Origin of the sequence: Martinezella rhizogenes (assembly GCF_007002745.1) — a bacterium.
GTDB classification, from domain to species: domain Bacteria; phylum Pseudomonadota; class Alphaproteobacteria; order Rhizobiales; family Rhizobiaceae; genus Agrobacterium; species Agrobacterium cucumeris.
This window is the reverse complement of sequence record NZ_SGNY01000004.1, coordinates 340032-397702: the sequence shown is the minus strand read 5'-3', so window position 1 is coordinate 397702 and position 57671 is coordinate 340032. Positions and strand designations below refer to the sequence as shown.

At 58.9% G+C, this 57671-nt stretch carries 53 protein-coding genes, 1 tRNA gene and 4 pseudogenes (2 of these 58 cut by a window edge); 35 read left to right on the top strand and 23 right to left on the bottom strand.

The window, feature by feature from the left end:
- From EXN68_RS15075 to EXN68_RS15065, 3 genes are all read left to right on the top strand, one after another.
- Positions 1-1511 carry the 3' portion of a polysaccharide deacetylase family protein gene (locus tag EXN68_RS15075; RefSeq protein WP_142841648.1) on the top strand. 733 nt of this gene lie to the left of the window's left edge, so only the last 1511 of its 2244 coding nucleotides appear in the window; its start codon lies beyond the left edge, outside the window; the stop codon is at positions 1509-1511.
- 226 nt (positions 1512-1737) lie between these two features.
- Positions 1738-2778 carry a four-carbon acid sugar kinase family protein gene (locus tag EXN68_RS15070; RefSeq protein WP_142841647.1) on the top strand — a complete coding sequence of 347 codons (1041 nt, stop codon included), beginning with the start codon at positions 1738-1740 and terminating at the stop codon, positions 2776-2778.
- Between the two features lie 4 nt (positions 2779-2782).
- Positions 2783-3490, top strand: a complete 708-nt coding sequence (locus EXN68_RS15065; protein ID WP_142841646.1) for a FadR/GntR family transcriptional regulator — start codon at positions 2783-2785, stop codon at positions 3488-3490.
- Positions 3491-3524: 34 nt separating this feature from the next.
- Here EXN68_RS15065 and EXN68_RS15060 read toward each other — a convergent pair whose 3' ends face one another.
- Genes EXN68_RS15060 through EXN68_RS15050 form a run of 3 tightly spaced genes read right to left on the bottom strand, consistent with a single transcriptional unit; the run spans position 3525 to position 6798 of the window.
- The gene (locus tag EXN68_RS15060; protein WP_142841645.1) at positions 3525-4643 is read right to left on the bottom strand and encodes an iron-containing alcohol dehydrogenase; all 1119 of its coding nucleotides are present in this window, start codon (positions 4641-4643) and stop codon (positions 3525-3527) included.
- Between the two features lie 5 nt (positions 4644-4648).
- Complete coding sequence (gene pdxA, locus EXN68_RS15055; protein ID WP_142841644.1) at positions 4649-5605, bottom strand: 4-hydroxythreonine-4-phosphate dehydrogenase PdxA; 957 nt, start codon at positions 5603-5605, stop codon at positions 4649-4651.
- Positions 5602-6798: a sialidase family protein gene (locus EXN68_RS15050; protein WP_142841643.1), complete on the bottom strand. Its 1197-nt coding sequence runs from the start codon at positions 6796-6798 to the stop codon at positions 5602-5604. The genes pdxA and EXN68_RS15050 overlap by 4 nt, the downstream gene beginning before the upstream one ends.
- Before the next feature lie 322 nt (positions 6799-7120).
- Here EXN68_RS15050 and EXN68_RS15040 point away from each other — a divergent pair, with 322 nt between their 5' ends.
- The 8 genes and pseudogenes from EXN68_RS15040 to EXN68_RS15010 all read left to right on the top strand — a co-directional run bounded on the left by EXN68_RS15040 (position 7121) and on the right by EXN68_RS15010 (position 14492).
- Positions 7121-8629, top strand: coding sequence for an ABC transporter substrate-binding protein (locus EXN68_RS15040; protein WP_142841642.1), 1509 nt, complete (start codon positions 7121-7123; stop codon positions 8627-8629).
- Between the two features lie 74 nt (positions 8630-8703).
- Positions 8704-9618, top strand: coding sequence for an ABC transporter permease (locus EXN68_RS15035; protein ID WP_142841641.1), 915 nt, complete (start codon positions 8704-8706; stop codon positions 9616-9618).
- Between the two features lie 15 nt (positions 9619-9633).
- Entirely contained in the window at positions 9634-10557 is a 924-nt protein-coding gene (locus tag EXN68_RS15030) for an ABC transporter permease (protein ID WP_142841640.1), read from the top strand.
- Positions 10550-12193, top strand: coding sequence for an ABC transporter ATP-binding protein (locus EXN68_RS15025; protein ID WP_142841639.1), 1644 nt, complete (start codon positions 10550-10552; stop codon positions 12191-12193). The genes EXN68_RS15030 and EXN68_RS15025 overlap by 8 nt, the downstream gene beginning before the upstream one ends.
- Entirely contained in the window at positions 12190-13071 is an 882-nt protein-coding gene (locus tag EXN68_RS15020; protein WP_142841638.1) for a dihydrodipicolinate synthase family protein, read from the top strand. Before EXN68_RS15025 ends, EXN68_RS15020 begins: the two co-directional genes overlap by 4 nt.
- 196 nt (positions 13072-13267) lie before the next feature.
- Positions 13268-13357 (top strand) — tRNA-Ser (locus EXN68_RS15015).
- Positions 13358-13448: 91 nt separating this feature from the next.
- Positions 13449-13685, top strand: coding sequence for a DUF6538 domain-containing protein (locus EXN68_RS28180; protein ID WP_404944525.1), 237 nt, complete (start codon positions 13449-13451; stop codon positions 13683-13685).
- 47 nt (positions 13686-13732) lie between these two features.
- Positions 13733-14492: pseudogene (locus EXN68_RS15010) on the top strand (IS5 family transposase).
- 78 nt (positions 14493-14570) lie between these two features.
- On the opposite strand, the gene EXN68_RS15005 reads toward EXN68_RS15010, so the two are convergent.
- The 3 genes from EXN68_RS15005 to EXN68_RS14995 are packed head-to-tail and all read right to left on the bottom strand — an operon-like array spanning position 14571 to position 18990.
- Positions 14571-15692 (bottom strand): siderophore-interacting protein, encoded by a 1122-nt coding sequence (locus EXN68_RS15005; RefSeq protein ID WP_142841637.1) that lies wholly within the window; start codon positions 15690-15692, stop codon positions 14571-14573.
- Positions 15693-15710: 18 nt separating this feature from the next.
- Positions 15711-16835 (bottom strand): ABC transporter substrate-binding protein, encoded by a 1125-nt coding sequence (locus EXN68_RS15000; protein ID WP_205125321.1) that lies wholly within the window; start codon positions 16833-16835, stop codon positions 15711-15713.
- Between the two features lie 7 nt (positions 16836-16842).
- A complete protein-coding gene (locus EXN68_RS14995) occupies positions 16843-18990 on the bottom strand; it encodes a TonB-dependent siderophore receptor (RefSeq protein ID WP_142841636.1) in 2148 nt (715 codons plus the stop codon).
- Between the two features lie 163 nt (positions 18991-19153).
- Between EXN68_RS14995 and EXN68_RS14990 the strand changes: the two genes are divergently transcribed.
- From EXN68_RS14990 to EXN68_RS14970, 5 genes and pseudogenes are all read left to right on the top strand, one after another.
- Entirely contained in the window at positions 19154-19798 is a 645-nt protein-coding gene (locus EXN68_RS14990) for a TetR/AcrR family transcriptional regulator (protein ID WP_237681412.1), read from the top strand.
- Positions 19799-20348: 550 nt separating this feature from the next.
- Positions 20349-20501 (top strand): annotated as a pseudogene (locus EXN68_RS27910) (anti-sigma factor); the annotation flags it as partial.
- Between the two features lie 3 nt (positions 20502-20504).
- Positions 20505-21512 (top strand): alpha/beta fold hydrolase, encoded by a 1008-nt coding sequence (locus EXN68_RS14980; RefSeq protein ID WP_142841634.1) that lies wholly within the window; start codon positions 20505-20507, stop codon positions 21510-21512.
- On the top strand, positions 21496-21912 hold the full coding sequence (locus tag EXN68_RS14975; RefSeq protein ID WP_142841633.1) for a DoxX family protein: 417 nt from the start codon (positions 21496-21498) through the stop codon (positions 21910-21912). The genes EXN68_RS14980 and EXN68_RS14975 overlap by 17 nt, the downstream gene beginning before the upstream one ends.
- A 37-nt stretch (positions 21913-21949) precedes the next feature.
- Positions 21950-22084 (top strand): annotated as a pseudogene (locus tag EXN68_RS14970) (fasciclin domain-containing protein); the annotation flags it as partial.
- 101 nt (positions 22085-22185) lie between these two features.
- Here EXN68_RS14970 and EXN68_RS14965 read toward each other — a convergent pair.
- Positions 22186-22974 (bottom strand): DUF4394 domain-containing protein, encoded by a 789-nt coding sequence (locus EXN68_RS14965; protein WP_142841632.1) that lies wholly within the window; start codon positions 22972-22974, stop codon positions 22186-22188.
- 203 nt (positions 22975-23177) lie between these two features.
- Between EXN68_RS14965 and EXN68_RS14960 the strand changes: the two genes are divergently transcribed.
- Together EXN68_RS14960 and EXN68_RS14955 are read left to right on the top strand one after the other, a co-directional pair.
- Positions 23178-23723 carry a sigma-70 family RNA polymerase sigma factor gene (locus EXN68_RS14960; protein WP_142841770.1) on the top strand — a complete coding sequence of 182 codons (546 nt, stop codon included), beginning with the start codon at positions 23178-23180 and terminating at the stop codon, positions 23721-23723.
- Positions 23720-24424, top strand: a complete 705-nt coding sequence (locus EXN68_RS14955) for an anti-sigma factor (protein ID WP_142841631.1) — start codon at positions 23720-23722, stop codon at positions 24422-24424. The genes EXN68_RS14960 and EXN68_RS14955 overlap by 4 nt, the downstream gene beginning before the upstream one ends.
- A gap of 307 nt (positions 24425-24731) precedes the next feature.
- Here EXN68_RS14955 and EXN68_RS14950 read toward each other — a convergent pair whose 3' ends face one another.
- From EXN68_RS14950 to EXN68_RS14940, 3 genes are read right to left on the bottom strand one after another with little or no spacing between them, the layout of a single operon-like run.
- Entirely contained in the window at positions 24732-25610 is an 879-nt protein-coding gene (locus EXN68_RS14950; RefSeq protein ID WP_142841630.1) for an efflux RND transporter periplasmic adaptor subunit, read from the bottom strand.
- Entirely contained in the window at positions 25607-25816 is a 210-nt protein-coding gene (locus tag EXN68_RS14945; RefSeq protein WP_142841629.1) for a DUF1656 domain-containing protein, read from the bottom strand. The genes EXN68_RS14950 and EXN68_RS14945 overlap by 4 nt, the downstream gene beginning before the upstream one ends.
- Complete coding sequence (locus tag EXN68_RS14940) at positions 25813-27843, bottom strand: FUSC family protein (protein ID WP_142841628.1); 2031 nt, start codon at positions 27841-27843, stop codon at positions 25813-25815. The genes EXN68_RS14945 and EXN68_RS14940 overlap by 4 nt, the downstream gene beginning before the upstream one ends.
- 432 nt (positions 27844-28275) lie before the next feature.
- Here EXN68_RS14940 and EXN68_RS14935 point away from each other — a divergent pair, with 432 nt between their 5' ends.
- Together EXN68_RS14935 and EXN68_RS14930 are read left to right on the top strand one after the other, a co-directional pair.
- On the top strand, positions 28276-29082 hold the full coding sequence (locus EXN68_RS14935) for an AraC family transcriptional regulator (protein WP_142841627.1): 807 nt from the start codon (positions 28276-28278) through the stop codon (positions 29080-29082).
- A 39-nt stretch (positions 29083-29121) separates the two neighbouring features.
- A complete protein-coding gene (locus EXN68_RS14930; protein WP_142841626.1) occupies positions 29122-29496 on the top strand; it encodes a VOC family protein in 375 nt (124 codons plus the stop codon).
- A 286-nt stretch (positions 29497-29782) separates the two neighbouring features.
- On the opposite strand, the pseudogene EXN68_RS27905 reads toward EXN68_RS14930, so the two are convergent.
- A pseudogene (locus EXN68_RS27905) lies at positions 29783-30021 on the bottom strand (DDE-type integrase/transposase/recombinase); the annotation flags it as partial.
- A 315-nt stretch (positions 30022-30336) separates the two neighbouring features.
- On the opposite strand from EXN68_RS27905, the gene EXN68_RS27435 reads away from it, so the two are divergent.
- Positions 30337-30699, top strand: coding sequence for a hypothetical protein (locus EXN68_RS27435; protein WP_161991360.1), 363 nt, complete (start codon positions 30337-30339; stop codon positions 30697-30699).
- A 132-nt stretch (positions 30700-30831) separates the two neighbouring features.
- On the opposite strand, the gene EXN68_RS14915 is transcribed toward EXN68_RS27435, so the two are convergent.
- The 8 genes from EXN68_RS14915 to EXN68_RS14880 form a co-directional block, all read right to left on the bottom strand.
- Positions 30832-31938 carry an agmatine deiminase family protein gene (locus EXN68_RS14915; RefSeq protein WP_142841625.1) on the bottom strand — a complete coding sequence of 369 codons (1107 nt, stop codon included), beginning with the start codon at positions 31936-31938 and terminating at the stop codon, positions 30832-30834.
- 256 nt (positions 31939-32194) lie between these two features.
- Positions 32195-33124 carry a sugar phosphate isomerase/epimerase family protein gene (locus tag EXN68_RS14910; RefSeq protein WP_142841624.1) on the bottom strand — a complete coding sequence of 310 codons (930 nt, stop codon included), beginning with the start codon at positions 33122-33124 and terminating at the stop codon, positions 32195-32197.
- Between the two features lie 56 nt (positions 33125-33180).
- Positions 33181-34122: a sugar phosphate isomerase/epimerase family protein gene (locus tag EXN68_RS14905; protein ID WP_142841623.1), complete on the bottom strand. Its 942-nt coding sequence runs from the start codon at positions 34120-34122 to the stop codon at positions 33181-33183.
- A gap of 82 nt (positions 34123-34204) precedes the next feature.
- On the bottom strand, positions 34205-35377 hold the full coding sequence (locus EXN68_RS14900) for a Gfo/Idh/MocA family protein (protein WP_142841622.1): 1173 nt from the start codon (positions 35375-35377) through the stop codon (positions 34205-34207).
- 82 nt (positions 35378-35459) lie between these two features.
- Complete coding sequence (locus EXN68_RS14895; protein ID WP_142841621.1) at positions 35460-36362, bottom strand: sugar phosphate isomerase/epimerase family protein; 903 nt, start codon at positions 36360-36362, stop codon at positions 35460-35462.
- 23 nt (positions 36363-36385) lie between these two features.
- Positions 36386-37207: an ATP-binding cassette domain-containing protein gene (locus EXN68_RS14890; protein ID WP_142841620.1), complete on the bottom strand. Its 822-nt coding sequence runs from the start codon at positions 37205-37207 to the stop codon at positions 36386-36388.
- A gap of 9 nt (positions 37208-37216) precedes the next feature.
- Positions 37217-38221 (bottom strand): ABC transporter permease, encoded by a 1005-nt coding sequence (locus EXN68_RS14885; RefSeq protein ID WP_193559525.1) that lies wholly within the window; start codon positions 38219-38221, stop codon positions 37217-37219.
- A 105-nt stretch (positions 38222-38326) separates the two neighbouring features.
- Positions 38327-39292: a substrate-binding domain-containing protein gene (locus EXN68_RS14880; protein WP_142841619.1), complete on the bottom strand. Its 966-nt coding sequence runs from the start codon at positions 39290-39292 to the stop codon at positions 38327-38329.
- A 148-nt stretch (positions 39293-39440) separates the two neighbouring features.
- On the opposite strand from EXN68_RS14880, the gene EXN68_RS14875 reads away from it, so the two are divergent.
- Positions 39441-40481, top strand: coding sequence for a LacI family DNA-binding transcriptional regulator (locus EXN68_RS14875; protein WP_142841618.1), 1041 nt, complete (start codon positions 39441-39443; stop codon positions 40479-40481).
- A gap of 10 nt (positions 40482-40491) precedes the next feature.
- Here EXN68_RS14875 and soxG read toward each other — a convergent pair whose 3' ends face one another.
- The 4 genes from soxG to EXN68_RS14855 form a co-directional block, all read right to left on the bottom strand.
- The gene (soxG, locus tag EXN68_RS14870) at positions 40492-41040 is read right to left on the bottom strand and encodes a sarcosine oxidase subunit gamma family protein (RefSeq protein WP_142841617.1); all 549 of its coding nucleotides are present in this window, start codon (positions 41038-41040) and stop codon (positions 40492-40494) included.
- On the bottom strand, positions 41033-43996 hold the full coding sequence (locus tag EXN68_RS14865; protein ID WP_142841616.1) for a sarcosine oxidase subunit alpha: 2964 nt from the start codon (positions 43994-43996) through the stop codon (positions 41033-41035). Before EXN68_RS14865 ends, soxG begins: the two co-directional genes overlap by 8 nt.
- On the bottom strand, positions 43993-44268 hold the full coding sequence (locus tag EXN68_RS14860) for a sarcosine oxidase subunit delta family protein (RefSeq protein WP_142841615.1): 276 nt from the start codon (positions 44266-44268) through the stop codon (positions 43993-43995). The genes EXN68_RS14865 and EXN68_RS14860 overlap by 4 nt, the downstream gene beginning before the upstream one ends.
- Positions 44269-44345: 77 nt before the next feature.
- Positions 44346-45596: a sarcosine oxidase subunit beta family protein gene (locus EXN68_RS14855; protein WP_142841614.1), complete on the bottom strand. Its 1251-nt coding sequence runs from the start codon at positions 45594-45596 to the stop codon at positions 44346-44348.
- 90 nt (positions 45597-45686) lie between these two features.
- Here EXN68_RS14855 and EXN68_RS14850 point away from each other — a divergent pair, with 90 nt between their 5' ends.
- From EXN68_RS14850 to EXN68_RS14790, 13 genes are all read left to right on the top strand, one after another.
- Positions 45687-46661, top strand: coding sequence for a GlxA family transcriptional regulator (locus tag EXN68_RS14850; protein ID WP_142841613.1), 975 nt, complete (start codon positions 45687-45689; stop codon positions 46659-46661).
- 34 nt (positions 46662-46695) lie between these two features.
- On the top strand, positions 46696-47376 hold the full coding sequence (locus tag EXN68_RS14845) for a helix-turn-helix domain-containing protein (RefSeq protein WP_161991349.1): 681 nt from the start codon (positions 46696-46698) through the stop codon (positions 47374-47376).
- Positions 47377-47472: 96 nt separating this feature from the next.
- Positions 47473-48378, top strand: a complete 906-nt coding sequence (locus tag EXN68_RS14840) for a class II glutamine amidotransferase (protein WP_142841612.1) — start codon at positions 47473-47475, stop codon at positions 48376-48378.
- A 37-nt stretch (positions 48379-48415) separates the two neighbouring features.
- On the top strand, positions 48416-49102 hold the full coding sequence (locus tag EXN68_RS14835; protein WP_142841611.1) for a GltB/FmdC/FwdC-like GXGXG domain-containing protein: 687 nt from the start codon (positions 48416-48418) through the stop codon (positions 49100-49102).
- 16 nt (positions 49103-49118) lie between these two features.
- Positions 49119-50447: an FMN-binding glutamate synthase family protein gene (locus EXN68_RS14830; RefSeq protein WP_142841610.1), complete on the top strand. Its 1329-nt coding sequence runs from the start codon at positions 49119-49121 to the stop codon at positions 50445-50447.
- A gap of 85 nt (positions 50448-50532) precedes the next feature.
- The gene (gene glnT / locus EXN68_RS14825) at positions 50533-51840 is read left to right on the top strand and encodes a type III glutamate--ammonia ligase (RefSeq protein WP_142841609.1); all 1308 of its coding nucleotides are present in this window, start codon (positions 50533-50535) and stop codon (positions 51838-51840) included.
- A gap of 88 nt (positions 51841-51928) precedes the next feature.
- A complete protein-coding gene (purU, locus tag EXN68_RS14820; protein ID WP_142841608.1) occupies positions 51929-52813 on the top strand; it encodes a formyltetrahydrofolate deformylase in 885 nt (294 codons plus the stop codon).
- A gap of 158 nt (positions 52814-52971) precedes the next feature.
- The gene (locus EXN68_RS14815) at positions 52972-53667 is read left to right on the top strand and encodes a GntR family transcriptional regulator (protein WP_065117327.1); all 696 of its coding nucleotides are present in this window, start codon (positions 52972-52974) and stop codon (positions 53665-53667) included.
- A gap of 183 nt (positions 53668-53850) precedes the next feature.
- Positions 53851-54711, top strand: coding sequence for a transporter substrate-binding domain-containing protein (locus EXN68_RS14810; RefSeq protein ID WP_065117328.1), 861 nt, complete (start codon positions 53851-53853; stop codon positions 54709-54711).
- A 75-nt stretch (positions 54712-54786) separates the two neighbouring features.
- Positions 54787-55476 carry an amino acid ABC transporter permease gene (locus EXN68_RS14805; protein ID WP_046799979.1) on the top strand — a complete coding sequence of 230 codons (690 nt, stop codon included), beginning with the start codon at positions 54787-54789 and terminating at the stop codon, positions 55474-55476.
- Between the two features lie 29 nt (positions 55477-55505).
- Complete coding sequence (locus tag EXN68_RS14800) at positions 55506-56237, top strand: amino acid ABC transporter ATP-binding protein (protein ID WP_110758157.1); 732 nt, start codon at positions 55506-55508, stop codon at positions 56235-56237.
- Between the two features lie 98 nt (positions 56238-56335).
- On the top strand, positions 56336-57514 hold the full coding sequence (locus tag EXN68_RS14795) for an iron-containing alcohol dehydrogenase (RefSeq protein ID WP_142841607.1): 1179 nt from the start codon (positions 56336-56338) through the stop codon (positions 57512-57514).
- Between the two features lie 117 nt (positions 57515-57631).
- Positions 57632-57671, top strand: partial view of an amino acid synthesis family protein gene (locus EXN68_RS14790; protein WP_142841606.1) — the 5' end (the start) only. Its footprint extends 563 nt past the window's final position; 40 of the gene's 603 nt are visible here — the first part of the coding sequence; it begins with the start codon at positions 57632-57634; its stop codon lies beyond the right edge, outside the window.

The window sequence follows — 57671 nt, the reverse complement described above, 5'->3', positions numbered from 1 at the left end:
ACAACCAACAGGCGATCGAGGCGGCCCGGACGATATTAAAATCGGCCGGTCACAGCGGTCTGGTCGAGGTGGAATTCAAACTCGACGGCAGGGATGGTTCGCTGAAGCTTCTCGATGTCAATCCGCGCCCATGGTCGTGGTTCGGCCTCAGTTCGGCGGCAGGCGTCGATCTTGGCGCGTTATTATGGCAGGTTGCCAATGACGTGCCCACCGGCCCGCCCCAGGCTGCGCAACAAGGCGTGTCGTGGTCCTATCTTGTCCGTGATACGGTTGCCGCCTTTACATTAAGCCGGCGCGGCAAGGCCAATATCGGCGACTACGTCACATCTCTGGGCAAAATCCGCAGCTGGGCCGCTTTTGCGCTGAATGATCCCTTGCCGGGTCTTATCGATCTGCCGCTCACCGCCTGGAGAGTCGCCAAAAAACGGGTTCTGCCCGGCCTGAAGTCAAAACAATCGGCAACGGTTTCCGGACAGGCGGCAAAGCGCCTGTTGAAATACGGAGCCATAAGGGCCGGGCTGGAGGTGAGTTCTCTGCCCGCGATCCGCGCCGCATTTCCGTCGCTTGCCGGGCGTGGCGTGATTTTTACGCTTCATCATGTGCGCCCGGGGCAGGCCATCTCGCCTTTTGCGGCCAATGTGCAATTGTCCGTCACGCCGCAGTTTCTGGAAGAGGCGATACAGGCAGCGCTTGAATGTGGTCTCGTTCCCGTCCACCTGCATGATTTACCGGCATTGCTTGCCGACAATAACGAAAGCCGGTCGTTTTGCGCCTTCACGCTTGATGACGGTTATCGCAATAATGCCGTTCATGCCGCGCCGGTCTTCCGCAAATATGCCGTTCCCTACACGATTTTCATCACACCGGGTTTTGTTGAACGGACGCGCAGCCTGTGGTGGGAAACCGCGGCTGCGCTGACGCAGAAAGCCGCATCGTTTGACTTCGATTTCGGCTCCGGGCCGGAACATGTGGCATCCGCCACGCCTCAGCAGAAGGCGGAAGCATTCACGCGCCTTGAGAATTTCGTGCAGAACTTTTCAGAGGATGAGGCAGTGGAAAGGATCGACCGCGCAGCGAGACAGCACGCCATCGATCCCATCGCGATCGTGGACGAGCTTGTCATGGATGCGGATGAACTCAGGGTGTTGTCGGACGATCCTCTGGTGCATTTCGGCGCACACACCATGACGCATGTGAACATGCGCAAGATCGATGCGGCGCGTCTGGCGCACGAGATCGAGGAATCGACCCGCCGGGTGGAGGCCTATGTCGGCCGTCGGCCACAATCCTTTTCTTATCCCTATGGCTGGACAAAAGCAGTGGCAGAGCGCGAGGCAAAGGCGGTGTTCGAGGCGGGATTTTCCGTGGCGGTCACCACACAGGCCGGTGTTCTTGGCCCTCATAGCCTCGAAAAGCCAACGCAGTTGCCGCGTGTTTCGCTGAACGGGCGCTTTCAAAAGAAGCGTTTTGTCAAAGCGCTTATCTCAGGGCTACCTTTCCGGTTTATCTAGCGGCGATATCCTGTTTGCCGTCTTTCGCCTTGCCTGCGGAGCCGCATGCGGGTTGGCCGCGTTTATCCTTTTCTGAATCTAGCGATGGCCTAGCGGTTCGCTTCATCGCCAGCCGGCCAATTCGAAAGCCTTCATAATAATTTTTGTTATTCACATCTGTTTATCTATTGATTATAAATAAATTTATTGAGGTAAAACATTACAACTTTTTTTGAAGGCTTCGCCCGTGCTGCTGATTTTCGCCGATGATCTGACAGGCGCGCTCGACGCCGCCGCACCCTTTGCCGGGCGCGGGCTGGCGACCGAGGTTGCGATCGGGCTTGACGGTGTGCCCGCAGCCCTCGCGGATGCGCCTGCCGTCCTCAGCGTTAACCTGGGTTGTCGAGACGGTGATGCGGAAGAAGCCAGTCAACGCACGCGGTCACTATTGGCGCTGGTTCCAGCGGATACGATCCTGTTCAAGAAGGTCGACTCCCGGCTGAAGGGGCACATTGCGGCTGAAATGGATGCGATGTCCTATCGGCACGCACTTGTTGCGCCCGCCATCCCCGATTTCGGACGTATCGTTATGGACGCGGCCGTATCCGGCTTTGGCGTTGACGTCGCCATTCCAGTTCATGAGAAGCTCGGCGGACACGCTGGTCGCTGCACGATACCCGACACGCGATCGCAGGGTGACATCCGCGAAGCTCTCGCCGCCGCACAGGCTAAAGGCGTCGATCTTCTGGTCGGCGCACGTGGGCTTGCCGAGGCTCTTGCCGAGGCGATGACCGGGCGGACTGTTGCCGAGACGGTGATTATTCCGGCCGGCAAGGGACTTTTCGTCGTCGGTTCGCGTGACCCGATTACGGTAGAGCAAATGCAAGCGCTTGAGCGGGCCGGACTTGTGTCGGTTATCGATGCGCCCAACGGTGTCGTGCCTTCTCGTATACATGAAGGTTCCGGCCTGACACTTGTTCGCGCAACGCAAGGGGCAGAAGATCTTTCGCCGCTTATCGTTTCCGATCGGCTGGCGGAAGGCGTCGTGCCGCGCTTCACGGCAGGTGCCGGCGGGTTGCTTCTGTCTGGCGGGGCGACGGCCGAAGCCGTGTTGTGCGCCATGGGCATTTCTCGTCTGCGTCTTGCTGGCGAATGCCTGCCGGGTCTGGGCGTCGGCTGGGTGGGCGACCAATGCATCATTGCGAAGTCCGGCGGTTTTGGGCAAGCTGACACGTTGAAACACATTGCGAAAATGATGCTTGGCGTAAACGACACCGGAGAAAGCTGACCAGATGGGGCTGATGAAAGAAACGGCGCGTAAGGCACTTCCGGACATTATTTTCGAGAGAATGCACCGGGCGATCAAATCCGGTGCCTACAAGCCGGACGAACGGCTGCCGACCGAACATGAACTCGCGATGGAATTCGAGGTCTCGAGACCGGTGGTGCGCGAGGCTTTGCGGCGGCTACGCGAGCAGGGCTTCATCTATTCCCGAAGAGGTTCCGGCAGCTATGTGCGGGCTTTTGGCCTGCGCGAGCCGCTCGGCTTCGGGCAGCTGGAAAATGTCGCCGACCTTCTGAATTGTTACGAATTCCGGCTGACGCTGGAGCCGGCCGCGGCCGCTGCGGCGGCATTACGGCATGATGGCGAGAGGCTTGCGGCGATCAGGAAGGCGCTCGAATTGATGCGGGACGCCACCAATCGCCAGTCCCACCGTGAGGACGCCGATTATCAGTTTCACCTCGCCATCGCGCGGGCGGCAAGGAACAGTTATTTCTCCACCGCGATGGAGGCTCTGAAAGATCATATCGCGATGGGCATGAAGTTCCACGGCATGTCGGTGAAGCGCGAGGCCTCCGGCCTGACGCGTGTTTTTGCCGAACATGAGTCCATTGCGAAGGCGATCGCCGATGGGGATGCCGAGGCGGCGCGTCAGTTGATGCTCCAGCATCTAACGGGATCCCGCGACCGTCTGTTCGAATCTTCGCATTCGGATTGAGGCCGGTACGCCCGAAGGCGTGCTGACCCTTCTTTCAGAAGGCGCGTCGGTAAATGCCGAGCACATCTTCAAGGCTCATATCGACCGGATTATTGTCCATCAGCCGGCGGATGGCGTGTGCGTCCTCGGCATAACGGGGAAGATCGGTCTCGGTTGCCCCGTGCCTTGCCAGTGACATTTCGATGCCGAGCCCGGCGCAGAAATCCGTTGCCGCCTTGCGCAGGTCATCCGGCGAAAGATGCTCGCAAAGGCCGAGCGCACCAGCCACTTCCGCCGTTTTTGCCGAAACAGAGGGCTGGTTGAAGGCCAGGACATGCGGAAAAACAATGGCATTCGCCAGCCCGTGCGGCAGGTTGAGGAGCGTGCCGAGCGGATAGGCGATGGCGTGGCCGGCGGCCGTATTCACCGGGCCGAGGCAGATGCCGCCATAATAGGAGGCGAGCATCATGCCTTCCCGCGCTTCAGTATCCGTGCCATCGCGGACGGCGCGTGCCAGATATTTGCCGACCAGCGCAAAACCCATGCGGGCAAAACCGTCGATCATCGGGTGAGCCTTGCGGTTGGTGAAGGCTTCGACGCAATGGGCCATGGCATCCACGCCCGTTGCCGCCGTCACGGCCGGCGGCACGGAATAGGTGAGTTCCGGATCGAGCACGGCGAAATCGGCGATGAGGTGGGGGCTTTCGACTGCGATCTTATTGCCCTTGACGGGATCGGTGATCAGCGAGCGAATGCCGGCTTCCGAGCCGGTGCCGGCGGTCGTGGCGATCTGCACCAGCCTGGCGTCGCGCCCGGTGACCCTGTTCGATCCGGCCACATCCTCAAGCGTCTGGTCTGATTTCCACAATGCGGCAACCAGCTTTGCCACATCCATTACCGAACCGCCGCCGAGGCCGATGACGAGATCGGGTTTGGCATTGCGTGCCGCGTCGAGTGCTGCATCGAGCGTCGCCGTGTCCGGCTCGCCGGGAATGGCATCAAACACCGTGAATGGACCCTGCAATTGCAAACGGTCGACGAATTTCGCTGTCAGCGGCGTGGCGATCACTAAGGTCGAGGCGGTTTTGCCGGCGAAGGCGCCAACCTGCGCGACGGTGCCCGCGCCAACGGCAAGCCTGCGCGGCTGATGGATGAGAATGGGAGCTATGGACATGGTGCTTATCCTTTCGCGCTCTTGCCCGCCACGAGTTTGCGGGCATAGGCGATGGCCTCTTTCATGTTGCCGTGATTGGCGATGCCCTTGCCGGCAATGTCGAAGGCCGTTCCATGGTCGACGGAAGTGCGGTCTATCGGCAGATCGACCGAAACATTGACGGCGGTATCGAAGGCGACCAGCTTGATCGGGATATGGCCCTGATCGTGATATTGCGCGACAACGAGATCAAAAGCGCCGGAATAGGCCCGGTGGAAAACGGTATCGGCGGAAATCGGTCCATGCACCTCGATGCCTTCGGCACGGGCAGCGGCGACTGCGGGCGCAATCTGATCGTCATCTTCGGTGCCGAACAGGCCGTTTTCGCCGCAATGCGGATTGATGCCGGCGACCGCGATGCGCGGCCGCTCGTAACCGATGCGTTTCAGGTGTGCATTGCCGGCGCGGATGGTCGCCACCACCCGTTCCGTCGTCGCCCGGGCAATGGCGTCCTGCAGGGAAACATGGGTCGAAACGTGAATGACCTTCAACCGCTCGGAGGCGAGCAGCATATAGGCGGCCGAAGAGCCGGTGAGGCTGCGTAACATGCCGGTGTGGCCGTCATAATGGTGGCCGGCAAGGTTCAGGGCCTCCTTGTTGATCGGTGCGGTGACGATACAGCCGATTTCGCCCGCTTCGGCATCACGCACGGCCTTTTCGATGAAACGAAAAGCGGCGTCACCAGCCACCGGCGACAGCGTACCCCACGGCAGCGGCGCGCCCTCGATGGGCAGGTCGACCACATGCCGTGTCAGATCGATATCGACGCCAAGCGCATCCCGTGCCGCCTGAAGCGTGGCCAGATTGCCGTAAATCCGTGTAGCGGCTTGGTCCGGGGCAGACATTTCGGCAAGCGCCCTGACGGTGATTTCCGGGCCGACGCCGCAGGGGTCGCCCATGGTGATGCCAATGATGTTGCTCATCTTTTTCTCCCGTCCTTGGGGTCTGCCCAGCCGGGCGCCAGCCGGACATATTTGATTGCGCGGCGATGATAGGTGTAGCTGGCGTGCAGCGTACCGTCCGGTGCTTCCAGAAGCCATGGATAGGACATCTCCAGATTGCGACCATCAGTCGAATCGTTCGACAGGCAGGTGCCGGGACCGTCCTCGATCAGAATACGGGTGGGGAAGCTGAGCCCGTCGTCACCGGAGATGCAGATGGAAACCGGCGCGCGCGGCACGCCCCAGACCGGCACACATCCGCCTGTCGGATCGGCATCCGGCCTGCTGTCATCCTCTCCGAGCTCGTCATAAAGCGAGGCGCGCCGGTCGCTCGATTGCGCGGCGCTGACGGGGTTGCAGATCATCGCCAGCCGGCCGTCGCCGAGCCTGATTGCGGCAATGGAGGAATTGTTGTTCGGCACGTCGGTCGGCTGCGGCTTTGACCATGAGCGGCCGCCATCAGCGCTTTCCGTGCGATAAACGAAATCGGCCTGACGACGGCGGAAGAAGGCGGAGTAGCGTGCATCACCGCCGGAAACCGGACTCATATGCACGCAGCCGGTCGAATTTTCGAGCTCCTGCAATTGCCATGTCAGGCCATTGTCCTTGGAGATGCCAAGTGCTGCGGTGTCGTGGCTGCCGTTCCATTTCTGGCCGGGGCGCTGGATGCAGCGGAAGATTGGTAGCAGCCATGCGCCGTCATCACGAATGCGCAGCGGCGCGCGGATGAAGCAGCCCTTCGGAAGATCGAGAAAACGACCCTCTTCGGAGATGAGCTTTTCCGGTGCCGTCATATCACGGGTAACTCGCGCCATGCGAATGCGGCATTCGTCCTGGTTGCCGGAAGGCTGGGCGGTGTGAAACAGCCACAGGGCACCATCCGGCGCGGTGAAAAGAACCGGGTTCTGTTCGGAATGGGCAGGGTCGTAGCTCAGGCGCTGTGGTGCGCCCCAGCTTGTCGCGCCGGGCATCAACACGGAAGCGAAGATCGAAATGTCCGATTTTCCTTCCAGCGTGCCGCCGAACCATGCGCACAGCAAGGCGCCGTCATCAGCCAGGTGCAGAAAGCTTGCATGGTTCTGGATCATCGGCGACGGCAGCAGCGCTTCCTGCCGATTTTCTGACGTGGTGCGGATGGCTCCGGTCATGGCGTGAGCGATGTCATCAGGGGTCATCGTGGTCTCCTCTTGGCCTGATGAAAATGACATATTCGAAAAGTTGTCAAGTTTATTTCGATGCAAATCGAACATTTGATTTTTCGATTTTTCGATTTAATTATCTGTTTTAAAACAATAAAAATTGCTATTTTGGCGCTGGTAAAAAATGCTTAAGAAAAATAAATTGACAAAAAAGGTGATAGCGCCGATGCTCTGTTTACGGGTGGAGGAGACAATCATCCGCACGCCATGCTCCTCGATGCAGGAGGCGGGGCTTTCTTTAGAACCCCTTGCGGCACGCCGCCATGTTGCTGAATTTCTGATCTGGGAGGAGAACGGAATGAAGAAGTCATTGATTGTGGGCGCCCTTGTCTTGGGTTCCCTCAGCGCCGCGGTTTCGCCGGCGCTTGCGGCCTCGGGGCCGATCAAGATCGTGCTGGCGGAAGAGGCTGATCTGCTGGAGCCCTGCATGGCGACCCGCTCCAATATTGGCCGCATTATCATGGAAAATGTCAGCGAAACGCTGACCGAGCTTGATGTGCGCGGCAAGAACGGCGTTCAGCCACGGCTTGCCGAGAAATGGGAGCAGAATGCCGATGGCAGCTGGCGCTTCCATCTGCGTGAAGGTGTGAAGTTTTCCGATGGCACCACTTTCGACGCCAAGGACGTGAAGCACAGCTTCGAACGCATCATGAGCGACAAGAACGCCTGTGAATCCCGCCGTTATTTTGGTGGGATGACTGTGACGCCTTCGGTCGTTGACGACCACACGATCGACTTCAAGACCGACCCGGCCCAGCCAATTCTGCCGTTGCTGATGTCGCTGGTTACCATCGTTCCCGAAGAAACCAAGATGGAATTCATCCGCGAGCCTGTTGGCACCGGACCTTACAAGCTGACCAACTGGACGCCGGGCCAGCAGATCGTTCTGACTGCACGTGACGATTATTGGGGCAAGAAGCCGCAGGTGACGGAAGCGACCTATCTTTTCCGTGCCGATCCCTCGGTTCGCGCCGCCATGGTGCAGACCGGAGAGGCTGATCTTTCGCCCTCCATTTCCCAGCTCGACGCGACCAATCCGAAGACCGATTTTTCCTATCTCGATAGCGAGACGGTCTATATGCGCCTCGACCACAACATCGCGCCGCTGAACGATGTGCGGGTGCGCCGCGCGCTCAACCTCGCCATCGACCGGCAGGCCTTCCTCGGCACGCTGGTTCCCGAAGGTGCGGTGCTGGCGACCGCGCTCGTTCCGCCGACCACGCTTGGCTGGAACCCCGACGTCAAGGTCTTCCCTTACGATCCTGATGGCGCAAAGAAGCTGCTCGAAGAAGCCAAGGCTGCCGGCGTGAAGGTGGATACGCCGATCACCATCATCGCGCGCACCGCGAATTTTCCGAATGTCACCGAAATCATGGAGGCGATCCAGCAGCAATTGCAGGACGTCGGCTTCAAGATCGACCTGAAATTCGTGGAAGTGGCCGAACACGAGAGCTATTATTCCAAGCCCTTCAAGGAAGGTCGCGGACCGCAGATCGTCGCTGCCATGCACGACAACTCCAAGGGCGATCCGTCCTTCACCATGTTCTTCAAATATGCCACCAAGGGCACGCAGTCCGGCTTCTCGGACCCCAAGGTGGATGACCTGATCGAGCGCGCTTCCGCAGCCGTCGGTGACGAGCGCGCCAAGCTCTGGTCAGAACTCATCGCCTACCTGCATGATGATGTCGTGGCGGATGTGCTGCTGTTCCACATGGTCGGTTTCTCCCGCGTTTCCGAACGTCTGGACTTCAAGCCCACCATCGCCACCAACTCGATGCTGCAGCTTTCGGAAATCGGCATCAAGTAAAGCCTGCATCTTATAAGCCAATGAGCGGCGGCAGGGCGAAAGCCTTGCCGCCGCGTTGAAACCCGGAGGCAACCATGCTGAGCTTCATCCGAAAACGATCCATTGCGAGCCTGATCTCCCTGGTCGGCCTCATCGTAATGGTTTTCTTCCTCTCCCGCCTGACAGGAGACCCGGCCGCGCTGTTTCTGCCGGTGGAGGCTTCGGAGGAATTGAAGCAGCAGTTTCGTGCGCTGCACGGGCTGAATGATCCGCTGATGGTTCAGTTCCTGCGTTATGCGGGCGATGTGATGACGGGAGATCTGGGTGAATCGCTCAGAAAAGCCCGTCCGGCGCTGGATGTGGTGCTGGAGGCCTTTGTCTGGACGCTCTGGCTTGCGGTCATCACCATGTCGCTGGTCACCACCGCGGCCATCGTCGTCGGCTCGCTTGCGGCTTTCCGCTCCGGCGGTTTTTTCGACCGCATGGCCTCGACCATTTCGTTGATCGGCGCTTCGGTTCCGGATTTCTGGCTGGCCATCGTCGCGATCGTCGTCTTTTCCGTCAATCTCGCCTGGCTGCCCACATCAGGCACGGGCTCCGTGCTGCACTGGATCTTGCCGATCTCGGTGCTGTTCGTGCGCCCCTTCGGCATCATCGTGCAGGTAGTGCGCGGCTCGATGATCGGTGCTTTGTCTTCCGCTTACGTCAAAACGGCACGCGCCAAGGGCGTGAAATCCGGGCCGATCATCTTCATCCATGCCCTGCGCAACGCCATGCTGCCGGTCATCACCGTCATCGGTGATCAGGCCGCAAGCCTTCTTAACGGCGCCGTCATCGTTGAAACCATCTTCGGGTTTCCGGGCGTCGGCAAGCTGATGATCGATTCCATTCTGCAGCGGGATTTTAATGTCGTTCTGGCCGCCATTCTCGTCACCGCGCTGGCGATCTTCCTGATGAACCTCCTGATCGATATCGCCTATGCGCTGCTCGATCCGCGTATCCGGCACTGAGGGGGACATTTAGCCATGAGCCTTTTGAACGCCGATACCGAGATCATCGATGAGCCATCCTTCGTAACGCGCATGCTGCGCATGTTGTGGGCGGATAAATTTGCGCTCTGTGCCGCGATCTTTCTCGTCGTCATCGTCATACTCGCCTTTGTCGGCCCGGCCTGGCTTGGCGATCTCGCGACGAAACAGAACCTGCGCGGACGCAATCTCGCGCCATTCGACTGGCAGCGTGAATGGTACTTCTGGCTGGGAGCGGATGCGCTCGGCCGTTCACTTCTGGCGCGCATCGTCGCCGCCACGCAAAACACGCTGATGATTGCAGCCGGCGCCGTGCTTCTCTCCGCCGTCACCGGCACGGTGCTCGGCCTCATCGCCGGGTTTTCCTCCAACCGCGTCGGCCAGATCATCATGCGGCTGGCAGACGTGATCATGTCGTTTCCGTCGCTGCTGATCGCGGTCATCGTCCTTTATCTGCTCGGTTCCTCCATCCTCAACCTGATGTTGGTTCTGGCCATCACCCGCATTCCCGTTTACATCCGCACCACCAGGGCGGAGGTGCTGGAGGTGCGCGAGCGCATGTTCGTGCAGGCGGCGCGCGTGATGGGCGCATCCGGCAAACGCATCCTGTTTCGCCACATCCTGCCCGTGGTGCTGCCGACGCTGACGACGCTTGCGACGCTCGATTTCGCTTATGTGATGCTGGCGGAAAGCGCGCTGTCCTTCCTTGGCATCGGCATTCAGCCTCCGGAAATCACCTGGGGTCTGATGATTTCGCAGGGGCGGCAATATCTCACCAATGCCTGGTGGCTGTCCTTCTGGCCCGGGCTTGCCATCATTCTCACCACCCTGTCGCTCAACCTGCTGTCCAACTGGCTGCGCATCGCGCTTGACCCCGTGCAGCGCTGGCGGCTGGAAATGAAGGGCCGCAAGCATGGCTGACCATCTTCTCGACGTGCGCAACCTTTCCGTGGAGTTCCACACCGCAAGCGGTGTCGTCCATGCGGTGAAGGATGTCTCCTACCATATCGACCGTGGCGAAACGCTGGCGATCCTCGGCGAAAGCGGCTCGGGCAAATCGGTGTCGTCCTCGGCCATCATGAACCTCATCGACATGCCGCCCGGATATATCAGCAGCGGCCGGATATTGCTTGATGGCAAAGACCTTCTGACCATGCCGGCAGAAGCGCGTCGCGAGGTCAACGGCCGGCGCATCGCCATGATCTTTCAGGATCCGCTCAGCCATCTAAATCCCGTCTATACCGTCGGCTGGCAGATCCGCGAGGCGATGACCACCCATGGCATGGGCAAGGCGGAAGCTGAGGCGGAGGCAAGGCGGCTTGTCGCCCGTGTCGGCATTCCTGATCCGGATGGAGCCCTGAGGAAATATCCGCATGAATTTTCCGGCGGCCAACGCCAGCGCGTCATGATCGCAATGGCGCTGGCGCTGCGGCCCGACCTGCTGATCGCCGACGAACCGACCACGGCGCTTGACGTGACGGTGCAGGCCGAGGTGCTTTCCCTGCTCAAGGAGCTGCAGCGGGAAACCGGCATGGCCATACTCATCATCACCCATGATCTCGGCGTCGTCGCCGAGATAGCCGACCGGGTGGTGGTGATGGAAAAGGGCGTGCTGGTGGAGGCCGGCACCGTTCGCGAGGTTTATCGCAACCCTCAGCACCCCTATACCCGCAAGCTCATCAGCGCCGCCCCCGGCCGGGGCGAAATGCACGAACCGAAAGCAGGGGGTGAACCTTTGCTCAGTGTGCGCGATGTGCGCAAGCGCTACGGCGCCTTCGAGGCCTTGAAGGGTGTTTCCTTCGACCTGATGGCCGGCGAGACCATCGCCGTCGTTGGGGAAAGCGGTTCCGGCAAGTCAACGCTGGCGCGCATTCTGTTGCGGCTTGACGAGCCGGATGCCGGCAGCGCCCTGTGGAAGGGGCAGGATCTCTTCCAGCTTTCGCCGGCGGAGCTCTTCGCGCTCAGGCGCGATCTGCAGATGGTGTTTCAGGATCCCACCCAATCGCTCAACCCACGCATGACGGTATTTCAGCTCATCTCCGAAGCCTGGGTCATCCATCCGGACATATTGCCCAGGGCAAGATGGCGCGAACGCGCCGCGGAACTGCTGCATCAGGTCGGCCTGTCGCCGGAACATATGCGCCGTTATCCGCACCAGTTCTCCGGCGGCCAGCGGCAAAGGATCGCCATTGCCCGCGCCTTGGCGCTGGAGCCGAAGCTCATCATCTGTGACGAGGCAGTCTCGGCGCTCGATGTGTCAGTGCAGGCGCAGGTTATCGCGCTGCTCGATAAACTGCGCCGCGAAATGGGCCTCTCCTTCATCTTCATCGCCCATGACCTGCCGGTGGTTCGGGATTTCGCCGATCACGTCATGGTCATGCAGCGCGGCGAGGTGGTGGAATTCGGTTCCGTCCGGCAGGTCTTTGAAGCGCCACGTGAGGCCTATACCCGCGCGCTGCTTTCGGCGAGCCTCGATCCCGACCCCGATATGCATTCTGCGCGTAGTCCGACGGATGCCGGCCCTGCCATCGGAAATTCAAGTGGAGTTCTTTCATGACCAAACAAGCCTTCGTCGCGCTCGTCACCTGTTTCAACGAAGACGAAACCATCAATTACGAAGCCACGCGCGCGCAGGTGCGCCGCCAGGTGGCGGCCGGCAACAACATCATGTGCGCCGGCACCAACGGCGATTTTACCGCGCTGACCCATGAAGAAAAAATCCGGCTGACCGAAGAAGTGGTGGACGAAGTGGCCGGCCGCGCCAAAGTCATCGTCAATGCCGGCATGCCCGCCACATTCGAGACCATACAGCTTGCCAAAGCCTTCGACCGTATCGGCGTCGACGGTATCGCCGTTATCACGCCCTTCTTCATCGCCTGCACGCAGGATGGCCTGATCCGCCATTTTTCGACGGTGGCCGATGCCGTTGAGACCCCGACCTATCTCTACGATATCCCCGCCCGCACCCAGAACCACATAGAGCCGGAAACCGCGCGTAAACTTGCAACCCACGGCAATATCGCCGGCATCAAGGATTCCGGTGGCGCGCAGCAGACGCTCGAAGCCTATCTCCAGGTGGCGAAGGAGATGCCCGGTTTCGAGGTCTATTCCGGCCCTGATCACCTCGTCTTGTGGTCGTTACAGAACGGTGCCGCAGGCTGTATTTCCGGCCTTGGCAACGCAATGCCGGATGTGCTTGCCGGCATTCTCAACGGATTCAACGCCGGCAATATCATAGAGGCCGAACGCCAGCAGGCGATCTACACAGCCTTCCGCACCGATCTCTATGCGCTGGGTTTTGCACCCGCCATGGTCAAGCGCTCACTCTACCTGCAGGACCCGTCCGTCGGCGCCAGCCGTCAGCCGGCCCTGCTGCCGGACCAGCAACAGGACGACCAGATTGTGAAAATCCTGCAGCGCTATCAATTGCTCTAACACCATTGCCGAGTGTGACGCGCACGGCTGGAGGTCGATGCGTGTCGTCTTAAAATGCTGTGAAAACCGCCGAAAGCCGAAGCATTTCTCCAGTCTTCTCTATGACGAATAATTTGTGACACAAACACGAAATTCCGCTTGTCAGCCCGGCCATTGATGTTTAATAGGAGCGCGCAACGCAAGCGTTCGCGCATGCGGAGAGGTGGCAGAGTGGTCGAATGCACCGCACTCGAAATGCGGCATACCTGCAAGGGTATCGTGGGTTCGAATCCCACCCTCTCCGCCATTCTGAACCGAAGCGCCTGCGTTTCCTACTAAGTTAGCATTTTCAATGCCTTGATCTTCTCGTCGTTCCACTCAACTGTTACAGTGGAGCAATGAAAGACATGCCCAGGCACCCCCGTTTGATGATGCGCGGTAACACTTATTGGCACCGCACTGCCATCCCCTCAGACATCAAAAAAACCTATCCAAAGGCGGAAGAGACATTCTCGCTTAGGACGAAGAACGTCTATGAAGCCCTCATCGCTGTTCGGAAGGCTGCTGCCGAGGTTGATGAAAGGTTCGCTGCTCATCGTCGTCGGATGGCAGTTCTTAGGCTCAGGACCCATTGATTTGAATTGACGGTTATGATTCATGCGTTTGTGCAGGAGCCTGGCCAATGAGTAATCTATTTTGGCTGACGGACGAGCAAATGGCTCGTCTTCAGCCTTATTTCCCCAAAAGCCATGGCCGCCAGCGCGTTAACGACCGACGCGTTCTGAGCGGCATTATCTTCGTCAACCGCAATGGGCTGCGTTGGCGTGATGTGCCGAAGGAATATGGCCCGGCAAAAACGCTTTACAACCGCTGGAAACGCTGGGGCGACAAGGGCATCTTTATCCAGATGATGGAAGGCCTGGCTGTGCCTGAAGCCGCAGAGCGCAAGACGATCATGATCGACGCGACCTATCTGAAGGCCCACCGCACTGCTTCCAGCCTGCGGGTAAAAAAGGGGGCGCGGGCCGCCTGATTGGGCGCACGAAAGGTGGTATGAACACCAAGCTTCATGCCGTAACGGATGCGAGTGGTCGCCCGATCAATTTCTTCATAACGGCTGGTCAGGTCAGCGATTACACCGGTGCTGCCGCCTTGCTTGATGAGCTTCCCAAGGCAAAATGGCTACTGGCCGACCGTGGCTATGATGCCGACTGGTATCGTGACGCTTTATAGGCAAAGGGTATCACTCCCTGCATTCCGGGTCGCAAATCCCGCACCAAGACCATCAAATACGACAAACGCCGCTACAACGGCGTAACCGGATCGAGATCATGTTCGGGCGTCTCAAAGACTGGCGGCGTGTCGCTATGCGCTACGACAGGTGCCCAATGGCCTTTCTCTCCGCCATCGCTCTCGCTGCAACCGTTATCTTCTGGCTATGAACAATGAGTCCTGACCCTAACCCAAGGGTGTCTACGAAACTCGGGGCTATTCACTATTCCGTCAGCCATCACTCGCTGTCACTGAGGTAGATAAGCATCTGCACCTGCAGCGATGATATCTTCCTCGCTGAGACACCTGTGCCAGTGCGAATAGAGCACGAAGCGGTGACGCGGAAGCCCCACTTCCTTCTTCAGGTGACGATGAATGGCACTGAAGGCTTTGTGTTCGCATCCACCCCAGAAGAAGATGCTCTCTCGGCATGTCGGCCATCGAATGGAGCCAATTGCGTCCTGAAGCAGCGTCGTTGTGCCTGCAGCATTGCCGTTGCGATACAACCACCGGATTGAGACATCGCTGGAAGAGCAGAGCGGCAATTCGTCGGCGGGCGTATCGACTTCGATGAAGGTATGGCCGGTTGCCGTCGCCGGCAGATGTTCGAGAATTCTGGCAATGCCGGGCAATGCGGTTTCGTCGCCGGCGAGAACGTAGAAGTCCGCCAGCCCTGGGCCGTTCGCCGCAGGCCCCAGAATACCGACGACATCGCCTGCCTGTGCGTTCATCGCCCACACGGTCGCGGGACCGGGATGAGCATGGAGCGCGAAATCGATTGTGATTGTTTGTCTTGCCGTGTCGATGAAGCGGATCGTATAGACGCGCGTCGGAACAGCATTATTGTCCGGCCAGACGACATGCCCGCGATGGTCAAGTAGCGGCCAGCGTGGCGCGGCGATATCGCGCGGCTGGAAAATGAGACGACAGTGGAGCTGGTCTTTACGGTCGTAACGTTCGAGGTTCTCTCCCTTGAAGACGATCCTGCGAAAGCGGGGCGACAGGTCCTCAATGGTCTGCACCCGCAAAATGCGCAGATCGTCGGGTAAGGCAGGGTCCGCATGGTCGCCTTCCCATTGAATATCGAGATTTTCACGGGCGGCGATGAAACCGATCGGCCCGACCAGAGCATGTTTCAGCCGGTTCAGACCGCCGGGATCGGAAGCTTCCGCCGTCAACCGGAAACCGTTTCCGGTCGCCTCGAATGTGGCGTCGCCGAATGGCGAATGGATATGATGAATGCCACCTGCCTTCTTAACGGTCATGTCGTGCGTTGCAATCGATTCAACAATCGGTTCGATATAGTCGTTAATCTTTTCAAACTGGACAGCGGCATGTGCGCGGTATCGGTTGTTGCTGGTCGATGGCATCGGGCGTGGCTCCGTGTCTCAGATCGCCGCCCACAGCGGTCCCTTTATGGGAAATGCTGCGAAGTCGCGATTGATGGTGTCGAGAATGGCGGTTGGATCGATATCGGCACATCGATCCGGATGCAGCCATCTGGTTGCCTGGGCGATAAACAGCACGTTGAGGGGCAAGTTGGTAATCAACCCGGTCCATATCCCGTAAACACGCTTTGAACGAACGCTCGGCAGATGTTCGAAACTCGGGCGGCCCTCGATCAGGTGCTGCAATCCCTGTCGACCCTGTTCGGCGTCGATTCCAGGGCCGATGGACGGACGGCCACCCGAGGCCCAGCCACCGCCGGAGGCGATGTAGACCTCATGCGGTGTGGCAAGAAGATATTCGAGCGACAGCTTCTCAAACCACGGCGCGACCACGCCCGGAAGCGGCTGACCACCGGCCAGCGCCAGCAATTCGCCCCAGTTCTTTCTGCCCGCCGCCCAGCAGCAGTCGTCGAGCGTCGACTGGACCTCCAGATAGGTCGTGACGGGCTTCGCACCTGAAACGCACGTTGCAATGCCCGCCAGTTCCCGCTCGACAAAGGTGATATAGGCCTCTGCTTTGCCTGAAGCACCCAGAAGTGTTCCCCACATGCGCATAGATGCTTTCATCGCATCAACCGGGCCGCTTGCCCTCGCCTCATCCGCCGCGTTTGAAAAGGCGTCGCTGAAGACCACGGGAATGCCGATCTCCTTCAGCCTCTGCAGCAGGGAATTCTCATCACCCTGCGGCGTCATGAAGGCCGTGGTCACGATCAGGTCGGGAGACAGGGCGATCAGCCCTTCAAGGGAAAGCGTGTCCGGGCTCAGCGTCCCGACCGTGCTGACGGAATGGCCGTTCAGCAGGATCGTCTGCAATTCACCGCTGTCGAGCCGATCGACGGCGGCCCAGCCCACGACCAGCGACGCAGGATCGCGATGCAGGAGCGACATCGTCAGCAGGTCATGCGCCTCCAGCAAAACGATCCTTTTCGGAAGGGCAGGGAGGTGCACCTCGCGCCCCGCCATATCCCTCACGGTAACCGGTTGCTCGGCTCCAGCGGGCTGAATGCCGGAAAGGATGCCAGCTGCCGCAAAGGAGATGCAAAAGCCTCGTCTCGTTATGATCACGGCGACATCACCATTTGTATCTGAGGCCGGCGAGCACCGTGCGGCCGTTGCCGTATTGGCAATAATATTCGGAACTGCAGGAGGAGTAATAGTCCTTGTCGAGCAGGTTGGTGACGTTCAGTGTCGCCTGCAGCCCCTTGAGTTTCGGGTTCGTTGCTCCAAAATCATAACGAAGTGCGGCGTCAAGCAGGGTATAGCCATCGGCTTTCACCGTATTGGTGTCGTTACTATAGCTGGAGCCGACGAAACGCATCCCGCCGCCGACGCTTAAGCCCTCCAGCGCACCGGAATCGACGGTGTAGTTCGCCCAGAGCGAACCATAGTAGCGCGGCACGGCCTGCGGGCGGTTGCCTATGATCGATGTGATACCGGATTCGGAAACTTCCGTGTCGAGCAGGGAAACCGCAGCGATAAGTTCGAGATTGCTGGTGAGGTTCCCCCTCGCCTCGAACTCCAGCCCGCGGGAGTGGATCTCGCCCTGTTGTTCATTGAAGCCTGATGAGGCGTTGTAATAGACCACATTCTGCTGGCGAATATCGAAAGTGGAGAGCGTGAACATGGCGTCCAGCCCCGAGGGCTGGTATTTGACGCCCACCTCATATTGCTGCGCTTCCGTCGGCTTGAACGGACTGCCATTGGCACCAACGCTGGTGGAAGGTTCGAACGAGGTGGAATAACTGACATAAGGCGCAATGCCGTTATCGAAAAGGTAAAGCAGGCCGGCGCGATAGCTTGTTGCGCTGTCAGATCGTTTCAACGATGTTCCGGCAAGGAGATTGTCAGTGTCCTGACGGGCCCAGTCGTGCCGCACCCCGAAAACACCGCGCAGCCCGCCGATCTCGATCTGATCCTGGAGATAGATGCCTGTCTGGCGAAGCGACTGATCATTGTCGACCGCCGTCATGAACGGGCCGACCGGTCGGCCGTAGACGGGATTGGCCACATCAAGCGGCGTCGCGCCACCCAGCAGATATTCCCAGCTGCTGCTTGAGCGCTGAATGTCGAGGCCGGCAAGAAGCGTATGACCGATGGCGCCGGTTTCGAACTTGAATTCAGCCTGGTTGTCGAAGGAAAAGCCTTCGGCGTCCTCGATGGAATGGACAGCCCAGCGGGGAATAATACCCGTCGCGGACATTGGCCCGTTCATCTGGAGCGAACGCATATCGGTATCCACGCCGGAATATCGGAAGTTGGAGCGGATGGTCACCTGGTCATCGAACCTGTGCTCGAACTCGTAACCGGCACCATACTGGGTGCGCCTGAACGCGTCGTAGTTGGGATCCCCGACATTGAGGTCCCGACTGAGGAAACCGGCATAACCTGCGGGCGCCAGAAACTTCGGATAAAGCGAGTTGAAATAGCCGCCTTCCGGATCGCGCTGATAATAACCGGAAACAACGAGCGAGGTATCCTCGTCCGGCTGCCACTTGAGGGATGGCGCAATGCCGAGACGCTTTTCATCCACATCGTCATAGCGTGTGCCGGAGGAACGGCCAACAATGCCGATACCATATTGCCATGTTCCATCCGTGGCGATGGGGCCGGTGGAATAAAGACCGCTTTGCACCCTTCCATCGGTCCCGACTTCAAGTCTTGCCTCGTTTGACGGCACGCTCGATGGCTTGCGGCTGACCTGATTGACAAGGCCGCCGGGGCTCACCTGGCCATAAAGAAGTGCTGCCGGCCCCTTCAGGACGTCGATGCGCTCAAGGAGAAACGGATCAATGGAGGGTGTTGCAAAGGCCTGACCACGTTGAAGTTTCAAACCATCCAGATAATTCACATAATTGGTCGCCGTGCCAAATGCGCCGAAGCCGCGAAGAAACACGGAATCGTAACGCGAATTCGAGTCCCGATCAGACAACACACCGGCTGTGTAACGCAGCGCTTCACCGACCGTCTGCGGGTTCTGGTCGTCGATCTGCTTGCGCGTTATCACGGTAACGGATTGCGGCGTTTCGGCTAAAGGTGTTCCGGTCTTGGTTGCCGACCGAGTGGACTTGGCGACAATCGCAGCGGAGGTCCCGGCTGCCCCACCATTGCCCTGCACGACGATTGTTTCCAACTGTGTGCCCTGCTCCTGCGCCAGGGCATGGGTCGCCACCAGAAAGGTTGTGGCTGTCAGAATGTTTTTAAAGGAAAGACCTTGCTTCACGAATTCGCCCCCATGGTCGAAGCTTGGGAAATCTGCTAGAGTGCATAAATCAAACGGGACCGTCCTGTCCAGTTAATATGAAGGCGTTGGTCAACTTTTATGTTGGCAATCCTGTTCGACGTCTTCAAACAGGCCGGGCACGGGCAAGTGCGGAGGAAATCTGGTGTCGGAAAAAACAAACGCCACAGCGCGGGTCGGTCGGCCCTTGAAGGCGGAACAGAACGCCGCGGCCGAGCGGATAATCGACGCTGCGACCACGCTTTTTGCGACGCGCGGCTTTGCCGGCACTTCAATGGAACAGGTCGCTTCGCAGTGCGGGGCAGGCAAGGATACTGTTTATCGCCGCTTTCCCTCGAAAGTCGCCCTGTTCGAAGCCGTGGTGGAACATGCTCACGCCCGAGCGGTGGCACGGCTGAGAGACTTGCCGATGGCACAGGGCAACGCTCTTCAACGCCTGCGGGCCCTGATGCGCGAATTGCTGCATATCAACATGGAGCCGGACCTCATTGCGCTGAAGCGTATAACCTTCAGTGAAGCGGTCGTGTTCGAAAAGAAAAGACCGATCCCGCCGCAGCCCGATCCGATCATGAACCGGCTCGTCGATGCCGTGCAGACAGCGCAGGATGCGGGCGTGGTTGCGACCGGGGATGTGAGCCTGATCGCCAGCCATCTCATTCACTGTCTTGTTGCAATGCCCACCTCATCCGCGATGATGGGCAGCGCCGAATTTGATACAAGACAGTCTGTCGACCTGTATTTCGACAGGACCTGGAACTGGCTCTACAGAGGAATATCGGCAGACGGCTGACCGCAGGGTCATTTCCATCATTCCATGGAAAGCTGTGGCAACTGAAATCGCAAAGGTCGTCCTAGGGTTCAGGGAGCGTTCCGTCGCAACCGTCGCAAAGCCGGCGATCCGTTTTTTCTGCGCTCATTGTTACTTCTTAATGTCACGATCCAGCTGTGAATGACACGAATGAGATCGGGAACTGCCTCTTCTTAGTCCTGTCGAAAAGGCTGCTACCTCAGCTTGGACTTTGGCAAGGGTCAGTCCGGTCTCGGTTTCAAATCAACTATGCTGGCGGGGCAAATTTCATCTACTCTAAAATATCTCGAAAAAAGGAAATTTGGCCACGACGGGTCGCGGGTCTGAATTCCTTCAAGAGCCCAACCCTGAGAGCTGCGTCGTCTTGCCCACAGCTTGCGGGCCGCAATCCAATCGGGGAACGCCCGCTTTTGAAACGGTGCCTCCATATCCCGAGAGCCGAATAGAAATGGTGACACAGCCGTACACCCCTTGCCCCGGACTGGAACTCCGATAAAAGTTTCAGTCTGTTAATTCTGAGGTGGAGTAGGCGGATGCAGAGGGTGAGCTGCTCATTCCAGCTGACCTGCGCCAGACCATTAGCGTGGGTGCGGCGCTTGCCGTCAGCCTTGAGCCGTTCGGAGGGTTGTCGACTGGCCTTCCGACAGGTCCGATCTTTGCCAGTGGAACCGCGAGGCAGCTCTAGGATATGCCGGATCGAACTCTTTGCCTGATCGCTGCGCTTCTGATGATGGGCTGCTTCGCGTTGATTGTTTCTAAAGCGGTTGCTGCGCCAAAGCGGGACGATCAGCCAGTCCGTATCGATGTCGGTGGGTTCAAACTTAATAGTGTCCTGCTTGAGCCTGGTCGGAATCCAGACTTGCCACCAATCGTTTTCATTCATGGTGCCAGCGCCAGCCTTTACGATCCGATTTTCTCGTTTCGGACAAAGCTGCAGGAGCGGGCCAAGCTTTTGTTCCTCGATCGCCCGGGTCACGGTAATTCCGACGTCGGTGGTGAGCAGAACATTTTGCCCGACGGTCAAGCCGACTCCATTGCCGTCCTCATGCAGAAGCGCGGTATCAACCGCGCTATTATTGTCGGTCATTCCTTCGGGGGAGCAATTGCCGCGTCCTTCGCCGTGCGCCATCCTGACATGGTCTCGGGCCTCGTCTTCCTGTCTCCGGCGGTCTACTCATGGAATGGTGGGATCGCCTGGTACTACGACGCTGCCAGCGCCCCGGTCACAGGCACTTTATTCAGCACCCTTATCGTGCCAGCTGTCGGGCTTATGGCGATTGATCGTGCCACGAAAGGCGTTTTTGCCCCGAACCCGGTTCCTGCCGGCTACATCGACAAGACACGTGCCCTGCAAGCACTGCGGCCGCTCGCATTTCGGCACAATGCGAGAGAGGTTGCGGCTTTGAGCGACTGGGCCAGAGCGGCTTCCGTGAATTACCGCAAAATCAAAGTGCCGACAGTCATCATTACTGGCGATACTGATAATATCGTCTCCCCTGAGGTCCACTCCCTTCATCTCGCCCGCGATATTCGTGGTGCTTGTCTGATCGTCGTGCACAATCTCGGGCACAAGTCGGATTTCGTCGCGAGTGATCTGGCAATCGCAGCGATCGAGACGGTTGCGGGCCGCAAGTCGAACCTCAATGCCATAAAAAGGGATGTCGAGCAGAGGATAGCACGTGACGGCAAGGATTGATGTCTGGCAGCGGCGGTGCCAGTGGGGATTATCCAGCTTCTATGGTCTCGCGGGCATTCTTCATATCGTCCTGCCCAAACCCTTCCTCGGTATCACGCCTGCCTGGGTTCCTGAGCCGGAGGCCGCTATTTTCCTGACTGGTCTGTGCGAGATTGCCGGTGCGGTCGGAATTCTGGTGCCAAGGCTGCGGAAAGCTGCCGGCATTGGCCTGGCGCTCTATGCAATCTGCGTCTTCCCGGCCAATATCAAGCGTGCCATTGACAGCCTTGGTGCAGCGACTGTTTCGCCATGGCAATGGTCCTACCATCTCATCCGGTTGCCTTTGCAGCCTTACTTGGTGTGGTTGGCGCTCTTCGCGGGAAACATCGTCGTCTGGCCATTCGGGCGTGGCGAAAAATAGCCTTGATATCGTCTGACGAAATTCGCAAAGTTTCATCGTCGGCGGATGCATCCTGAAGGCCAGGGAATGCATGGGCACGATCACGCTCACCAACGAGATGGGTGGTGTTGCGCACACGGCGATCGCCGACATTAAACAATCCAACGGCGTCATCCATGTCATCGACAAGGTTTTCTGCGCAAGATGTAGTCCGGGACCATTCCGTCATCAGAAAGGCCGGCGACATTTGAGGTCGCCGGCCTTTTCAGTTTTCATCGTTAAACGTCTGCCGAATTACATGTTCGGCAGAACGGCGATGTCGCGCACTTCGTTGTCGAGCCCTGTGATCGGGCCGACTTCGGTTGCCGCTCCAGTTTCGAGGTTGACCGTGTAGAGCGTCTTGGATGCGGCGAGATAGGCCACGTTCTTGCCGTCCGCCATACCCTGAATATCAAAGGCATAGGCCGCAGGCTTGTCTTTAAGGCCGAGCTTGCCGATTGCTTTCAGCGTGCCGTCATTCGGCTTGGTCTGCTGGATCAGCGCGCCGATCGTGGCATCGATATTATACATGGCGGTCTTTTCAGGCTTGCCGACGGAGTTGGTATAGGCAGCAGCGACGATGTTCGGGGTCTCGCCCTTGTGCATGTCGCCCTCCTCGAAGGCGAGCACACCGTCAACCGTCACAGCGCCAGTATCCGGGTGGACGCGATGGTTGGTCGTTCCGGTCATGAAGCGCAGCCGATCGGCCATCGGGTTGAAGTCGACCACGACAGGGGCTTGCGTCATGGTCAGCATCTTGTCCATTCTGGCGACGTCGGTGGCGGCGCCCGTTTCGAGATTGATCGAGACGATGCGATGATCCGGGGTGACGCCGATCACCGTCTTGTTGCCGGGGCGGAAGTCGATGCCGACAAGCTTGTCGACGCCAGTCACGTCCATCTTTTTCGTCACCGCCGGTTTCTCCGTATCAAAGATGACGAGCGTCCTGTCGCCGCTCAGGCCGAGGACGGGGGCAGCGAATGCGGTTGATGCCACTGCGATGGAAGCAGAGGAGGCAATCAGTGCGAAACGAATGATCTTCATGTCTTTCTCCCGTGTTGAACCGTTCGGAAGTCGTGTAGCGCTCGGCTCTCGACGCTTCCTGAACTGAAGACACGCGAGCCATGCCGTTTGGATGCAGCCTGCGAAAAAATAATTTCGACTTGCATCCATTCGTCGATCCGGCGGGTATAGCTTTCAAAGCCGACAGTCTTCTTCGTCGGTGTTGGGAGAAGGTATTGATGCTGATGGGCTCTAAGCCGGATGATCTCGATACGGCACTCGCTGCCTGCGCCAAGGGTGATCGCAACGCTCTGCGCCTGATCTTTGATCGGGAGGCGGGACGCCTGATCGCGGTCGCCGAGCGCATTGTTCGGCGTCGTGAGCTTGCCGAAGAGGTGGTGCAGGACGCCTTCATCCGGATCTGGACCCATGCGTATCAGTATAGGGCCGATCGCGGCTCTGCCCGAGGCTGGATCTATGCCATCGTCCGCAACCGGGCACTTAATCTCCTGCGGGACGGAAAGCGTGAGCACACCGTCGAGGAAGTGGAGGCCCTGCGCGACAGCGAGCAGGCGGATGAGGTCTTGGCGGCGTGGCACAGGCTGGACCGCAGTTCGCGGCTCTATGATTGCCTCGGCGGACTCGACGAGAGCAAACGGAGCGGCATTCTTATGGCCTATATCGGCGGCTACTCGCATGGCGAGATCGCCGGGAGGCTGCGCATTCCGCTCGGTACGACCAAATCCTGGATCAGGCGTGGCCTTGCAGCTCTCCGGGAGTGCATGGCATGACCTACGATCGCAAGGATATCCCTGCCATTGCCGATGAATATGTCCTGGGCCTGATAGAGGCCGCGGATGTTGACGAGGTTGAGGTTGCCATGGAACGCGATGCTGAACTGCGCGCCGCAATTGCTGCCAGCCGCGAGCGCTTCCTGCCTCTCGACATGAGCGTGGCACCTGCTACCGTCACCGAGCAGCTTTGGCAGCGCATCGAAGCGGCCTTGCCGGTCCAGGATCAAGCCGCTGTTATGCCTCTGATCTCAAACGCCAATGACAACCGTAGAAACGGTTGGCGAATGGCTGCGATCTCGGCCATCGCCGCCACCTTTCTACTCGCGATTGGTCTCGCTTACAGCCTGACCCGGACGGTGGAACCGCTTGTCGTCGCGGTTCTGATCAATGATGCTGGGGAGGTGCAGGCGGTCGTCGAGGATTTCGGCAACGAGCAGGCGACGATCCGTATGCTGGCCGATTTCAACATCCCCGGGGACAAGACGATCCAGGTCTGGACCCTGCCATCCCGGGAGATGGGGCCAGTTTCCCTCGGCCTCATCGAAGGTGCGCGCTCCGCACGTCTCGATAGTCCGGTCTTGCCATCACCAAGAAATGATCAGCTCTATGAGATCACACTTGAGCAGACGGGTGGATCGCCGACGGGGCGACCGACCGGACCGATCCTCGCTAAGGGACTGGCAAGGATGCCGCGATAACGGCGAGCTCAGCCAGCCGGGAAATGAGAGCTTGTTCCGATGTTCATAGCACGCCAGAAGGTTCGCTCGGCCCGGCTCTGAATCCTTGCAGGCTACTGGGCATTGGGGTTCAGGTTGGACGGGCTAAAAATCAGGCAATGAGATGTGTGGGGCCCCTCGCTATATCCTCCTGCGGAGAGGGAGACGTACGATAAATGGGGCGCCGACGGGTCCGCAAGTCTCTTCTTGACAGATCGGGGTCACGAAAACGCTGGGACGCGCGCGCACCTCGATCTACGCATTCCGACGCAGGGGATGGTTTTACGCCTCAGTTGCCCCTCGGTTCAACAGAGACTGTTGCGGTCCTCCCCGCAATCAGGTTGACCGACTTTGGAACATGGTCGATCTCAATCCGCACCGGAATCCTCTGGGCCAGACGGACCCATGAAAATGTTGGAGCAACGCTAGCGAGCGAACCTGCAGTATCGCTTCGCTCGTGATCCTCAATCCCGGCGGCAACACCTGCGACATGGCCGATAATCGGTTGCTGTTCTCCCATGATCTCGATCTTCACGCGATCTCCGACGTGGATCCGCGGGAGTTTTGTTTCTTCAAAGTACCCCGCAACGTAGATGGCGTCACTTTCTACTAGCACGCCGACCGCATTTCCGACGGAGACATAGGTGCCCCGACGTAAAGGGAAATTCGTGATTTTGCCTGAGACTGGCGCTTTCACGGTTGTCCGGTCAAGGTTCAGCTTCGCCAGATCAAGGGCGACGAGTGCCGATTGATAAGCGGCGTCTGCCTGGTACCGCAGGCTTTCTGCATGCTGCCGCTCCTTGAGGCTGGCGGCTTCTTTAGAGGCGAGCAGTTGATATCGTTCAAATTCGATCTTAGCCAGATCCGCTGCGGCCTTACTGCTCCGCACTTGGGCCTCTGCCTGGCGCAGCGAGAGTTCAAACCGGTCTGCTTCGATCCGAAACAGGGGCATCCCTTTTTCGACTTGCGCGTTGTCGGATACCAAAACCTCCGTGACGGGTCCCGACACATCTGGTGCCAGACGAACGATATCTGCCCGGATATGAGCGTCGCGTGTCCACGGCGCTTCCATGTAGAAAGACCACAGGTGCCAGCTTAGTACCGCTGCGCAACATACCATGGATAAGGTCAACAGGGCTCTGCCCAAGGTGACGGTATAATTTGTCATGTCTGCAACCACTTGAGAATAGCGGAAAGCACGCCAAGGAGGGTGATATAAAGCGCGAGGTTGAACAGCGAGCGATGCCACACCGCTGAATAAAGCCCCAGCCTGCCGAACACCGGTATGAGTACCCGGAGTAGACCGTATGCACACACCGCGAGCGCGGATAACCAAGGCAGGAAGACACCATAGAGATCGAATTGTCCGGTCACCTGGCATTCCTATTCGATGGAGACGTTGTCGAAACCGGAGGATCCGTCTCCGGTGCAAGGCACAGACGAAGAGCGGCCGCGTGCACCATGAGTTCCGTGTCGGCGTCCGTTAAGGAAAGGCCCGCGGTTGAAAGCATAAAGGCGTCCAGCATACCAAGTGCACGCTCCATGGCCTCGCCACGCTTGGCGGGTGTAATCCGATACAAGAGCTCCAACGCCGAGAAGATGACTTCGGCCCTGACACAAACAGGTATCGAGGCTTCATCCGAGCGCACCTGCATTGCCGTTATGTGCAGCCCCGCGCGCAGGTCCCTCATCAGGTCAGCATCGGAGGTGCCGGAGGTGGCAGGTAATTTCTCCGCCCTGACTGCAAACATGCCTGCCACGTCGATGACGTGATGGCGCGTGACATGCGCGTCGGCATGCTGGCCCGCCGCGATCCCGGCAACATGCGCCTGTGTCACTGAGAAAAGCCTCCTGGCATTCGTCTCTGCTCTCACAGATCGGAAGATGCCGCACACCACGATCGCCCAGACCATACCAAGAACAGTCGCGGTACCCGAGTTTGCAAACATTATGAAGTCGCTGCTCTGGTGTGCCTGAAGAGTAAGAAGAAGTGGAAAGTTTATACAAAGGCCCATGCCGACGATCGCAAGCGAAGGCACGGCAAGGCAAATCCCTGCAGGTATCAGGAAGAGGCCTAGTGCAGCGACAAGCGGCACAAAACCATCGATCAGCGGAAGGATCGCGAAGGCATAGACGGACGCAGCGATGACCGACCAGAGGGTGACATACGCGAATTTGCGCATGGCTGGCACCGGATCGTCCATCGTCGCCAGAAGGCAGCAAAGTACGCCGGAAATCTGGGCAAATGCCATGCCATCGGGCCACGTGCTGGCGATCCAGAAGGTGATTGATGTGGTGAGGCAGATCGCAACCGTCAGTGCCGAAAGCAACGCCATGGCGATGTCAGCGTGCTGGGCTGGGATGTTTTCCCGAGACGCGAAGCGACCAACTGTCCTCGCTGCATTCTCTTCCTTCAAAGCGTCTCGAAGCGACTGATACTCATGAGAAATTTGAGCAATATTCCGCAAGTTCCGCGAAACATTAGCAAGAAGAAGCACTTCCCATGATCGAGGCGCTTCGAAAGAGGCTGGCGCATCGGTTTTGATCCCGAAGAATTCCGGGGAGATTAATGATGTTGATCCGATCGCCGTAATCATCGACATGGCCTGCTCCGTGCCCGGAGTATCGAGCCTGGCCAATGCCCTTCGCTGATCCTCGAGTTCGCTCAACAACGGAAGAATGGCGACCATGCGATGCTGCAGTGACCTCACAAGCGAAACGGCAGATCGATATCTCGATCCGTCATATCGAAGGTGGACTGTGAACGACCGCAGGTCCGCCGCTTCTGCCGCCAAGGCGTATCGTTCCGCTCTGTTTCGGGCTTGATCCGCCTTGGCGGTTGCAGTTGCCGCAAGGAGCGCCTGGGCCCTTGCCATCCAAGCATCGATCCGCCCGAGCAGTGTAGTGCCGACATGGACTGGAAAAACAACGTGGCTGACGATCGAGGCACACAGGATCGCAAGTCCGATCTCCTCGACCCGCGCAACGACAGTGTCAAACGTGCTTGCCGGCGCCGTGACAAGTGGCAATCCTGCGAGAAGCACGGTGTATCCGGCCAGCAGGGAAACATAGCTGCGGGGTGTGCGATCAAGAAGGCTGATGAACGTGCATCCTGACACCCAGAAGATAATCGCTGCGGAAAGCAGTGCGGGCGAGTTCGCGAGATTTGGGACCATGATGATGGTCGCGCCGCCCCCGATCAGCGTTCCTAGCAGTCGATAGAACGATTTTGATGAGATGGCGCCCGAGAGGGGATGAGCAACGATGTAGACGGTTGAAACGGCCCAAAACGGTCGCGGCAGATCGAACCGTATCGCGATGTAATAAGCAAGCATTGCCGCCAGGAATGTCTTCAATGAAAAGATCACGTTCCCGGGGGTGACAAAGGTTCGAACGCTCATAAGTCATCCACCGCGTGAGCGTCGACCTGCGTCGTGCCTCTGTCACCCATGGAGGTGGTCAGTCCGTAGAGTTCAGGCGAGACGTAGCAAAAAAACGGCGTCGCTAAGCATGCATGCATATAAGCATCAGACAGATCAGCGCTTGAAACGACCGACGGTGTCCGTGATCGGCAGGCAAACCAAACGCCAACTCTCTCAAGGAAGGCTTTCACGGCCATTTGTGCGATAGCTATGCGGCTGACCCTGCGCCCCACGCTGTCTGAAAGCATGATGCAATGCTTGGAATCGCATGTCTGAGGCAATCGAATTTCTGTCTGAAAGACATCAGACCAGTATCCAGGCTCATGATGTTGCACTGACATCGTCATTCTCCGAATTATCTGGGATGACTCTATCGACAAAGCCTGTTGATGAATTTAGATATCCTCTCAAATGATGACTAAATTCCACCATCCGCCCTTATCCCTTTCAGCAGCCCTGGGCGACCACGAACTAGAAAAGTCCGCGGCGCGAGTGCACGCTGTGAGGATCGACGTATCCCAGAACGAACGGGAGGCACCTGAACACCGCCACCAAAAAGGGCAGCTTGTCATGGCCTCACGGGGCGGCGTGACATGTCGCGTTCCAAGCGGGATGTGGATGGTGCCGCCCCATTGCGGCGTCTGGGTTCCCGGCGGCATGCCGCATAGCAACGTGGCAACCGCCAACGCCCGTTTGTTTTTTCTGTTCATCGAGCCGGGCGCCGCCGATCTGCCGGATCGGTGCTGCACACTGTCTCTATCCCCGCTCATCCGGGAACTTATCATTGAGATGGCTAATCAGCCCGCAGCAGTGACCGCAGATTCAGAACTCATGGCAACATTGCTTCTGTCGGCATTGCCGCGGATGCCGATAGAGCATCTTCATCTCCCGCTTACAGATGAGCCCCGGCTTGTGCGAATTGCATCGGAGCTGGCCGACGATCCCGCCGATCGCAGTACGATGGCGCTATGGGCAAGGCGGGTCGGGATGAGTGAGAATTCGCTCGCACGTCTCGTCCAGCACCAGACCGGCCTCACATTCGGTCGTTGGCGACAGCAGCTACAATTGATCGTCGCAATCCGCAGTCTTGCGGCCGGGTCGACAGTTCAGCAGGTTTCGGGCGACCTTGGATATGAATCCGTGTCTGCATTTATCACCATGTTCAAGAAAGCACTCGGCACATCGCCAGCCAGATATTTAGGTAACTTCGAGCGATAGCATCATGAAATTCAGCTATCACCTAAGAGGAGATAAAGCATGTTCACCCACGTCATGATCGGCAGTAACGACCTGGAACGATCCAGAAAATTTTACGATGCGACCTTTGTTGCCCTGGGGGGCAAGCCCGGCGAGATGGATGCGAGAGGTCGACTGATCTACGCGCATGAAGGAGGGCGGTTGATGATAACGAAACCGATCGACGGGAAGCCGGCGACCGCTGCCAACGGCGGAACGATCGGTATTGCAGCGACGACCCCCGACCATGTCGTGGCATGGCATGCCGCTGGTGTCGCACATGGCGGCATGGCAATCGAGAGCCCGCCCACGGAACGTCCGAACGGCGCGTTCGTCGCATATCTTCGCGACCCCGACGGAAACAAACTTTCCGCGCGGACGCATCAGCTGAAATGAGGTCGCTGTGAGTCGCCCCTGGTGATCAAGGACAGGAGGGTTACATTGGCCACAGCGGCAGCAAACGCCCTAGTGATCGCAACTCTTGACACAAGCCATTTTTGAGGCTGCAGGGCTGAAGGTGATCAATCCCTGGTCCAGATAATGATAGTGTTCATCTGAGTGTGGTAAGTTCAGGTCCCTTCAAAAGCTGGAGACTACGTTCTCGCGGAGGCATCTTGAATCGGAATTGCCACGTTGATTGGCGTTGGGTGCCAGCGGCGCGGTGTCGCCAGTTTCGGACTGTCATTTCAGCGGCATACTCAGCCCACAGGCTGAACGCATCAGCCTGGGCGTGCGGTATGAAATGGCGGGTAGAGTGTAAGCGGCGGGGGCGGAAGATCGTGTTGATTTGATCGTGGGCCGAGAGGAAGCGCTGAGCCTGAAGCGGTGTTTGAACCGACCCGTGATCTTCTCGCACTTTCGGGTCTGCCGGTGGGAGTTTTCAATTCGGTTGTTCAGCTTATTGTGCGTCCGATGATTAGACAGGCAAGGTCTCTCCGTAATTTCTGAACTCCGTTCATTTGAAACTGATGGCGGAAATGGCTATGGCCATACCCCGCACTATATGAAGTCGCTGATGGGAGCATGCGCCGTCCCCCTTAGTGAATATCGATGCCATGCGAGGGCATCCCATGCCTGATCTTCGACAACAATTGGAGATCATGCGGCATCGACCTGGAAGAATAGGGGCAGGCTGGCGCGCGCAGGTTCATATCCGCCATTGCCTCTCGCGGCGGAGGCGTTATCATAATCGTGTTGTAAGGTGGTAGGCTTTGGGAGGAGCGATACGTGAGACGGATGTGGCCAGATGAATTTGCCTTTCTGCTTGATGGTACGGAAGAGGTTGACCTGCATATTCCACCGATGGAGCACAAAGATGGTTCGTCCGGGGAAACGATATCCCGGAAGGCCTTGAAAGCCCGTATCAGCCAACAGGATTTTGAGAAGATTTGGCCCCTGGCAGAGGCTCGTTATCGGTTGAGCGGCCGGCTTTCGGGCAAGGCGATCACGCTGATTGCCAACAACCCTCATTACCAGAAATGGCACCCCTCAGATGGTGGCAGCGTCGAAAGCGTGTCCGATAGCGGCCAGAAATACACGACACGTTATGTGACCGTGCATTTTCTTCTGGATGATGTTCACGAGCCTGTCGAAGCCTGAAGGTCGTAGTGGCGGTTCTTGCCGGTGGATTGGTCGAGTGGCGTCGAGGTCATTTCAGTCTTCGACGCCATTTTCGTGCCGGTTTTGATCTCCGGCACATCTCACCGTCAAAGGCACATGAGCCCTACGTGATCAGACCTTGGGCTGCTCGTGGGTGGCGCAATGGATGCCGCCGCCTACCTCACCTACCGGGTCGATATTTAACGTGATGATCTCCCGGCCGGGATAAAGCTTGCCAAGAATGGCTGCGGCTCCTTCATCGGCTTCCCGATCGCCGAATTCGGCGGCGATGACCGCACCGTTGCAGACATAATAATTGACGTAGGAAGATACGAAATCGGCGCTATCGACACGAATGTCGTAGGGTTCCGGCAAAATGATTATATCCAGCTTGCGGCCCTCGGCATCGGTGGCTGCGGCCAGAATATCATGGGTTTCGAAGGCTGCCACCGACCACGGGTCGTCGTGGTCGATCTTGTCTCCCATCTGGATCAGCAGTTGCCCCGGCTTGACGAAACGGGCGAGCGCATCGATGTGGTAATCGGTGATGTCAGCTCCGATGATTCCCGGTGCCCACACCATCTTGCGCGCGCCCATCGTGTCGAGGAGAAGCCGTTCGATTTCTGCCTTGTCGCCGCGGTTGCGATTGGCATTGATGAAGCTGCTTTCATGGGCGATCAACGTACCGTGGCCGTCGGTTTCCACTCCTCCAGCCTCGCCCACCAGCCCTGCATCAAAAACCGGAAGGCCCATACGCTCGGCTATCCGCGCGGCAATCTTTCCGCCGGCATTGTGGGTTTGCTTGTTGCCCCAGCCGTTGAAGTTGAACTGCGTGATGGCGAGCCCGCCCTTGCCATCCACAACAAAGGACGGCCCGGAATCGCGACACCACAGATCATCGGTCGGAATGTCCCATAATTCGACGTTGCGCGACACCTGTTTGCGGATCGCGTCATGGTACTGCGCCGCGGCTAGCATCACGACCGGCTCGAACTCCGCAATGGTATTGGCGATTTTCGCGATGGTTTTTTGAAGGTCATCAAGGAAATCGGCATCGTCATGCACGGCGGGGTTCACCGGCCACTGCATGAAAGTGCGTTCATGCGGTTCGGTTTCCTCAGGATACCAAAATCCGACGGCACGGGCCGATGGGCCCGCCGTCCGGCCCTGATGGGACGAGGCCGAAAGGCCAGCGGTGGCAGCAGCGGCAAAAAGCAGTGTCTGGCGGCGGGTCATCATCGTATCACCGTGAAAACACAAAGAAAACGATGCTTCATCTTATGGGTGCGCATCTTGGATTTGCCCAAAGCTGCTGTCAACAAAGCTAATTCGTTCTGAAACTTCTGCTCATATTCCAATGTGGCTTTTACATGGATGTGACGGATAAAAATATGGGTTTTCAGACTGAAGGATTCTTATGTGCCGGAAATGACCATTATTTCGATCGCGATTGGCTCGGCCTCTCGCGAGGCGTCACGGTTTTGCTCCGTTCGGTTCAGAAACCGCTTTTGGCAAGAAACGCCCTGCTGGCCGCCAGATCGTTCAGAATGCTGCCGGTATTACGCGGGTCGCGTTCCTGTTCGATGGTTATGTAACCGCCGTAACCGAGTTCCGTCAGAAGGCTGCGGATCGCCGGATAGTCGATCGAGCCGCGGCCGATCGGGCACATCACGCCCTTGGCGCAGGCGTCGAAGAAGGAGATGTGTTCTGCCATCACCTCCTTGAAAACCGCGGCGTCGATATCCTTGAAATGAATATAGTCGACACGGTCCCAATAGCAGCGAAGCGTGGCGATGGGATCCATGCCGGAATAGGCCATATGGCCGGTATCGAGGCAGAGGCCCGCGAGATCGGCGGGAATGTCCTCGACGATCTGTTGCAGCTCGTCGGCAAATTCGATGTAGCCGCCAGCATGGGGATGGATGGTAGCGCGCACGCCGTATTTGTCACGGGCAAGCGTTGCAACGGCGCGGATGTTTTCGACCATGCCCTGCCACGCCGTTGCATCGAGGCGCGGCGCGCGGCCGGAATGACCGGCAGCATAATCGCGTTCGTCATGGCCCCAGTCCATCACCGTCAGATAGGGGGCGGGAAAACGCTGGCAGGCATGGGTTTCCGGCTTCGGCAGACGGGTGATCAGTGCGCAGATCTCGTCGGTCTGGCGCAGCAGATTGTCGCGGTTGTCAGGTGAGACCAGATCGTCGAAGATCGTGCCGGCAACGATCTTCAGGCCGCGCTCGTCCAGCGCCTGTGAAACGCGCTTGAGATCAAGCGGCAGATAGCCGTAGGGGCCAAGTTCCAGACCACCGAAACCGGCAGCCTTCGCCTCATCCAGCACCTTTTCCCAATGGGGCAGATGGGGGTTTTTGACGTCATCGACGCCCCAGCAGCAGGGAGCGGTGGTGATGGTGATCGGGTTGGTCATGGCATCCTCGTAGTGCGATTGGTGCCGGGCCGCATTCTGCGGCCTGGGAGCTCGTCTCAGCGGCTGATGGTCGCTTGCAGGGCGTCGATGGAGGACTGAATGCCCGCCTCGGTGGACATGGTGAAATCCTCCATTTCGAGGCTCACCCAGCCATTGTAGCCGGCCATGCGCACCACGGAGAAGAACTCCTTCCACCATTGCAGATCGCGGCCGGCGCCGACAGCCACGTAGTTCCAGCTGCGGTTGGCGACATCAGTCACGTCTTTCAGCTCCAGGAGGCCGTTCACATCCGCCAGCCCACGCTCGATGCGGGTGTCCTTGCCATGGCAATGGTGGATCGCGTCGCCGAGTGCCCGGGCAGAGGCGATGGGATCGGCCCCCATCCACATCAGGTGCGAGGGATCGAGATTCATGCCCACCGTCGGGCCAACCTCATTGCGCAGGCGGAACAGGGTTTCCGGGTTCCAGACGAGCATGGCCGAGAAATTCTCGAGCGCATATTTCTTGACGCCGGCTTCCCTGGCGAGCTTCACGAGCCCATGCCAGAGCGGGAAGGCGCGGTCTTCCCATTGATAACGGTCGCGCTCCGGCATCTCGGTCGGCCAGCTCTTGGTGTAGACGAGCCAGTTCGGCACCGTATCGCCGGGAGCTGCCTCCGGCAGGCCGGACATGGTGACGATCTTCGTCACGCCGATCTCTCCGGCCAGCCGGACGGTGTCCTGCATTTCCTTAAGGTGGCGCCTGCCCATATCGCCGGGATCGAGCGGATTGGCGGAGCAATTCAGCGCAGCGATTTCGAGGCCGCGGGCCTTGATTTCCTTCAGCTTGGACTTGAGCAGCCCCCTGTCCGCCAGAAGTTCGTCCGCGCGGAAATGCGGGCCGCTGGACCAGCCACCGCCGGTCATCTCGATGCCCTCGACGCCGAGCGCGACACATTTGTCGAGCATATCGGTGAAGGGCAGGTTTGCCATGACATCAGTACAAATTGCGAGTTTCATAGTGTTGTCTTTCTAAAAAGGCATGGGGACGCGCTTGATGAGGAGGAGGACGGGAGAGTGGTCCGGCGCGCCCCCAAACTGGTTATGCGAAATCGACCCAGGCGGCGCCGGCATCGGCCGAGCGGACGCAGTTTTCCAGCCAGCGAACGCCTTCGGTGCCAGCCGTGATGCCGGGATAATGGTGGGTCTTCAGAAAGGCCCTGTCACCGCGATTTGCCGCATCGATCGCCTGGGCGATCCAGAGGTAGATATTCGACCAGCTATCGCCGAGACCTTCGGTATGCAGCGCGCCCATGCGGTCGATGGCGAGGCTTTCCTGTTCCAGATAGGGCATGCCGTGATGCAGGATGCGGCCGGGTTCGCCCTGAACCTCGTAAATCAGCTGGTCAGGATGGGAGTCGGACCATTCAAGCGACGCCTTGGAGCCGACGAAACGGTAACGCTGCGATCCCATATTACCGGCATTGACGGAGGAGACCCAGAGACGGCCGCGTGCGCCATTGTCGTAATGCATCAGAACGGTGGCGTGGTCCTCCAGCGGCGCGCGGGTGGGGATGAAAGCCTTGCGGTCGCAGAGCAGGCGTTCGACCTTCATATGGGGCAGCACGACTTCCGAGAGATAATAAAGATGCGTGCCTATATCGCCCAGCACGAAGGTCGGTCCGGCGGTGCGGGGATTGGTGCGCCATTTGACGGCTTCGCCCGCGTCCACATCGTCACCGGCATTAAAGCCGTGGGTATATTGCAGGTCGACGATACGGATGTCGCCCAGCATTCCTTTTTTGACCATGGCCGCCATCTGGTGGACGAGCGGGTGCCCGGTAAAACCATAGGTAACGCCGACGATCAGGCCCTTCTGTTCGGCCAGCCGCGCCACCTCGTCGCATTCCGCCACGGTGAAGAACAGCGGTTTTTCGCAGATGACATGCAGCCCGGCCTCAAGGCAGGCCTTGGTGATTTCATAATGGGTGAAATTGGGGGTGGCGATGGAGACGACGTCAACACCGTCTTCGCGTGTCGTTTCGCCGGCAATCAGTGCCTTGTAATCCGCATAGCAGCGTTCCGCCGCAACGCCGAGATTGACGCCGAAGTCTCGGCCTCTTTCGGCATCGAGGTCGAATGCGCCGGCGACGAGCTGGTAGTTGCCGTCGCGAAGCGCACCGGTGCGGTGTTTGTAACCCACCTGTCCCGTGCGTCCGCCGCCCACCATGGCCCAGCGCAGCGGGCGTGAAATCAGTCTTTCTCCGTTGATCATGTCGGTCGTCTTTCCATTTGATGTTGCCAATGGCCGTGGCCGGAGGCTGGGTCCGCCTCGGCCTCAGCGCTGGTTTGCCGCGTTATTTCTTGAAATAGAGGTCGATATAGTCCTGCATCTTGCTGCGCATGAACCGGCTCGATTCATCCGCCCTGTCTTCCCAGGCGAAGACGCAGGAGGTCATGATGCCGTCGAAGCCGATTTCGGAAAGCGTGCTGAAGAAGTCGTCCCATGGCACTTCACCCTGGCCGATATTGAGATGCTGGTGCACCCGCGCCTGCGTGCCCGGCGGGTTGAGGATATAACGAAGCCCGGAGCTGGCCTTGTGGTTGAAGGTGTCGCCCACATGCACATGGGCGAGCACATCCTTCGCTTCGCGCAGCATCGCCTTGGTGTCGTCACCGAAATAGAAGGTGTGCGGCGCGCAATAGAGGAATTTGACGTTCTTCGAATTGACGGTGCGGATGATGTCGAGCGCCGGCTGCAGCGTCTCGCACCAGTCTTCCGGATGTGGCTCGACATGCAGGTTGATGCCTTCGCGTTCGAAGATCGGCACCAGTTCTTCCATTGAGCGCCACCAGGCGTCCTCGCAGGCTTCAATCATCGAGCCGGTATGGCAGCAATAACATGAACCCTTGTCGGGATGCGGTCCGCGGCCGAATTCGGAATTCATCGTGTCGACCTCCAGTTCGATGGCGATCTCGATGGCGCGTTTCCAGTGTTTTACCGCCGCCTGCCGTTCGGTCTCGTCATTTGAGGCCCAGCGATACATCGGCAGCAGCGAGGCGATACCGACATTGGCGTCTTTCAGCGCCTTTTTGAAAGACCTGATGCGCTCGGGAAAAACACGCGGCGCTTTGAACCATTCGAGGAAATCGGCGCGGGGGCTGAGTTCGATCCAGTCGAAGCCAAGCTCCTTCACCTTGGCGGGCAGCTCATCGAGGCTGGTGAAACGGTGCATGTGGGGGTCGATGGCGATTTTCATCGGTCTTGATCCTTCTCTATGTCTTAACTGGATGGCGGGTGCGGCGGATGGCCGTCATGGCTGGCCATGTAATTTTCCACCTCAGCCCCGAGATCGGCGAGCGCTTCACCGCCGGCCATCAGGTCGGTGATCTCCTCGCGGGATTTTTCGCCCTTGCGGAAATTGGCGGCGACTGCGCCGCGGATGAGGACGGCGAAATGGTCGCCGACGGCGATGGCGTGGGTGACCTGATGGGTGATGAAGATCACCGCGATCCCCCGCTTGCGCGCTTCAAGGACGATGCGCAGGACATGGGACGCCTGTTTCACGCCCAGCGCCGCCGTCGGCTCGTCGAGGATCAGAACGCGTGCGCCAAAATGCACCGCGCGGGCGATGGCGAGCGATTGCCGCTCGCCGCCGGAGAGCCCGCCGATAAGGCGGTCGCCGTCATCGATGCGGGTGATGCCGAATTCCTGCACCGCCTTGACGGCGATTTCATTGGCCTTCTTGCGGTCGTAGATGCGGAAGGGCCAGAAACCTTTCGTGGGTTCTGCGCCAATGAAGAAGGAGCGGCCGATGCTCATCAGCGGAAAGGTTCCGCCAAACTGGTGCACGGTGGAAATGCCCATGCGCTGCGCATCGCGCGGCCCGTCGAAATCGACCGGCTTGCCATCCATCAACAACTCACCGGAACTGGGCTGATAAACCCCGGCCAGTGTCTTGATCAGTGTGGATTTTCCAGCACCGTTGTCGCCCAGCAGGCAGAGCACCTCGCCGGCGCGCACCTTCAGCGAGATATCGTGCAGAACATCGATGGGACCGAAGGACTTGTTGACGTTTCTGAGTTCGAGAATGGGTGTGGTCATCGTCCAGCCTCACTTCTTCTTCGGCGAATAGGTGAGCGCCATGACGCGGAAGGTGTTGTTCATCAGCACTGCGAGCAGCAGCATGACGCCGATGATGAGGCTCGACCAGTTGCGGTCAAACGAAGTGAAATAGATGCCCTGGTTGACGATGGCGAAGGTGATGGTGCCGAGAAAAATGCCGATCACCGAACCGAAACCGCCCGTCAGCAGCACTCCACCCACGACGACCGCGATGATGGAGTTGAAGATGAAGGTCATGCCGGCTGAAACCTGGGCGACATTGAAGAGGATTGCCTGACAGACCCCGACGAAGGAGGCGCTGACAGAGGAAAGGATGAACAGCGTGACCGTCAGCTTGTCTGTGGGAATGCCGGCGTTGCGGGCGCTCACGCGGTCGCCGCCCATGGCGAAGATCCAGTTTCCGAAGGGCGAATAATGGACGTAGAAGATATAGATCGCCGTCAGCAGCAGCCACCAGACGATGCTGACCTGAAAACTGCCGCCGATGAAATGTCCGAAGAGAAATTTGGCGATGGGGCCGGATTGCGCCGGGCTAAGCGCCACGCTGGTCGTGCCGGTCAGAAGCACGGAAAAGCCGAGGATTAGCCCCTGCACCGCAAACAGCGTGCCGAGCGTGACGATCAGTGACGGCACCACGGTCCGTATCACCAGAAAACCGTTGATCAGCCCGACAAGCATCCCAAGGCCAAGCGCGCCGATGATGCCGAGCCAGATTGGCATGCCGTAATAACCGGTGATGATGGCGACCGTCAGAGCGCCGGCCGGGATCATCGCGCCGATGGAAATGTCCAGCTCGCCGGAAATCATGAGAAGGCCGACGGGAATGGCGACGATGCCGAGATTGGCGGCGACATTCAGCCAGCTTGCGGCACCCGCCGGTTTCAGGAATTCGATGCTGCCGAAGACAACGAAGAAGACAAGAACGAAAACAAGGCCGAGAAAGGCGCCTGATTCCGGGCGGCGCAGAAGGTCGCCCAAAGAGAGATTTTTCACGTCGTTCACTCCAATATTGGCCCTAAGTGCCGAGGGGATATCCTTTTGCCGTCAAACCCCGACCCCCGGTTTCCTTGGGGATCGGAGGTGGCTACGGATAACCGCTCAACGCGCTCCCTTGGCGACGCCGGCAAGCGTGGTCTGGATGTTGGATTTGTCGACGATGTTCGGTCCCGTCAGCAGTGGGGCGGTCGGCAGATCGGTTCCGAAATCGATGGCCGAGGCCAGCAGCGTTACCGCCAGCAATGATTGCAGATAGGGCTGCTGGTCGATTGCGAAACCCTGCGTCCCGTCCTTGATCCGGTCGAGGCCGGACTGGTTGAGGTCGAAGGTGCCGAGCAGGGCCGTTTCGGTCTTGCCGGCCTGCATGACGCCGATGGCGGCCGAATCCGCATCGCCCGCCGAAATGGTCAGGACGCCGTCGATCTTGCTGTCCTGTAGCAATGTCGCCTTGATGGCCTCGGCGACGGCGGTGGCGTCGCCGAAGCTGGTGGCCGGAAGCGGCAGCTGCTTGCCGGCGCCGCCGGCCTTGGTGATACCGTCGATGACGCCCTTGCAGCGCGCCTCCTGATTGGCGGCGCCCGGAACGGTATTGACGCAGATGACGTTCTTTTTGCCCTGCTTGGCGAAATATTCGCCTCCGGCCACACCCGCCAGATATTCGTCGGAGCCGATATAGTTGATCGCGCCGAGTTCCTTGGCCTTTTCGTGCCCACCGGCATTCATGAGAATGACCTTGATGCCGGCATTGATGGCTTCCCGGATCGCCGGGTCTTCGCCTTCCGGTACCCAGTTCGGGATCACGAGACCATCGACCTTCTGGCTGATGGCGGTCTGGATCAGCTGCACCACATCGGGCGCAAAATTGTCGTAGGTTTGCAGGCGCAGATAATTGACCTTGCCGCCATTTGCCTCGACCACGAGGCGTGCGTCATCCAGACCTTTTTTGATGAGGTTCCAGAATGCGTCGTCGTTCTTGCCACCGACAACGGCGATATTGGCCGCAAACGCGCCGGATGCCATTACCAGCGATGCAGCACCCGCGATGAGAAATTTCCTGAAAAATGCCATTGTTTCCTCCCTGCCCATTCTCCCGATGGGCCAAAATGACAGGATGATTTATATCTTTCATTTTCTTGAGAATGGAATTTATATTTCATTTAATGTTGCATTTCGTATCATTCCATGTCATTCATTGATGATACGATTGTGAGGTGCCATGAACCGCCCGACCATTACCGATCTTGCCAAGGCAGCCGGTGTCAGCATCTCCACGGTCAACCGGTTGCTGCACGGTTCGACCGTCGTGCGTCAGGATACGATCGACCAGATACTCAAGGCTGCAGAGGAAATCGGTTTTTATGGTCTCGGCACCATCAAGGACCGCCGTCGTGAGGCCATGCCCCATTACAGGCTCGGGTTTCTGCTGCAGCAATCCCATCGGCCGCTCTACCGGTTGTGGGCGGAGGGGATCGTTACCGCCGCACGCCAGAGGCCGGACAGCGTCATCGAGCCGGATGTCGTGTTCGAGGACGACCTCTCTCCGGAGGCCGTTTCCGCCAATCTCCTGAAGATGGGGCAATCCTGCAGCGCGATCGCGGTGGTGACGGCCGATCATCCACTCGTCAGCCAGGCAATCGACGAGCTGCGGGGCAGGGGCGTTCCCGTGGTAACCTACGTATCTGATCTGTCGGCGGCGAGCCGCGCGGGGTTTGTTGGAACCGACAGCTGGAAACGCGGTCGCACTGCGGCATGGTTCCTCAGCCAGACAGTAAAGGGCGAAGGGGTGGCCGTGCCGCTGATCGGCAGCAACCGCTATCAGTGTCAGGATGTTTCGGATGCCAGCTTCCGCTCCTATATCCGCGAGAACACACCTGAATTGCAGGTGGCGGAAACACTGCTGACCTTCGAAGAGCCTGAAAATGCCTATGTCATCATCCGCGACATGATCGCTTCCGAACCCGGCCTCAAGGGGATTTATGTCAATGGCGGTGGCATATCCGGCGTTCTGCGGGCACTTCGGGAGCTGCCCACGGAAAAGCAGCGCGGCATAAAGATCGTCTGCAACGATATCGGCCCGGAAACGCGCAAGGGTCTCAATGAGGGGCTGATTACCGCCTCTCTGCCGCTTCCCCTCGACAGGATGCCGCAGCAATTGATCGACGTGATGTTACGGCGCGTCGAGAATGGCGACACATCCTCCGTCGAACAGCGGATCGTTCCCTTTGAAATCCTGACGCCCGAAAGCATCTGGACCTAGGCCGATAAGATCACTGGAATTCAAGGCTCATCCGGGCAAGATCGTCCCACAGGCTTTCGGCGAAACCGCGTAAAACAATGACTTCGAACACCTGCCCATCAAGCCGGGTGAGATGCGCGGCGATGTGGCCGATCAGCGTCGTCGCGGAGCGTCCCGCCGGAAAAGCCGCAGTGGAAAGATCGACCGCCGTTCCTTTTGCCAGCACCCGCTCGGCCATCCTGCCTTCGATACGAATACGCACGCGTCCATGGCTCTGGTCCACACCCGTCGCCTGCGGCTCAAGCGCCGCAAGAAACGCCTTCATCTCCGCGTGGGACAGCGGCTCTTCGCCGACGATGAGCCATTGGCCGGGAGAGACCGCCCGCACATCGCCTTTTGCGAAGCTGCGCAGACGGACTTCCATATCCGCTGCGCCGGGCGCGGCCAGCACATGGATGATCGCGCCTTCCGGCAGGGGAGAGAGCTTGATGGCGGTGGAAGCGATCGCTGCCTTTTTGCCCAGCACCGGGCGGAGCGTCGGCCGGAAACCAGATTTGAAATCGGGCTTGAAATCAGACATGGAGCTTCTCGTTCTCAGGGTCGAAGAAAACCGGATGGCACAGGCGGGCGGCGGTGAATTCATTGCGCAGACCGTTCCAGACCACGACTTCCTCGCCATGCCGCGCAGGGCCATTCTTGACGAGGGCGAGGCCAATGGTCGAACCGAGATGGGGTGAAAACGCGCTTGAGGTCACATAACCCTGATCGTTTTCCAGCATTGCCGCCGCATCCCTTTCGAGAATATGCGAACCAGTGCGGAATGACTGGTTTTTATCCAGCGGCACGACGCCGACAAGGCTCGGACGGTCGGCAGCGGAAAGCCCCTCGCGCTCCAGCATTCGCCGGCCGATGAAATCGGCCTTGGTGGCGGAGACCATTTTGCCGAAGCCGAGATCGGTGGGCACCACCGTGCCGTTTATTTCGTTGTGGGTGACATGGCCCTTTTCGATACGCAGCACGCCAAGCGCCTCGACACCATAAGGCATGATGTTCTCCGGCTTTCCTGCTTCCATCAGCGCATCGGCAACGCTTTCACCGTAACCGGCCGGAACGGCAAGCTCGTAGGCCAGCTCGCCGGAGAAGGAAATCCGGAACAGGCGTCCATGCAATTGCCCGCCAAACAGTGAGACGTCTTTGGCCGCAAGAAACGGGAAAGCCTCGTCGGAAATATCTTCATCGACGATTCTTTGCAGAATTGTGCGCGCCTTCGGTCCGGCAATCGCCATCTGCGCCCATTGATCGGTGACAGAGGCAAGCCGCACGTCCAGATCCGGCCAGAGCGCCTGGGTGCAGAATTCCAGATGGTTCATGACGCCCGCCGCATAGGCCGTGGTGGTCGTCATGAAGAAACGGTTCTCCTCCAGCCGGCTGGTGGTGCCGTCATCATAGATCATGCCATCTTCACGCAGCATCAGGCCATATCGCGCCTTGCCGACCGGCAGCTTGAGAAAGGCATTGCAATAGACCCGGTTGAGGAATTCGGCGGCGTCCTTGCCGCAAATCTCGATCTTGCCGAGCATCGACACATCGCAGAGGCCGGCATTCTTGCGAACATTCAGAACCTCGCGGTCAACACTTTCCCGCCAGCCGTTTTCGCCGCTGCGGGGAAACCAGGAGGAGCGGTACCAGAGACCGGTTTCGACGAAGATGGCTCCGTTTTTCTCGGCCCAGCCATGCAGCGGCGATTTACGCACCGGCTGGAAATGCTGGCCGTGATAAGCACCGGTGAGCGCGCCAAAGGAGACGGGCGTATAAAAAGGCCGGAAGGTGGTGGTGCCGACTTCGGCCGGCGAAACGCCGCGCGCCTCGGCCAGTAGCCCGATGGCGTTGACGTTGGAAAGCTTGCCCTGATCAGTCGCCATGCCGTTCGTCGTATAGCGCTTGGCCAGTTCCACATGGCCGTAACCTTCGCTGACGGCGAGACCGAGATCCTTGCGGTGAACATCATTCTGGTAATCGACAAAGGCTTTGGCCCTGATGCCGGAGATGGACCAGAGTGGCTTTGCAGGCGGGGCGACGACATCATTTTCCACGACGCCAAATGTTGGTGTCCTCGCTGCAAAACCGAGATCCCGCGCAAGCGCCGCACCCTTTCGCGCGCCGTCTTCAAGGCAGGCGGCGATGCCATTGATCGCTGATACCGCACCGGCAAGTTCGAGCCCCTTGAGATTGGCGGGGGCAAGGAAGGCAGCATTGTCTTCCGACCAGACCGGTTTTCCGCCGCGATGGCAGGCGAGATGGATAATGGGGCTGAAACCGCCCGACATGGCGAGCGCATCGATATTCATGCTTTCCGTGCGGCCATTGGCATAAATTTCTATGGCGGAAAGTGCCTTGCCGCCCTTTGCATTCGAGACGACGCCACCCTTGATGACACGCGCCTTGCCTTCGTAGCCCGGGTTACCCTGCTCGCGGCTGTCGATGATTGCTGCGAGAGTGACACCCTGTGCTTCCAGATCGCGGGCAAGGGCATAACCACTGTCATTGGTGGTGAAAATCGCCGTCGCCGTGCCGGGACTGATGGCATAACGGTTGAGATAGCTGCGCATGGCACTGGCCATCATCACGCCGGGAATATCATTGCCACCGAAGACCAGCGGCCGCTCTTCCGCGCCCGTGGCAAGCAGCGCACGTTTGGCGACGATGCGCCACAGGCGCTCCACCGGCACGTGGGCTTCCGGATCGGGCAGATGTTTCTGCACCCGCTCCACCGCGCCGAAGACATTGCCGTCATACCAGCCGAAAGCCGTGGTTCGCGTCAGCACCGTCACATTCGGTAGGGTTTCGAGTTCGGCAACACATTGCGCCGCGAAATCCGGTGCGCTCTTGCCGCCGATGGCTGCCGTTTCGGAAAGAAGTCCGCCGCCTGCGAGGGAATGTTCATCGACAACAATGACGCGCGCGCCGGCGCGCCCAGCGGCAAGGGCTGCGGCAAGTCCTGCCGCGCCGGAGCCAATCACCAGCAGGTCGCAATGCGCCCAGCATTTGTCATAGGCATCCGGGTCTGCCGCGTAGCTTGCCTTGCCGAGACCGGCCGCCTTGCGGATGAAGGGCTCGTAGATTTTTTCCCAGAAGGCGGCAGGCCACATGAAGGTCTTGTAATAGAAACCCGCGCCGAGGAAGGGCGAAAGAAGGCCGGTCAATGCGCCGATATCGAAATCGAGAGAGGGCCAGCGGTTCTGGCTTTTCGCTTCCAGCCCGGCATAAAGCTCCTGCATGGTGGCGCGCGTGTTCGGCTCCGTGCGCCCGCCGCTGCCGATCGTCATCAGGGCGTTCGGCTCGGCGGCACCCGCCGTCAATATGCCGCGCGGGCGGTGATATTTGAAACTGCGTCCGACGAGCCGCTGGCCATTGGCGAGCAGGGCGGAGGCGAGACTGTCGCCTGCAAAACCCTGCATCACCTTGTCGTCGAAGGTGAAGGAAAGCGGCTGGGTGCGGTCAATCAGACCGCCGGTCTTCAGGCGGCTGGATGTCATGCGCTTGTCGCTTCCTTCTCTCCGGCGGCATCGCGGCAGGCGGATATCTCATGAGTGACCGTATCGCGGGCGACGATCAGCCAGCGGCGGCAGCCGGAGGTGTGGTGCCAATATTCCTCATAGGCGCCGCGCGGATTGTCACGCAGATAGACATAATCGAACCATTCTTCAGCACCGGCATCCGCCGCCGGTCGCTGAAGGGCAGCGCCCTTGATGGTGAATTCTTGCCTGGGTCTTGACCCGCAATGCGGGCAGGGCACGAGACTTGCCATTTCAGATGTCCTTGATCCGCCAGATAGCGGGATGCCGAAAAGTGTGAGCGGTTTTCGCCTGAAATCCCGCGACAGATTTAGTGAAGGTTGGGCTGTGCGCCCTGGCCCTTTTCATCGATGAGATAACCGCGCCGGAAGCGGTCCAGCCGGAAGGCCGTTGCCGTTTCCTGCGGTGTGCCGCGCGCCAGAAGATGGGCGAAGCAAAAACCGGAAGCGGGCGTTGCCTTGAAACCGCCGTAACACCAGCCGGCATTGAGATAGAGATTGTCGATCGGGGTTTGGTCGATGATTGGTGAGCCATCCATCGACATATCCATGATGCCGCCCCAGGAGCGCAGGACCCGGACGCGGGAAAGCGCCGGTATCATCGCCTTACCGGCTTCGGCGACATGTTCGACCGTCGCCAGATTGCCGCGTTGGGCATAGGAGTTGTAGCCGTCAATATCACCGCCGAAAACGAGGCCGCCCTTGTCCGATTGCGAAACGTAAAAATGGCCCGCCCCGAAGGTGACGACGCCATCGATGAAGGGCTTCAGCCCTTCCGACACAAAAGCCTGCAGCACATGGCTTTCGATCGGCAGTTTCAGGCCGGCCATGGCGGCCACCTGCGATGAATTGCCCGCTGCCGCCAGCGCCAGCTTGCCGCAGCCGATGAAACCGCGGCTTGTCTCCACACCCACGACCATGCCGTTTTCGCGGCGAATACCCGTCACCTCGCAGCCCTGAATGATATCGACGCCCCGACTATCTGCACCGCGGGCATAACCCCAGGCAACGGCATCATGCCGCACCGTGCCACCGCGCTTTTGCAGCAGGCCGCCCTGAACCGGAAAGCGGGCATTGTCGAAATTGAGAAACGGCAGCATCGCCTTGACCGAGGCGCGGTCCAGAAGTTCGGCATCGACGCCGTGCAGCCGCATGGCATTGCCGCGCCTTGTATAGGCATCGCGCTGCGCATCCGAATGGAAAAGGTTCAGCACGCCGCGCTGGGAAACCATGGCGTTGAAATTGAAATCCTGCTCCAGCCCTTCCCAGAGCTTCATTGAAAGCTCGTAGAATGGGTTGTTGCCCGGCAGCAGGTAATTGGAGCGGATGATGGTGGTGTTGCGGCCGACATTGCCGGAGCCGATATAGTTTTTCTCCAGCACCGCGACATTGGTGATGCCGAATTCCTTGGCAAGGTAATAGGCCGTCGCCAGCCCGTGCCCGCCGCCGCCAACGATGATGACGTCATAATGCGGTTTCGGCGACACATCCCGCCATGCGGGCTTCCATGATTTATTGCCAAGAAGGCCATTCATGAAAATGGAAAAGGCGGAATAGCGCATCTGGCGTACCTCGAACGATATCACGCAAGCTTACCGACATGGCTCGAAAGGCGATTGCAGAAAAGGGACATTATGAATTAGAAAAGAGACATGACCATCATCGAGCAAAAAAATACCCAGCATATCGGTTTTGTCCTCGTCCCGAATTTTGCGCTGATGTCCTACGCCTCGGCGGCGGAGCCGCTTCGGGCCGCCAATCTCATTGCCGGGACTGATCTCTATGAGGTCGTGCCTTTGTCCTTCGGCGGTGAAGCCGTCAGAAGCTCGTCGGGAATCCTCGTCGATTGCCAGTCACTCGCCTTGGTGGGCGAGCGATGCCATACGATCTTCGTCTGTGCCGGCGGTGGGCCGCAGGACTGGGTGGTGGAGGAAGGTTCTTTTGGCATGCTGCGGCGGCTGGCGCGCCAGGGCGTCAGGATTGGTGGCATTTCCAGCGGTGCTTACCTGCTGGCAGCGGCGGGCCTGCTGGATAATCGCGATTTCACGATCCACTGGGAACACGCGCCGGTACTCCGGGAAGCCTTCGCCCATCTCACGCCCAGACAGGCCCGCTTCGTCATCGATGGGGACCGCATTACCTGCGCCGGTGGCGTTGCGCCCCTTGACATGATGCATGCGATGATTTCACAGAGAATGGGCGCCCATTTCGCAAGGCGTGTCAGCGACTGGTATCTGCACACGGCGGTCGCCGAACCCGGCGCGCCGCAGCGGGGCTCCTCGGCGGAACGTCATGGCACCCACCATCCGGCCTTGCTGACCGTGCTGGAAAAAATGGAAACGACCATCGAAAGCCCGCTTGACCGGCAGACCATGGCAAAGCTGGCCGGAACCAGCGCGCGGCATCTCGACCGGCTTTTCGCGAGCCATCTGAAGTCGAGTTTTCTGGAGACCTACCGCGCCATTCGCCTTGACCACGCCCGGCGATTGCTGGAGCAAAGCCCACTTTCCATCGCGGAAGTGGCCTTCGCCACCGGTTTTTCCAGTGCAGGCCATTTTTCGGGTTGCTTCAAGGCCCGCTTCGGTCAGACACCGAATGCCATGCGACAAAGATTTCCCCTGAATTAAAATAGTTTTCCTGTAAAGAAGGGAAAACACGAAAATGCCGGAGGAACCGATGGCCAAGGATACCACCAAGACCGAGCAGGCGCAGTTCCTGTCGCAGGACCCGCATGCCGTTCGCGAGCCGAGGGTCAACAATCTGGAAATGGCGATCGGTCATGAAGTGCGCGCCTATCGCAAGAAACTCGGCATTACGGTCACCGATCTTGCATCGGCCACCGGTGTTTCCGTGGGCATGCTTTCCAAGATTGAGAACGGTAATATCTCGCCATCGCTCACCACGCTGCAGACGCTTTCAAAGGCGCTGGGCGTGCCGATCACTGCGTTCTTTCGCGGTTTCGAGGAGCCGCGCAGTGCGACCTTCGTCAAAGCGGGGCAAGGGGTGAATATCGAACGCAGGGGCACCCGGGCCGGCCACCAATACAGCCTGCTCGGCCATATCGACAACAATACCAGCGGCGTCACCGTCGAGCCCTATCTCATCACGCTCACCAAGGATTCGGATGTGTTTCCGACCTTCCAGCATGAGGGAATGGAGTTTCTCTACATGCTGGAAGGCGAGGTGGTCTATCGCCACGGCGAGCAGCTTTTCACCATGCAGGCTGGTGACAGCCTGTTTTTCGACGCCGATGCGCCGCACGGGCCGGAGGAATTGGTAAAGCTCCCCGCCCGTTATCTGTCGATCATTTCCTATCCGCAGAGGCGCGTGACCAGTGATTGAGAATTTGCCTTAGAAGAAAAAAATATTCCTGATAGTTGACGAATTGGAATTCCATATGTTAGCCCTTCATTCAGAAACGAATGGAGGTGCCTGTCGATGTGCGGCATTGTTGGACTATTCCTGAAAGACAAAAGCCTTGAACCGCAGCTGGGTCAGCTGCTCTCTGACATGCTCGTCACCATGACCGATCGCGGCCCGGATTCGGCCGGGATTGCGATCTATGGCAGCGCTGCCAATGGCCGGGCGAAAGTGACGATCCAGTCGGCCGATCCCATCGCCGATTTCTCCGGCCTCGCTGAAGTGCTGAAGGAAAATGGTGTTGACGCCGTGGTCACGGTGAAAAGCACCCATGCTGTTCTCGATATTCCCGCCGAGAAGCTGGATGGTATTCGTCCGGTTCTTTTGGCCACCCGACCAAATGTACGGGTCATGGGCTCGGGCGACAGTGTCGAAATCTACAAGGAAACCGGCCTGCCGAAGGACGTTGTCGCCCGTTTCGACGTGCGCTCCATGGCCGGCAGCCATGGCATCGGCCATACCCGCATGGCGACGGAATCGGCGGTGACGACGCTTGGCGCGCATCCCTTCTCCACCGGTGCCGACCAGTGCCTCGTGCATAATGGCTCGCTTTCCAACCACAATAATCTGCGCCGCGAACTGGTGCGCGAGGGCATGACGTTCGAGACCCAGAACGACTCGGAAGTCGCCGCCGCCTATCTCACGGCTGAGATGGCCAAGGGCAAGGATTTAGGCGAGGCGCTCCAGGGTGCGCTCGATGATCTCGACGGCTTCTTCACTTTCGTCGTCGGCACCAAATCCGGCTTTGGCGTGGTGCGTGATCCCATCGCCTGCAAGCCCGCTGTCATGGCCGAGACCGACCAATATGTTGCTTTCGGCTCGGAATATCGCGCGCTGGTCAATCTGCCCGGCATCGAAAATGCCCGCGTCTGGGAGCCGGAACCGGCGACCGTCTATTTCTGGGACCATGAAAAGGCCGCCTGAGACCCGTCATCGGCGCCTGTTTTGAAAGTCATAATCCATGCCAGTTTTCGATCTCTCCCACACGCCATTGCGTGAACTCAACGGTGCGCTCCACGGCCTTTCCTCTGGAGCCAACGACACTGAATTCGAAGTCGTCAATCCGCGCGGCCACCATGCCGTGGCTGTCGGCATAGACAGCCCTGTGATCGTCGATGTGCGCGGCTCGGTCGGTTATTATTGCGCCGGCATGAATGATGGCGGCACCGTCACCGTGCACGGTTCGGCCGGGCCGGGTGTTGCGGAAAACATGATGTCCGGCACCGTCGTCATCGAGGGTGACGCTTCGCAATATGCCGGTGCCACCGGTCGCGGCGGGCTTTTGGTCATCAAAGGCAATGCCGCCTCCCGCTGCGGCATTTCCATGAAGGGCATCGATATCGTCGTGAAGGGCAATATCGGCCATATGTCCGCCTTCATGGGCCAGTCCGGCCATCTCGTCGTCTGCGGTGATGCGGGCGATGCGCTGGGCGATTCCCTTTATGAGGCGAAGCTTTTTGTACGCGGTTCGGTGAAGAGCCTGGGTGCCGATTGCATCGAAAAAGAGATGCGCCCGGAACATCTCGAAAAGCTTGCCGAACTCCTCGAAAAGGCCGGCGTCACCGATGTCAGCCCCGGTGAGTTCAAGCGCTACGGCTCGGCCCGCACGCTCTACAATTTCAACATCGACAACGCCGACGCGTATTGAGGCGAGGGATATTCCGATGAGCTATCACAACCCCTTCACCCCGCCGCGTAAATCCGCAACATTCGATGATCACACGCTGGCGGAAATCCGCCGCGCAGCGGCGACCGGCATCTATGACATTCGCGGCGCCGGCACCAAGCGCAAGGTGCCGCATTTCGACGACCTGCTGTTTCTCGGCGCGTCGATCTCGCGTTATCCGCTCGAGGGCTACCGCGAGAAGTGCGATACGACCGTCACGCTCGGCACGCGCTTCGCCAAAAAGCCGATTACGTTGAAAACGCCGATCTCCATTGCCGGCATGAGTTTCGGCGCGCTTTCGGGCAATGCCAAGGAAGCGCTCGGCCGTGGCGCGACCATCGCCGGCACGTCCACCACGACTGGTGATGGCGGCATGACGGATGAGGAGCGCGGCCATAGCCAGACGCTGGTTTACCAGTATCTGCCCTCACGTTACGGCATGAACCCGAAAGACCTGCGCCGTGCGGACGCCATCGAGGTCGTGGTCGGCCAGGGCGCGAAGCCGGGTGGTGGCGGCATGTTGCTCGGTCAGAAGATTTCCGATCGTGTCGCCAACATGCGCAATCTGCCGAAGGGTATCGACCAGCGCTCCGCCTGCCGCCACCCTGATTGGACCGGCCCTGATGATCTCGAAATCAAGATCCTCGAACTGCGCGAAATCACCGACTGGGAAAAGCCGATCTACATCAAGGTTGGTGGTGCACGCCCCTATTACGACACGGCTTTGGCGGTGAAGGCCGGTGCCGATGTGGTGGTGCTTGACGGCATGCAGGGCGGCACGGCCGCCACGCAGGATGTCTTCATCGAAAATGTCGGCATGCCAACGCTTGCCTGCATTCGCCCCGCCGTGCAGGCGCTTCAGGATCTCGGCATGCACCGCAAGGTGCAGCTCATCGTCTCCGGCGGCATCCGCTCAGGCGCGGATGTCGCCAAGGCGTTGGCGCTTGGTGCCGATGCGGTTGCGATTGGAACGGCGGCGCTGGTGGCGTTGGGTGACAATGATCCGCATTGGGAAGCGGAATATCAGAAACTCGGCACCACCGCCGGCGCTTATGATGACTGGCATGAGGGCAAAGACCCCGCCGGCATCACCACGCAGGACCCCGAATTGGCAGCACGCCTCGATCCCGTTGCCGCCGGCCGCCGCCTCGCCAATTACCTGAAGGTCATGACGCTCGAGGCGCAGACCATCGCGCGCGCCTGCGGCAAGAACCATCTCCACAATCTGGAGCCGGAAGATCTGGTGGCGCTGACCATGGAGGCTGCGGCAATGGCGCAGGTTCCGCTGGCGGGAACGAACTGGTTCCCGGGGAAAGGCAGCTTTTAAGCCATAAAGAACGGACGGGCGCATTTGGGAGGATGTGCCCGTCTTTTTTCAATGAAGTGTCTGATACCAAAAAAAGGGGAATGACGTGACACTGGACCTCTCCAAATTTGCTGCCGAAAAGGGCATCAAATATTTCATGATCAGTTATACCGATCTCTTCGGCGGCCAGCGCGCCAAGCTGGTTCCTGCGGAAGCCATTGCCGATATGCAGAAGGGCGGGGCGGGTTTTGCCGGTTTTGCCACATGGTTCGATCTGACGCCGGCTCATCCCGATCTTTTTGCCGTACCCGATGCCTCGTCGGTCATCCAGCTTCCGTGGAAAAGGGATGTCGCCTGGGTCGCTGCCGATTGCGTCATGGAAGACCAGCCGGTGGAACAGGCGCCGCGCGTGGTTCTGAAAAAGCTTATCGCGGAAGCGGCAGGCGAGGGACTGCGGGTCAAGACCGGCGTTGAGCCGGAATTTTTCCTGATTTCGCCTGATGGGGCGAAAATCTCCGACGAATACGATACGGCGGAAAAGCCGTGCTACGACCAGCAGGCGGTGATGCGCCGTTACGATGTGATCGCCGAGATCTGCGATTACATGCTGGAACTGGGCTGGAAGCCCTACCAGAACGACCATGAGGACGCGAATGGCCAGTTCGAGATGAACTGGGAATATGATGACGCGCTGCAGACCGCCGACAAACATTCCTTCTTCAAGTTCATGGTCAAATCCGTCGCCGAAAAGCACGGGCTGCGCGCCACCTTCATGCCGAAGCCTTTCAAGGGGCTAACCGGCAATGGTTGCCATGCCCATATTTCGGTCTGGGATCTCGACGGCAAGATCAATGCCTTTGCCGACAAGGCAATGCCGTTCGGGCTTTCCGCCAAGGGCAAGACCTTTCTCGGTGGCATCATGAAACATGCGTCGGCTCTTGCGGCGGTTACCAATCCGACGGTCAATTCCTACAAGCGCATCAACGCGCCGCGCACCATTTCGGGCGCGACCTGGGCGCCGAACACGGTGACATGGACCGGTAATAACCGCACCCATATGGTGCGCGTACCGGGGCCGGGGCGGTTTGAACTGCGCCTGCCGGATGGCGCGGTAAACCCCTATCTGCTGCAGGCAATCATCATCGCCGCCGGCCTCTCCGGTGTCCGCTCCAAGGCCGATCCCGGTCCGCATCACGACATCGACATGTATCGCGAGGGGCACAAGGTCATGGATGCCCCGAAGCTGCCGCTCAATCTTCTCGACGCTCTGCGCGAATATGAAAAGGATGCGGAATTGCAGCAGGCGCTGGGCGTTGAATTCTCGAAAGCCTATCTCAAGCTGAAGCAGGGTGAGTGGAACAGCTATTGCTCGCAGTTCACCGCCTGGGAGCATCAGACCACGCTCGACGTTTGACCCGGTTTTCCCCGCCGCCCTTGCGGTTCTTCCCGCGCTCGTCAAACAGCGCGGGTTTTTCCCTTATTGATGACAGAGAGAACGCCAGATGACGAATTTCGTCCTGACCGTAACATGCAAGTCCACCCGTGGCATCGTCGCCGCCCTTTCAGGCTTTCTGGCTGACAAGGGCTGCAATATCATCGACAGTTCGCAATTCGATGATCTGGGCACAGGTCGCTTCTTCATGCGTGTGGGTTTCATTTCGGAGGAGGGAGCAAAACGCGACGAGCTTATGACCGGGCTTGCACCGATCTCGGAAAAGTTCGGCATGGAGGTGGCGCTGCACGACCAGTCCGAACGGATGAAGGTTCTTTTGATGGTGTCGCGCTTCGGCCATTGCCTCAACGATCTGCTGTATCGCTGGCGCATCGGCGCCCTGCCGATCGATATTGTCGGCGTGGTCTCCAACCACTTCGAATACCAGAAGGTCGTCGTCAACCACGACATTCCCTTCCACCACATTCCGGTAACGAAAGAAAACAAGCCGCAGGCCGAAGCCCGGATCATGGAGATCGCTGAAAGCACCGGAACGGAGCTCATCGTGCTCGCCCGTTACATGCAGGTGCTATCCGACAGGATGTGCGCGGCGATGTCGGGAAAGATCATCAATATCCACCACTCCTTCCTGCCATCCTTCAAGGGCGCCAACCCCTATAAACAGGCCTATCAGCGCGGTGTGAAGCTGATCGGCGCGACGGCGCATTATGTGACTGCGGATCTGGATGAAGGCCCGATCATCGAGCAGGATATCGTGCGCATCACCCACGCCCAGAGTGCGGAGGATTACGTGTCGCTTGGCCGCGATGTGGAAGCACAGGTGCTGGCCCGGGCCATTCACGCCCACATCCACCGGCGGGTATTCCTGAACGGCAGCCGAACCGTGGTGTTTCCGCCCGGTCCCGGCTCCTATGCCTCGGAAAGAATGGGATAAGGTTTCCCGGTGCCGCGGCAGGCTGTACTGCCGCACGGTCTGCTGTTGCCATAAAGATGATGCGCGGCTAAATAAGTTGGTACGCCATAATATCAAGAGCCAGAACCTGCTTTGGCGTGCGGCGAGCCGAAGCGGAATGTGCCAAACGAGGTGATACCATGACCGGTGCTTTGCAGGGAACTGCCATTCGCGTTGAGCGTCCGACGAAGACGCTGAGGGAACTTGCGCTCGACAAGGTGCGGGATGCCATCGTGAATGGTTATTTCCGCCCGGGAGACCGTCTGGTGGAGCGTGATCTCTGCGCCCAGCTCGGCGTTTCCCGCACCATTGTGCGCGAGGTCCTGCGGCATCTGGAATCCGAGGGGCTGGTGGCGAATTTGCCCAACAAGGGGCCCATGGTCGCGCTGCTCGATTTGGATGAGGCCAAGCAGATTTACGAAATTCGCGGTGCGCTGGAGGGAATGGCGGCACGCCTTTGCGCCGAACGCCGCGATCCCGCCATCGTCGAGGCGCTGGAGGTTTCTCTCAGGCACATCCGTGAAAGTTATCTCGCGAAGGATATGCCCGGCGTGCTGGCACATACCTCGTCCTTCTACCAGACCTTGTTCAGCAAGATCGACCGGCATGTCGCCTGGGGCGTCGTCAATCTGCTGACGGTTCGGATCAACCATCTGCGCTCCATGACCATCAAGACGAAAAGCCGCGACACTGACGGTCCGGCGCAGATGGAAAAGATCGTTGAGGCCATCCGAAAGGGAGACGGTGACGCTGCCTACAAGGCCGCGCTCGATCACGTCACAAGCGCCTGCGCCATCGCCGAAGCCGTTCTGACGGCGCAAAAAACCGCCGACTGACGGTTTTCGGCGCTCCGATTATCCCGCCCTTGTGGTTACCCTGCCGGGAGCCGCAAGGTTGCGATTATTATGTTTATCGTTGTCTTTCAGTAATTTAGAAAAATCCTCGACCGCTTCTTGACAGGGTAAACTGTTTGGTGTGATGGTATGCCATAATAAATAATATAAAGAGCGGAGCTTAATATGAACTGGAATCCGATTTCCCGGAAATGCACAGCCGTGCGCGCCAAAACCTTTCTGGCGGGCGTTGCCATCACTCTTTTTGCCGGTGCTGCTGTTGCTCAGGACTGCACACCGAAAATATCCGACGATCATCTCATCAAGCCCGGTCATCTCGTCATGGCCACCAGCCCGACCCTGCCGCCCATGGCCTATGCCGATCAGCAGGGTGTCCTTAAAGGGCTGCGCATTGAGCTGGGTTATGAAATCGCCAAGCGTCTGTGCCTGAAGCCGGAATATATCAGCACCGAATATGCGACCATGGTGCCAGGCCTGCAGGGTGGCCGCTGGGACATGATCAATGCGGGCCTGTTCGTAACGGCAGAGCGACGCAAGATCCTGTTCATGATCCCCTATGAAAACCTGGCCATCAGCATTTCCACGGCGGTCGGCGCGTCCGATCCCATCACCAAGGTCGATGATCTCGCCGGCAAGGCCGTCAGCACCGATATTGGCGGTTATGCCGAGCGCAAGATCAAGGAACTGAACGAAGACTTCAAGAAGCGCGGTCTGGCGCCGATGACGATCAACCTCTTCGACAATTATGCGACGGTTTATCAGGCGTTGCGCGCCGGCCAGGTGCAGGCAGCGGTATCGATCGATCCGGTTGCCAAGCAATATCAGGATCGTGGCGAATTCACCCATGCGCTTTCCGGCATGTATCCCACACCCGGTTCACTTTCCTTCGGTAACAAGGACGTCGCCGACGCCGTCTCTGCCGCTCTGAAGGAGATGAAGGCCGATGGTGCGCTCGAGAAGCTGATGGGCGGGTATGGCGTCAGCATCGCGCCGGGCGATCTCGCCGTTCTCGGCCCGGAAGGCTGAATTCCATCCATCTGAACAGTCATCGCGGCGGGAAAGCTCTCGCCGCGACCGTTCCCGCATGAATTGGAGAAAGACGTGAAGGGTTGGAACTGGGAAGGTTTCTTCGAATATCTGACGAATTATTATCTGTTCGAGGGCGCGCTGGTGACGCTCGGCCTCACTGTTTTCGCCATGACAGCGGGTCTGGCGCTAGGCTTCGTTATTGCGGTGATGCGCATGTCGAAATACCGGTTCCTGTCCGGGCCGGCCTATTTCTACACCTGGATCTTTCGCGGCACGCCGCTTCTGGTGCAGCTCATCATCATCTATACCGGTCTGCCGCAGATCGGCATCAAGCTGACGGTTCTGCAATCAACGCTGATCGGCCTGTCGCTCTGTGAAGCGGCCTATCTGTCGGAAATCGTCCGGGCGGGCATTGCCGCGGTTCCAAAAGGCCAGATCAATGCGGCTCGCGCCATCGGCATGACCGAGGCGCAGGTGATGCGGTACATCGTTGCGCCGCAGGCCTTCCGCATCATCATTCCGCCGCTCGGCAATTCCGTCAACGGCGTGCTCAAGACAACGTCGATCGCCTCGATTATTTCCATGGAAGAGCTTCTGCGCCGCACGCAGGTGCTCATTCAGGAAAAGTTCCTGGTTCTCGAACTCTTTATGGTCGCAGCCCTTTATTACCTCGCCATGACGACCGCCTGGGAACTGATCCAGCGCCGGATCGAAAAGCGGTTCGGCAAGGCCTATGGCCCCATGTCGACTGACGTGCATTAAGGAGCGGTCCTATGTCGCAAGCAATCAGCATGATCGAACTACAGTCCGTCAACAAATGGTACGGCCCGAATTTTCAGGTTCTGACCAATTGCAGCCTGAATGTCGCCAAGGGGGAAGTCGTCGTGATCTGCGGGCCTTCCGGTTCCGGAAAATCGACCCTGATCAAATGCGTCAATGCGCTGGAGACGATTGGCAACGGCGTCATCACGGTCAACGGTGTGGAGGTGACAGATCCTAAGACCGATATGCCGAAACTGCGCTCCAGGGTGGGCATGGTGTTTCAGCATTTCGAACTTTTCCCGCATATGACGATCCTTGAAAATCTCTGCATCGGGCAGGAGAAGGTTCTGGGCCGTTCACCGGCGGAAGCGCTTGCCAAGGCCAATGCCCTTCTCGAACGGGTGGGGTTGACGGCGCATGCCAGGAAATATCCCGGGCAGTTGTCGGGCGGTCAGCAACAGCGCGTCGCCATTGCCCGTGCGCTGGCGATGGACCCGGTCGCCATGCTGTTCGATGAGCCGACATCGGCGCTCGATCCGGAAATGATCAACGAGGTCCTCGACGTCATGGTCTCGCTCGCGCAGGAGGGCATGACGATGATGGTGGTGACGCATGAGATGGGTTTTGCCCGCAAGGTGGCGGACCGCATCGTCTTCATGGATGGCGGCGAAATCGTCGAAATCGGTGAGGGCGATAGTTTCTTCACCGATCCGAAGACGGAGCGTGCCCGCTCCTTCCTGTCGAAAATCCTGGCGCATTAGGCTCGTCTCGGCCTGAGTGGGATAACGATATTCCGCTTCAGGTCATCTGGCCTTCGGCCTTTCCGAACAACGCAGAATGAGAGTGGCGGAGAACTGCAATGATAAACCGTGTCCTGATGCCCCGCGAAATGTTGATTGGCGGCGGCAGCCGTTTCCGATTGCCGGCCATGCTGAAATCGCTCGGCGTCAATCGTCCTCTGCTCGTCTGTGACCCCGTGATGCAGAAGCTCGGCCATGCCGATGCGCTTTTGCAGGCGCTTTCAGGCGAAGGCATAAATGGCGCCATTTTCTCCGAGGTCGTTGAGGACCCGACGGACATATCGATCGCTGCTTTAGTGAAGCGCATTTCCGATGGCAGACATGACGGTCTTGTCGCCCTCGGTGGCGGTAGCGCCATGGATACCGCAAAGGCAGGCGCCATCGTCGCGACCAGCGGCGAAGAGTTGCGCACCCTGAAGGTGCCGCGGATCGTGGATTTCGCCGTCATGCCGGTGATTGCTATCCCCACCACCGCCGGCACCGGATCGGAAGTGACCCGCGCCGCCGTCGTTACCGATACGGTGGCAAGCGAAAAAATGCTGATCCTTGGCACCGCCGCTTTGCCTGTCGCGGCCATCATCGACTACGAGCTGACGCTGACCTGCCCCTACCGCGTCACCGTCGATACCGGCATCGATGCGTTGACCCACGCGCTGGAGGCGCTGGTCAACCGTAACGGCAATGCCCATTCCGAAGCGCTGGCGCTTTCCGCGCTGAAGCTGATCGGCGCAAATCTTGAAAAAGTGGCTGATAATCCTGATGACCGGTATGCGCGCGAAGCGATGATGCTGGGCGCAACCCATGCCGGGCTTGCCGTCTCCAACACATCGACTGCGCTGATCCATGGTCTCAGCCGGCCGGTAGGTGCTTTTTTCCATGTGCCGCATGGCATGTCGAACGCGATGGTGCTGCCACTGGTCACGCAGTTTTCGCTGAATTCCGCTTTGCCGCATTATGCCGCCGCCGCCCGTGCCCTGGGTTGTGCCAGCGCGGCGGATAGCGACCAGATTGCCGGCACAAAGCTGGTGGAGGCCTTCATCGGCCTGAACAGGCGGCTGAAGGTGCCGACCCCGCAAGAGTTCGGCATCGACAGGAGCCGCTATCTCGAACTGTTGCCGGAAATGGTGCGTCAGGGCCTTGCGTCTGGCACGCCCGCCAATAACCCCCGGGTGCCCACAATTGCCGAAATGACGCGTCTGTACGAGCTCGCCTATGACGGAAGCATCGCGGAATTTTAAGGTGTAAAATACTGTTAAAATTAATGATTTTCGATTTTGAAAACGAAAATCATCTGACCCTTGACAGTAATGTATTATGGCATACCATAAGATATCATATTTACGGAGAGAACGCCCATGTCCATCCAGATCCGCAAGACCCTGATGCAGGTCGAAA

Excerpts from the sequence above, each read along its gene's own strand:
- EXN68_RS15065 (WP_142841646.1), top strand. The coding sequence starts at position 2,783 with ATGGGGCTGATGAAAGAAACGGCGCGTAAGGCACTTCCGGACATTATT.
- EXN68_RS15060 (WP_142841645.1), bottom strand. The coding sequence starts at position 4,643 with ATGTCCATAGCTCCCATTCTCATCCATCAGCCGCGCAGGCTTGCCGTT.
- pdxA (WP_142841644.1), bottom strand. The coding sequence starts at position 5,605 with ATGAGCAACATCATTGGCATCACCATGGGCGACCCCTGCGGCGTCGGC.
- EXN68_RS15050 (WP_142841643.1), bottom strand. The coding sequence starts at position 6,798 with ATGACCCCTGATGACATCGCTCACGCCATGACCGGAGCCATCCGCACC.
- EXN68_RS15040 (WP_142841642.1), top strand. The coding sequence starts at position 7,121 with ATGAAGAAGTCATTGATTGTGGGCGCCCTTGTCTTGGGTTCCCTCAGC.
- EXN68_RS15035 (WP_142841641.1), top strand. The coding sequence starts at position 8,704 with ATGCTGAGCTTCATCCGAAAACGATCCATTGCGAGCCTGATCTCCCTG.
- EXN68_RS15030 (WP_142841640.1), top strand. The coding sequence starts at position 9,634 with ATGAGCCTTTTGAACGCCGATACCGAGATCATCGATGAGCCATCCTTC.
- EXN68_RS15025 (WP_142841639.1), top strand. The coding sequence starts at position 10,550 with ATGGCTGACCATCTTCTCGACGTGCGCAACCTTTCCGTGGAGTTCCAC.
- EXN68_RS15020 (WP_142841638.1), top strand. The coding sequence starts at position 12,190 with ATGACCAAACAAGCCTTCGTCGCGCTCGTCACCTGTTTCAACGAAGAC.
- EXN68_RS28180 (WP_404944525.1), top strand. The coding sequence starts at position 13,449 with ATGAAAGACATGCCCAGGCACCCCCGTTTGATGATGCGCGGTAACACT.
- EXN68_RS15005 (WP_142841637.1), bottom strand. The coding sequence starts at position 15,692 with ATGCCATCGACCAGCAACAACCGATACCGCGCACATGCCGCTGTCCAG.
- EXN68_RS14980 (WP_142841634.1), top strand. The coding sequence starts at position 20,505 with ATGCCGGATCGAACTCTTTGCCTGATCGCTGCGCTTCTGATGATGGGC.
- EXN68_RS14965 (WP_142841632.1), bottom strand. The coding sequence starts at position 22,974 with ATGAAGATCATTCGTTTCGCACTGATTGCCTCCTCTGCTTCCATCGCA.
- EXN68_RS14960 (WP_142841770.1), top strand. The coding sequence starts at position 23,178 with ATGGGCTCTAAGCCGGATGATCTCGATACGGCACTCGCTGCCTGCGCC.
- EXN68_RS14955 (WP_142841631.1), top strand. The coding sequence starts at position 23,720 with ATGACCTACGATCGCAAGGATATCCCTGCCATTGCCGATGAATATGTC.
- EXN68_RS14950 (WP_142841630.1), bottom strand. The coding sequence starts at position 25,610 with ATGACAAATTATACCGTCACCTTGGGCAGAGCCCTGTTGACCTTATCC.
- EXN68_RS14940 (WP_142841628.1), bottom strand. The coding sequence starts at position 27,843 with ATGAGCGTTCGAACCTTTGTCACCCCCGGGAACGTGATCTTTTCATTG.
- EXN68_RS14935 (WP_142841627.1), top strand. The coding sequence starts at position 28,276 with ATGATGACTAAATTCCACCATCCGCCCTTATCCCTTTCAGCAGCCCTG.
- EXN68_RS14930 (WP_142841626.1), top strand. The coding sequence starts at position 29,122 with ATGTTCACCCACGTCATGATCGGCAGTAACGACCTGGAACGATCCAGA.
- EXN68_RS27435 (WP_161991360.1), top strand. The coding sequence starts at position 30,337 with ATGTGGCCAGATGAATTTGCCTTTCTGCTTGATGGTACGGAAGAGGTT.
- EXN68_RS14915 (WP_142841625.1), bottom strand. The coding sequence starts at position 31,938 with ATGATGACCCGCCGCCAGACACTGCTTTTTGCCGCTGCTGCCACCGCT.
- EXN68_RS14910 (WP_142841624.1), bottom strand. The coding sequence starts at position 33,124 with ATGACCAACCCGATCACCATCACCACCGCTCCCTGCTGCTGGGGCGTC.
- EXN68_RS14905 (WP_142841623.1), bottom strand. The coding sequence starts at position 34,122 with ATGAAACTCGCAATTTGTACTGATGTCATGGCAAACCTGCCCTTCACC.
- EXN68_RS14900 (WP_142841622.1), bottom strand. The coding sequence starts at position 35,377 with ATGATCAACGGAGAAAGACTGATTTCACGCCCGCTGCGCTGGGCCATG.
- EXN68_RS14895 (WP_142841621.1), bottom strand. The coding sequence starts at position 36,362 with ATGAAAATCGCCATCGACCCCCACATGCACCGTTTCACCAGCCTCGAT.
- EXN68_RS14890 (WP_142841620.1), bottom strand. The coding sequence starts at position 37,207 with ATGACCACACCCATTCTCGAACTCAGAAACGTCAACAAGTCCTTCGGT.
- EXN68_RS14880 (WP_142841619.1), bottom strand. The coding sequence starts at position 39,292 with ATGGCATTTTTCAGGAAATTTCTCATCGCGGGTGCTGCATCGCTGGTA.
- EXN68_RS14875 (WP_142841618.1), top strand. The coding sequence starts at position 39,441 with ATGAACCGCCCGACCATTACCGATCTTGCCAAGGCAGCCGGTGTCAGC.
- soxG (WP_142841617.1), bottom strand. The coding sequence starts at position 41,040 with ATGTCTGATTTCAAGCCCGATTTCAAATCTGGTTTCCGGCCGACGCTC.
- EXN68_RS14865 (WP_142841616.1), bottom strand. The coding sequence starts at position 43,996 with ATGACATCCAGCCGCCTGAAGACCGGCGGTCTGATTGACCGCACCCAG.
- EXN68_RS14860 (WP_142841615.1), bottom strand. The coding sequence starts at position 44,268 with ATGGCAAGTCTCGTGCCCTGCCCGCATTGCGGGTCAAGACCCAGGCAA.
- EXN68_RS14855 (WP_142841614.1), bottom strand. The coding sequence starts at position 45,596 with ATGCGCTATTCCGCCTTTTCCATTTTCATGAATGGCCTTCTTGGCAAT.
- EXN68_RS14850 (WP_142841613.1), top strand. The coding sequence starts at position 45,687 with ATGACCATCATCGAGCAAAAAAATACCCAGCATATCGGTTTTGTCCTC.
- EXN68_RS14845 (WP_161991349.1), top strand. The coding sequence starts at position 46,696 with ATGCCGGAGGAACCGATGGCCAAGGATACCACCAAGACCGAGCAGGCG.
- EXN68_RS14840 (WP_142841612.1), top strand. The coding sequence starts at position 47,473 with ATGTGCGGCATTGTTGGACTATTCCTGAAAGACAAAAGCCTTGAACCG.
- EXN68_RS14835 (WP_142841611.1), top strand. The coding sequence starts at position 48,416 with ATGCCAGTTTTCGATCTCTCCCACACGCCATTGCGTGAACTCAACGGT.
- EXN68_RS14830 (WP_142841610.1), top strand. The coding sequence starts at position 49,119 with ATGAGCTATCACAACCCCTTCACCCCGCCGCGTAAATCCGCAACATTC.
- purU (WP_142841608.1), top strand. The coding sequence starts at position 51,929 with ATGACGAATTTCGTCCTGACCGTAACATGCAAGTCCACCCGTGGCATC.
- EXN68_RS14815 (WP_065117327.1), top strand. The coding sequence starts at position 52,972 with ATGACCGGTGCTTTGCAGGGAACTGCCATTCGCGTTGAGCGTCCGACG.
- EXN68_RS14810 (WP_065117328.1), top strand. The coding sequence starts at position 53,851 with ATGAACTGGAATCCGATTTCCCGGAAATGCACAGCCGTGCGCGCCAAA.
- EXN68_RS14800 (WP_110758157.1), top strand. The coding sequence starts at position 55,506 with ATGATCGAACTACAGTCCGTCAACAAATGGTACGGCCCGAATTTTCAG.
- EXN68_RS14795 (WP_142841607.1), top strand. The coding sequence starts at position 56,336 with ATGATAAACCGTGTCCTGATGCCCCGCGAAATGTTGATTGGCGGCGGC.